This is a genomic window from Phyllobacterium sp. 628, from assembly GCF_014189505.1.
GTDB lineage: Bacteria > Pseudomonadota > Alphaproteobacteria > Rhizobiales > Rhizobiaceae > Phyllobacterium.
Map to the genome: position 1 here is coordinate 346,029 of NZ_CP050302.1, position 57,671 is coordinate 403,699.

General features: G+C 57.3%; 49 protein-coding genes and 2 pseudogenes (1 of these 51 only partly in view). 14 read left to right on the forward strand and 37 right to left on the reverse strand.

Annotation, left to right across the window (positions count from 1 at the left end; all coding sequences use genetic code 11):
• The 17 genes and pseudogenes from HB779_RS22220 to HB779_RS22300 all read right to left on the reverse strand — a co-directional run.
• Window positions 1–664, reverse strand: the 5' portion of a protein-coding gene (locus HB779_RS22220; protein WP_188346142.1) for an acetamidase/formamidase family protein. It extends 281 nt beyond the left edge of the window; the window shows 664 of its 945 coding nt (coding positions 1–664); it begins with the start codon at window positions 662–664; its stop codon lies off the left edge, out of view.
• 69 nt (window positions 665–733) lie between these two features.
• Entirely contained in the window at window positions 734–2,371 is a 1,638-nt protein-coding gene (locus tag HB779_RS22225; protein WP_188346143.1) for an ABC transporter substrate-binding protein, read from the reverse strand.
• A 30-nt stretch (window positions 2,372–2,401) separates the two neighbouring features.
• Window positions 2,402–3,322, reverse strand: coding sequence for an ABC transporter permease (locus tag HB779_RS22230; RefSeq protein ID WP_188346144.1), 921 nt, complete (start codon window positions 3,320–3,322; stop codon window positions 2,402–2,404).
• A 1-nt stretch (window position 3,323) separates the two neighbouring features.
• Window positions 3,324–4,172, reverse strand: a complete 849-nt coding sequence (locus tag HB779_RS22235; RefSeq protein WP_188346145.1) for an ABC transporter permease — start codon at window positions 4,170–4,172, stop codon at window positions 3,324–3,326.
• Entirely contained in the window at window positions 4,172–4,753 is a 582-nt protein-coding gene (locus tag HB779_RS22240) for an ANTAR domain-containing response regulator (protein ID WP_188346146.1), read from the reverse strand. The genes HB779_RS22235 and HB779_RS22240 overlap by 1 nt, the downstream gene beginning before the upstream one ends.
• Window positions 4,750–5,886, reverse strand: coding sequence for a transporter substrate-binding domain-containing protein (locus tag HB779_RS22245; RefSeq protein WP_188346147.1), 1,137 nt, complete (start codon window positions 5,884–5,886; stop codon window positions 4,750–4,752). The genes HB779_RS22240 and HB779_RS22245 overlap by 4 nt, the downstream gene beginning before the upstream one ends.
• Before the next feature lie 204 nt (window positions 5,887–6,090).
• Window positions 6,091–7,110 carry a UDP-glucose 4-epimerase GalE gene (galE, locus tag HB779_RS22250; protein WP_188346148.1) on the reverse strand — a complete coding sequence of 340 codons (1,020 nt, stop codon included), beginning with the start codon at window positions 7,108–7,110 and terminating at the stop codon, window positions 6,091–6,093.
• Window positions 7,111–7,240: 130 nt separating this feature from the next.
• Window positions 7,241–8,427 (reverse strand): annotated as a pseudogene (locus HB779_RS22255) (polysaccharide pyruvyl transferase family protein).
• 45 nt (window positions 8,428–8,472) lie between these two features.
• Window positions 8,473–9,801, reverse strand: a complete 1,329-nt coding sequence (locus tag HB779_RS22260) for a glycosyltransferase family 4 protein (protein WP_188346149.1) — start codon at window positions 9,799–9,801, stop codon at window positions 8,473–8,475.
• Complete coding sequence (locus HB779_RS22265) at window positions 9,798–12,086, reverse strand: hypothetical protein (protein WP_244642774.1); 2,289 nt, start codon at window positions 12,084–12,086, stop codon at window positions 9,798–9,800. The genes HB779_RS22260 and HB779_RS22265 overlap by 4 nt, the downstream gene beginning before the upstream one ends.
• 13 nt (window positions 12,087–12,099) lie before the next feature.
• Window positions 12,100–12,915, reverse strand: coding sequence for a hypothetical protein (locus HB779_RS22270; protein ID WP_244642776.1), 816 nt, complete (start codon window positions 12,913–12,915; stop codon window positions 12,100–12,102).
• 19 nt (window positions 12,916–12,934) lie between these two features.
• Window positions 12,935–14,197, reverse strand: a complete 1,263-nt coding sequence (locus tag HB779_RS22275) for a glycosyltransferase family 4 protein (protein WP_188346413.1) — start codon at window positions 14,195–14,197, stop codon at window positions 12,935–12,937.
• Complete coding sequence (locus HB779_RS22280) at window positions 14,194–15,036, reverse strand: class I SAM-dependent methyltransferase (RefSeq protein ID WP_244642779.1); 843 nt, start codon at window positions 15,034–15,036, stop codon at window positions 14,194–14,196. The genes HB779_RS22275 and HB779_RS22280 overlap by 4 nt, the downstream gene beginning before the upstream one ends.
• A complete protein-coding gene (locus HB779_RS22285; protein ID WP_188346150.1) occupies window positions 15,033–17,294 on the reverse strand; it encodes a glycosyltransferase family 2 protein in 2,262 nt (753 codons plus the stop codon). The genes HB779_RS22280 and HB779_RS22285 overlap by 4 nt, the downstream gene beginning before the upstream one ends.
• A gap of 75 nt (window positions 17,295–17,369) precedes the next feature.
• The gene (locus HB779_RS22290) at window positions 17,370–18,029 is read right to left on the reverse strand and encodes a calcium-binding protein (RefSeq protein WP_188346151.1); all 660 of its coding nucleotides are present in this window, start codon (window positions 18,027–18,029) and stop codon (window positions 17,370–17,372) included.
• 291 nt (window positions 18,030–18,320) lie between these two features.
• Entirely contained in the window at window positions 18,321–19,739 is a 1,419-nt protein-coding gene (locus tag HB779_RS22295) for an HlyD family type I secretion periplasmic adaptor subunit (protein WP_188346152.1), read from the reverse strand.
• Entirely contained in the window at window positions 19,736–21,502 is a 1,767-nt protein-coding gene (locus HB779_RS22300; protein WP_188346153.1) for a type I secretion system permease/ATPase, read from the reverse strand. The genes HB779_RS22295 and HB779_RS22300 overlap by 4 nt, the downstream gene beginning before the upstream one ends.
• 199 nt (window positions 21,503–21,701) lie before the next feature.
• Between HB779_RS22300 and HB779_RS22305 the strand changes: the two genes are divergently transcribed.
• The 9 genes from HB779_RS22305 to HB779_RS22345 all read left to right on the forward strand — a co-directional run bounded on the left by HB779_RS22305 (window position 21,702) and on the right by HB779_RS22345 (window position 34,016).
• Entirely contained in the window at window positions 21,702–22,271 is a 570-nt protein-coding gene (locus HB779_RS22305) for a MarR family transcriptional regulator (RefSeq protein ID WP_188346415.1), read from the forward strand.
• 41 nt (window positions 22,272–22,312) lie between these two features.
• Window positions 22,313–23,533, forward strand: coding sequence for a glycosyltransferase family 4 protein (locus tag HB779_RS22310; protein WP_188346154.1), 1,221 nt, complete (start codon window positions 22,313–22,315; stop codon window positions 23,531–23,533).
• 253 nt (window positions 23,534–23,786) lie between these two features.
• Window positions 23,787–25,292, forward strand: a complete 1,506-nt coding sequence (locus tag HB779_RS22315) for a DUF6212 domain-containing protein (RefSeq protein WP_244642847.1) — start codon at window positions 23,787–23,789, stop codon at window positions 25,290–25,292.
• Window positions 25,282–27,969: a glycosyltransferase gene (locus HB779_RS22320; protein WP_188346155.1), complete on the forward strand. Its 2,688-nt coding sequence runs from the start codon at window positions 25,282–25,284 to the stop codon at window positions 27,967–27,969. The genes HB779_RS22315 and HB779_RS22320 overlap by 11 nt, the downstream gene beginning before the upstream one ends.
• 27 nt (window positions 27,970–27,996) lie before the next feature.
• Window positions 27,997–29,172 (forward strand): polysaccharide pyruvyl transferase family protein, encoded by a 1,176-nt coding sequence (locus tag HB779_RS22325; protein ID WP_188346156.1) that lies wholly within the window; start codon window positions 27,997–27,999, stop codon window positions 29,170–29,172.
• A gap of 48 nt (window positions 29,173–29,220) precedes the next feature.
• Window positions 29,221–30,396, forward strand: a complete 1,176-nt coding sequence (locus HB779_RS22330) for a polysaccharide pyruvyl transferase family protein (protein ID WP_188346157.1) — start codon at window positions 29,221–29,223, stop codon at window positions 30,394–30,396.
• Between the two features lie 43 nt (window positions 30,397–30,439).
• Window positions 30,440–31,555 (forward strand): glycoside hydrolase, encoded by a 1,116-nt coding sequence (locus tag HB779_RS22335; protein ID WP_188346158.1) that lies wholly within the window; start codon window positions 30,440–30,442, stop codon window positions 31,553–31,555.
• Window positions 31,552–32,736 (forward strand): SGNH/GDSL hydrolase family protein, encoded by a 1,185-nt coding sequence (locus HB779_RS22340; protein ID WP_244642784.1) that lies wholly within the window; start codon window positions 31,552–31,554, stop codon window positions 32,734–32,736. Before HB779_RS22335 ends, HB779_RS22340 begins: the two co-directional genes overlap by 4 nt.
• Window positions 32,737–32,798: 62 nt before the next feature.
• Complete coding sequence (locus HB779_RS22345) at window positions 32,799–34,016, forward strand: adenylate/guanylate cyclase domain-containing protein (RefSeq protein ID WP_188346159.1); 1,218 nt, start codon at window positions 32,799–32,801, stop codon at window positions 34,014–34,016.
• A 68-nt stretch (window positions 34,017–34,084) separates the two neighbouring features.
• On the opposite strand, the gene HB779_RS22350 is transcribed toward HB779_RS22345, so the two are convergent.
• The 3 genes from HB779_RS22350 to HB779_RS22360 all read right to left on the reverse strand — a co-directional run bounded on the left by HB779_RS22350 (window position 34,085) and on the right by HB779_RS22360 (window position 36,249).
• Entirely contained in the window at window positions 34,085–34,228 is a 144-nt protein-coding gene (locus HB779_RS22350; protein WP_188346160.1) for a hypothetical protein, read from the reverse strand.
• 152 nt (window positions 34,229–34,380) lie between these two features.
• Window positions 34,381–35,217: an oxidoreductase gene (locus tag HB779_RS22355; protein ID WP_188346161.1), complete on the reverse strand. Its 837-nt coding sequence runs from the start codon at window positions 35,215–35,217 to the stop codon at window positions 34,381–34,383.
• 198 nt (window positions 35,218–35,415) lie between these two features.
• Complete coding sequence (locus HB779_RS22360) at window positions 35,416–36,249, reverse strand: aldo/keto reductase (protein WP_188346162.1); 834 nt, start codon at window positions 36,247–36,249, stop codon at window positions 35,416–35,418.
• Between the two features lie 166 nt (window positions 36,250–36,415).
• On the opposite strand from HB779_RS22360, the gene HB779_RS22365 reads away from it, so the two are divergent.
• On the forward strand, window positions 36,416–37,336 hold the full coding sequence (locus HB779_RS22365) for a LysR family transcriptional regulator (protein WP_188346163.1): 921 nt from the start codon (window positions 36,416–36,418) through the stop codon (window positions 37,334–37,336).
• 17 nt (window positions 37,337–37,353) lie between these two features.
• Here HB779_RS22365 and HB779_RS22370 read toward each other — a convergent pair whose 3' ends face one another.
• Window positions 37,354–37,788 carry an SRPBCC domain-containing protein gene (locus HB779_RS22370; RefSeq protein ID WP_188346164.1) on the reverse strand — a complete coding sequence of 145 codons (435 nt, stop codon included), beginning with the start codon at window positions 37,786–37,788 and terminating at the stop codon, window positions 37,354–37,356.
• Between the two features lie 123 nt (window positions 37,789–37,911).
• On the opposite strand from HB779_RS22370, the gene HB779_RS22375 reads away from it, so the two are divergent.
• The gene (locus HB779_RS22375) at window positions 37,912–39,009 is read left to right on the forward strand and encodes an adenylate/guanylate cyclase domain-containing protein (RefSeq protein WP_188346165.1); all 1,098 of its coding nucleotides are present in this window, start codon (window positions 37,912–37,914) and stop codon (window positions 39,007–39,009) included.
• A 4-nt stretch (window positions 39,010–39,013) separates the two neighbouring features.
• Here HB779_RS22375 and HB779_RS22380 read toward each other — a convergent pair whose 3' ends face one another.
• The 4 genes from HB779_RS22380 to HB779_RS22395 form a co-directional block, all read right to left on the reverse strand.
• A complete protein-coding gene (locus tag HB779_RS22380) occupies window positions 39,014–39,160 on the reverse strand; it encodes a hypothetical protein (RefSeq protein WP_188346166.1) in 147 nt (48 codons plus the stop codon).
• Window positions 39,161–39,171: 11 nt separating this feature from the next.
• Window positions 39,172–39,516 carry a cupin domain-containing protein gene (locus HB779_RS22385; RefSeq protein WP_188346167.1) on the reverse strand — a complete coding sequence of 115 codons (345 nt, stop codon included), beginning with the start codon at window positions 39,514–39,516 and terminating at the stop codon, window positions 39,172–39,174.
• 29 nt (window positions 39,517–39,545) lie between these two features.
• Window positions 39,546–39,896 carry a VOC family protein gene (locus HB779_RS22390; protein WP_188346168.1) on the reverse strand — a complete coding sequence of 117 codons (351 nt, stop codon included), beginning with the start codon at window positions 39,894–39,896 and terminating at the stop codon, window positions 39,546–39,548.
• Window positions 39,897–39,965: 69 nt separating this feature from the next.
• Window positions 39,966–40,862 carry a LysR family transcriptional regulator gene (locus tag HB779_RS22395; protein WP_188346169.1) on the reverse strand — a complete coding sequence of 299 codons (897 nt, stop codon included), beginning with the start codon at window positions 40,860–40,862 and terminating at the stop codon, window positions 39,966–39,968.
• 124 nt (window positions 40,863–40,986) lie between these two features.
• On the opposite strand from HB779_RS22395, the gene wrbA reads away from it, so the two are divergent.
• Both wrbA and HB779_RS22405 read left to right on the forward strand, forming a co-directional pair.
• Window positions 40,987–41,586, forward strand: coding sequence for an NAD(P)H:quinone oxidoreductase (gene wrbA / locus HB779_RS22400; RefSeq protein ID WP_188346170.1), 600 nt, complete (start codon window positions 40,987–40,989; stop codon window positions 41,584–41,586).
• A gap of 14 nt (window positions 41,587–41,600) precedes the next feature.
• Window positions 41,601–42,017, forward strand: coding sequence for a DoxX family protein (locus tag HB779_RS22405; RefSeq protein WP_188346171.1), 417 nt, complete (start codon window positions 41,601–41,603; stop codon window positions 42,015–42,017).
• A gap of 55 nt (window positions 42,018–42,072) precedes the next feature.
• Here HB779_RS22405 and HB779_RS22410 read toward each other — a convergent pair whose 3' ends face one another.
• The 10 genes from HB779_RS22410 to HB779_RS22455 all read right to left on the reverse strand — a co-directional run bounded on the left by HB779_RS22410 (window position 42,073) and on the right by HB779_RS22455 (window position 52,724).
• Window positions 42,073–42,855 (reverse strand): inositol monophosphatase family protein, encoded by a 783-nt coding sequence (locus tag HB779_RS22410; RefSeq protein ID WP_188346417.1) that lies wholly within the window; start codon window positions 42,853–42,855, stop codon window positions 42,073–42,075.
• A 70-nt stretch (window positions 42,856–42,925) separates the two neighbouring features.
• Window positions 42,926–43,867 carry a choline/ethanolamine kinase family protein gene (locus tag HB779_RS22415; RefSeq protein ID WP_188346172.1) on the reverse strand — a complete coding sequence of 314 codons (942 nt, stop codon included), beginning with the start codon at window positions 43,865–43,867 and terminating at the stop codon, window positions 42,926–42,928.
• A gap of 24 nt (window positions 43,868–43,891) precedes the next feature.
• Window positions 43,892–44,857 (reverse strand): phosphotransferase family protein, encoded by a 966-nt coding sequence (locus HB779_RS22420; RefSeq protein ID WP_188346173.1) that lies wholly within the window; start codon window positions 44,855–44,857, stop codon window positions 43,892–43,894.
• A gap of 8 nt (window positions 44,858–44,865) precedes the next feature.
• Window positions 44,866–46,146, reverse strand: coding sequence for a Zn-dependent hydrolase (locus tag HB779_RS22425; protein ID WP_188346174.1), 1,281 nt, complete (start codon window positions 46,144–46,146; stop codon window positions 44,866–44,868).
• Window positions 46,139–46,900, reverse strand: a complete 762-nt coding sequence (locus HB779_RS22430; protein WP_188346175.1) for a DeoR/GlpR family DNA-binding transcription regulator — start codon at window positions 46,898–46,900, stop codon at window positions 46,139–46,141. Before HB779_RS22430 ends, HB779_RS22425 begins: the two co-directional genes overlap by 8 nt.
• A gap of 56 nt (window positions 46,901–46,956) precedes the next feature.
• Complete coding sequence (locus tag HB779_RS22435) at window positions 46,957–48,801, reverse strand: ABC transporter ATP-binding protein (RefSeq protein ID WP_188346176.1); 1,845 nt, start codon at window positions 48,799–48,801, stop codon at window positions 46,957–46,959.
• On the reverse strand, window positions 48,798–49,715 hold the full coding sequence (locus tag HB779_RS22440; protein ID WP_188346177.1) for an ABC transporter permease: 918 nt from the start codon (window positions 49,713–49,715) through the stop codon (window positions 48,798–48,800). The genes HB779_RS22435 and HB779_RS22440 overlap by 4 nt, the downstream gene beginning before the upstream one ends.
• The gene (locus HB779_RS22445) at window positions 49,715–50,695 is read right to left on the reverse strand and encodes an ABC transporter permease (RefSeq protein WP_188346178.1); all 981 of its coding nucleotides are present in this window, start codon (window positions 50,693–50,695) and stop codon (window positions 49,715–49,717) included. Before HB779_RS22445 ends, HB779_RS22440 begins: the two co-directional genes overlap by 1 nt.
• A 72-nt stretch (window positions 50,696–50,767) precedes the next feature.
• A complete protein-coding gene (locus HB779_RS22450; protein ID WP_188346179.1) occupies window positions 50,768–52,351 on the reverse strand; it encodes an ABC transporter substrate-binding protein in 1,584 nt (527 codons plus the stop codon).
• An 88-nt stretch (window positions 52,352–52,439) separates the two neighbouring features.
• Window positions 52,440–52,724 carry a hypothetical protein gene (locus HB779_RS22455; RefSeq protein ID WP_188346180.1) on the reverse strand — a complete coding sequence of 95 codons (285 nt, stop codon included), beginning with the start codon at window positions 52,722–52,724 and terminating at the stop codon, window positions 52,440–52,442.
• Here HB779_RS22455 and HB779_RS22460 point away from each other — a divergent pair.
• Window positions 52,723–53,316 (forward strand): DUF3592 domain-containing protein, encoded by a 594-nt coding sequence (locus HB779_RS22460; protein ID WP_188346181.1) that lies wholly within the window; start codon window positions 52,723–52,725, stop codon window positions 53,314–53,316. The genes HB779_RS22455 and HB779_RS22460 overlap by 2 nt on opposite strands.
• Here the strand turns inward: HB779_RS22460 and HB779_RS22465 are convergent.
• A pseudogene (locus tag HB779_RS22465) lies at window positions 53,234–56,384 on the reverse strand (efflux RND transporter permease subunit). The gene HB779_RS22460 and the pseudogene HB779_RS22465 overlap by 83 nt on opposite strands.
• On the reverse strand, window positions 56,381–57,556 hold the full coding sequence (locus HB779_RS22470; RefSeq protein WP_188346182.1) for an efflux RND transporter periplasmic adaptor subunit: 1,176 nt from the start codon (window positions 57,554–57,556) through the stop codon (window positions 56,381–56,383). Before HB779_RS22470 ends, HB779_RS22465 begins: the two are co-directional and overlap by 4 nt.
• Window positions 57,557–57,671: the final 115 nt, after the last annotated feature.

Here is a 57,671-nt window from a genome sequence, read left to right on the forward strand (position 1 = left end):
CCTTGACGAGTTCAATGGTAGCTTCGACTTCCATCTGGCTTTCAATGGCCGTCCCGCAAACCTCGCCATCCCCCTGCGCCGCATGAGTATCGCCGATGGAGAACAATGCGCCTTCGACTTCGACAGGAAGATAAAGCGTAACGCCCGATGTGAGGTCGCGGATATCGAGATTGCCGCCAACGCGGCGGGGCGGGACAACCGAATGCAGACCGGGCTCGGCCGGGGCAAGGCCAATGGTTCCAGCAAAGGGTTTCAATGGCACGCGCCCGCCCGGACCATACAGCGCCGGAGCCATACTGATGGGATCATAATTCCACATATGCAGGGCGGGTTCCTTGAACTGATCGGAGAGGAGGCCAAAGCCGGGAATGTTTGCCGTCCAGCCCACACCCGAGGGGACAAAGCGGCGAATGGTGACTTTCAGCGCATCTCCGGGCTTGGCACCTTCGACATAAACCGGGCCGGTGACCGGATTGATCTTGCCGAAATCCAGCCTGCCAAGCATTTCCACTGTCGCGCCCTTGCCAAGCTGTCCGCCGGAAGAATCCAGACATTCGAAATGAATGGTCTCCCCGGCCTTGGCAACGAGCGCCGGTTCGAAATCACGGCTCCAGCCGAAATGGTGTTTGGCACGATGAATAGTGTGGGTGCAGACGATGCACATGTCAGATCTCCCGGAATATGAATGAAATCCCCGGGGCGTGTTCCCCAGGGATGCGTGAGTGCAATGCGCCTATTGCTTCACATAGATCGCGTCGTAATTGATGACGCGGGTCGGATCGACATAGATCTTGTCGGAGCCGCCCATGCGCGCTGCCTTCGCAACCACGCGGCGTTCGTTGATCACGGGAACCCATGGCGCATCCGCCATGATGTCAGTGAATATTTTGCCCCATGCGGCGGCACGTTCTGTCGTCTTCGCAGGGTCTGACATGGAGTCTGCTGCCACTGCGCGCTTGTCGAGATCTGCATTGCAATACCATGACCAGTTCCAGCCACCGCTAACTGCACCGGAGCAACCGAGGATCGGACCATAGAAGTTGGATGGATCGGGGAAATCGGCGATCCACGCCATGCCGCCCGACCAGATCATTGGCGCTTCGCCTTCGGTTCCGCCAGCGGCAATCACATTGGATTGGGCAAGCGCACGCACTTCCGCCTTGACGCCAATGGCAGCCAGATCCTGCTGGATCGCCTGGGCTATACGCGGCTGCGGATCGGTGTTGGTGGAGTAGAGCACCGTCTGGAAACCATCGGGGAAACCGGCTTCCGCCAGCAGCGCCTTGGCTTTGGCCACATCGTAGGTGTAGCCGGTATAGCTCTTGTCATAACCGGGCATCGCCGGTGGCAATGGCTGGTTGGCAGCGGTGGCGCGGCCATTGAGAATGCGGGTGATGCGTTCCTTGTTGACGGCCATGTTAACCGCCTGACGCACCTTCACATTGTCGAAGGGCTTGATCCGGGTGTTGAGCGTGACATAGCCGGTATGCAGCTGTTCGCCGTCAACGATCATCTTAGCGCCCTCGGGAGAATTCTTGATCTCGAGGAATTTCGCCGGAGGAATGCCATCACCGGCAATATCGACTTCCCCCTTCTGCAGCCGCAGCAGGGCGACGAGTGGTTCCTGACCGACTTCGACCGTAAACTTATCGATATGCGGCATGTCCTTGACGAAATAATCGGGGTTGCGCTCGAAGACGAGACGCTGGCCGATGGTCCATTCCTTCAAAACGAAGGTACCGGAGCCGACGGGCTTCTTGCCGAAATCACCGGCCGCCGCCTCGACCGCCTCATGCGGAACAACGGAGGCAAAGTTGATGGCGAGCACGTGCAGGAACGTTGCATCAGGACGTGACAGATGGAAAATCACGGTTGCATCATCCGGCGCTTCGATGCCTTCGAGCGTCGTTGTCTTGCCACCGGACACATCCTCGTAGCCCTTGATGGACCCGAAGAAACCGGCACCCGGACCTTGCGTCTTCGGATTGACGGCACGCTCGATCGAGTATTTCACGTCGGAGGCGATAACCTCACGACCATTGGTGAACTTCACGCCCTTGCGCAGCTTGAACGTGTAGGTGAGGCCATCTGCCGAGACGTCGAATGTTTCGGCGAGCGAGGGAATGAGATCCGGCGTTCCCGGCGTGTAGTCCATCAGCCGGGAATACAGGCTCTTGATCATCGACCAGTTGACCCAGTCATAACCGACAGCTGGATCGAGCGTGGCGATATCGTCCTTGTAGGTGATGAGTATGTCGCCTCCCTGTTTCGGGGTCTCCTGCGCCCAGGCGGCCAGAGGCGAAACAATGGGCAGAGGAGACAAGGCGAGTACCGTTGCCATGGTGGTATTGCGAAGCCAGCGATTTAACATTCTGTTCCCTTTTATTGTTCTGGTTCAAATTCAGCGCGCGCGGATGCGCGGATCAATCAGCGGAGCGATGATGTCGGCAAGCAGATTGCCAAGCACGATCGCCAGCGCAGAAACGAGAGTGACGCCCATGATGATGGGGATATCGACCTGCTGGATGGCCTGCCACGCGAGTTGTCCGATGCCGGGCCAGCCATAGACCGCCTCCACCACCACAACGCCGCCCATGAACTGGCCGATATCGATGCCGATCATTGCAATGATGGGGAGAAGCGCATTGGGCAGCGCGTGACGCAGAACAATGCGGGCAGATGAGAGACCCTTGGCCCGCGCCGTGCGCACATAATCCTGATTGAGCACGTCGATCATGGCCGAGCGGACCATGCGCGCATACCAGCCGGCACCAAGGATACCGAGCGTTGCAGCGGGCAAAACGACATGGGCTGCACTGCCGAAACCGCTCATCGGGAACCAGCCAAGCGTGACAGCAAAAACATAAAGCAGCAGGAGGGCAACGACGAATTGCGGTGCGGAGACGCCGACGAACGAGGCCATCATCACTACCCGATCAACAGGACCGCCACGGCGTAAAGCCGCTATGATACCGAAGATCAGTCCCAGCACCACTTCGACGAAAATACCCGCTGCCATCAGGATCAGCGTTGCCGGAAGCCGGGCCAAGATCAGTGCACCGACATCGGTCTTTTGCGCATAGGAGCGGCCGAGATTACCCTGAAGAATGCCTTGCAGATAGGTCCAGAACTGCACGAGCAAGGGCTGGTCAAGCCCGAGTTCCCGGCGGATATTGGCAACGGTCTGCGCTGTGGCACTGCGCCCGGCAATCATGCGGGCAGGATCGGCGGGCAGGGCATAGAGCAGCAGGAAGGTGATGGCCGCAACGCCGAGCAGGATCAGCGCGGTTTGGATGAGGCGGCGCAGGATGAGCAGCAGCATGTCAGCCTCTCCCACGCTGGGTTGGATCGAGAATATCGCGCAATGCGTCGCCCACCAGATTGAAGGACAGTGCCGTCAACAGGATGATTGCGCCGGGGAAGAACACCAGCCATGGCGCGGCCTGAAAATAGCTCTGGCTTTCAAAGATGATATTGCCCCAGGACGGCTGCGGCGGCTGCACGCCGATGCCGAGGAACGAGAGTGTTGCTTCAAGCAAAACCGTTGTGGCGATGCCGAGTGTGCCCCAGACAATGGCCGTCGGCATCAGATGCGGCAGGATATGAACGAAAAGAATGCGCAGATGCCCAGCGCCGAGCGAGCGTTCGGCGAGAATGAAGTCCCGCTCTACAAGACCGCGCGTTTCCGTATAGACGATGCGCGCCACCTGCACCCAGTTGACCAGCGCGATCACCATGGCGACGATCCACAGGCTCGGGTGCAACAGGGCAGCCAGCACAATGGCGAGGAGGAGCGCGGGAAAGGCCATCATTAGATCGGTGAACCGCATCAGCAGACCGCCGACTGCGCCGCGCAGATAGCCGGAAAGAATGCCAACGAGCAGGCCGATGGCAACGGCAATGCCATTGGCAACGAGACCGATGACCAGGGAGGTGCGTGCGCCGAACAAAAGCCGTGAGAACAGGTCGCGGCCGAGCGTATCGGTGCCAAGCAGGAATTGTGCACTGGGCGGCAGCGGTGCACCTTCAATGGAAAGACCATCAAACATCTGATTGTCAGGACTATAGGGTGCAATCAGCGGTGCACCGAGCGCCATCAGCACCACGACAGCCACGATGATCAGGCCGAACAAAGCCGACGGCTGACGCAGCATGGTCTTCAGAACGCGCATCAACCGGCCTCCGGCAGCGGCTCTGCACCGGCGAGAATAAGGGCGGCCACCTGTTCCATGGGATAGCGCCGCTGCATCGCGCAATTGCGCAGGATACTGTAGGCGTGTTCCTCATCGACCTTGCGGGCCGCCATGATTTTCTGCACGGCCGCGTGCACCAGCGGGCGCAGGCGGACACGTTCTTCCAGATGCTGCTGGTGTTTGGCGGCAGCGCTCCGTTCTGCATGGATCGCAACCGCCATGACCAGCGCCGGATAAACCGCAGATGTCGCTACAGGCTTGGCAATGATAGCGCCTGCACCCTGTTGCATGGCCCACGCGATCCGGCCCGGCGCTTCGGAACCGAGTAAAGCCACAACCGGCACAGATGCTTTGCCATCACGCCATGGCAGCAGATCATCCCAGCCCTGATCGGCGTCGATGAGCACGATATCAGGCAGTTCATGCGCGCCCAAGGGTTCCCATTGGATGGAGACGGTCAAGCCCAGCAGCTTGAGCTGGCGGGTCAGGCGTTCAGTCGTGGTATCCGGACGATGCAGGATCGTGGCACGCCAGCCGGTGAAATTGGGGGTCTCTCTCATGAAACGATCCGCAATCTGACGGGCATCTTGGTGCGGCGGCGGGTAAGATAGGGATCGGCGGCAATGGCACCTTGTGAATTGACGATATCGAAGCCGTTATCATCGTTGATGCAGCCGAGATGGAATGGCAGCGTCATGTGATTGGTGTCGGGGTCGATCTGCACCGGACCGAACACGGTTGAAAGCGGTGTGCCTGAGACCAGACGGCGCACGGTTTGCGGATCGTCCGTTCCGGCCGAGATGATCGTTTCAGCGCATAGCTTCGCCGCCGTATAGGCACTGGCAAAAATGTTGGAGAAGTGCCGGTCGGGGCCGAAATGTTCGGAGGCATGCAGTTTGAAAGCAAGATTTTCCGGCGATACCAGACTGTCGAAATAGGCGGCAACAGACAGATGCCCTGTGGCCACCCCGGCACCGATCTCGTCCAGTTCGCATTCGGAAAGATCGCAGCTGACGACTGGGCAATTTTCCGGCAGGAAGTCAGGATCGCGCGCGCCAAGCTCGCGGAATGCCCGAAGAAACGCGTAGCTGGCCGGGCCGATCAGATTGTTGAGCACAAAGCTTGGCCGCCGCTGCTCGATATCGAGAATGATACGCTCGACAGCGGTTTCTTCCAGCGGCAGATAGCGCTCACCCAGCACTTCGCCGCCCGCCTTGTTGATCAGCTCGCGCGCAAGCCGGTTCATCTCCCATCCCCACACATAATTGGCGCCGACAAGATAGGGCCGCCGACCATAGCGCGGCAGGAGATAATCGAACAGCGGCAGCAGATGCTGATTGGGACAGGCACCGGTATAGATGACGTTCTCGTTGGCTTCGAACCCCTCATAGGGGCACATATACCAGAGCAGGCCATCATGTTTTTCCACCAGCGGAATGACTTCCTTGCGGGCGATGGAGGTGATTGTTCCAACGATGTGGCGGCAACCGGACTCGCGCAGCATGGAGCGTGCGCCTTCGAGATAAGCCGGAATGTGGCCCTGCGGATCGATATAGACCGGTTCAATGGCGCCGGGATGAGCGGCCTCTATTTCCTCCATGGCAAATTCGGCGCCGTCGCGGCTGTCACGGCCAATGGCGCCGTAAGGACCCTTGGTCGAATAAAGAATGCCAATTTTGACTGCGCTTCCCATTTACCCCCAAAACCAAAAACCCCATGACGCAGCGCCCATCGGGGATGGGGCGTCATGGGGCGAAACTGCCCGTCGACTATCGAAGTCATGTGGATGCAGCCGAGTCTTTGCTCAATCTGCAGGCACGATTAAAATACGTGCAGTCAATCCTTGTCAAGCGGGCATAGAATAGAATTCCGATTGGGACAAACGGAATACATGCTCCTATACCGCGATGCGGGCTTCCGAATGTTCCAGCGTTTCCCTGATGGCAAGCTGGCGCTCCCATGCCAGCGCATCACCGACGATCAGATCGAGATCGGCACGTTTGGGCTCGAAACCGAAAAGGGTGCGGACGCGCTCATTGCCCGCAACCAGAATTGCCGGATCGCCCGCACGGCGCGGAGCGGTTCGGACTTCGAAATCAACGCCCGAGACCCGCTTCACCGCATCAATGATTTCAAGCACGGAATAGCCATAGCTATAACCGCAATTGGCCGCGGTGCTGGTGCCTCCGGCTTCCAGATAGTTGAGCGCGCAGAGATGCGCCTCCGCCAGATCGCTGACATGAATATAGTCGCGGATACAGGTGCCGTCGGCCGTCGGATAATCCGTGCCGTACACTTCTATATGTGAGCGTTCGCCGGTCGCAGCCTGGCTGGCGATCTTGATGAGATGTGTTGCACGCGGAAACGACTGGCCGGAGCGCAATTGCGGATCGGCACCAGCGACATTGAAATAGCGCAGCGCCACATAATTGAATCCCGGATGGGCCACCGCCGCATCGCGCAGCATCCATTCGGTCATCAGCTTGGATGTGCCATAGGGCGAGATCGGCTGATGCGGCATGGTTTCGATGATCGGCGTGCGTTCCGGCTCGCCGTAAATCGCAGCGGTGGACGAGAAAATGAAATGCCTGATGCCCTCGGCAATGGCGGTTTCCATCAGCGCGCGCGACTGCACCGTGTTGTTGCGATAGTAATAAAGCGGGTCGCGCACGGAATCCGGCACGACAATCGATCCGGCAAAATGCAGGATCGCAGTGACATTGTGGCGGCGGATCACGTCGCTCACCAGCGCCTGATCGCCAATATCACCTTGCACGAAAGGTACGTCGTCCGGCACCAGCCAAGCGAAACCGCAACTCAGATCATCAAGAACGACGACAGACCGGCCGGCATCTTTGAGAGCGAGCACCATGTGACTGCCGATATAGCCGGCGCCACCAGTAACGAGAACAGTCATGGGGAGGAACTCCTGAAACTTTGTTTGAGAGAACGATCTGGCAAGATGGCTTTCGCCAATTGGTTACGCTGCTTAAACGACCTTCCTTTCCATTTGCTTTTCCTCCCGCGGAAATCGTTGTGTATGTGCCCTATGCAACCTTGAGAACGGAGTCCGTTGCGCGCCTGCCTGTCTCGGTCATTTTGTGATCGACACCATTTTCGGTGAGGAAGATGTTCATCTCCCCGTAGGTTTCGAACCAGGCGCGATTGTATTTATCAAACAGGGACTGATCCCAATAATCCTCAAGGTTGAACGGCTTGTCGCTGAACACGTCATAGCTCGGAATCTTGTAGGTTTCGGCAAACTCCACCGTCCGGCTGTCATAGGTGAAATAGATGGACGGTATGCCATTGGCCAAGGCCATGAGGTTGCCGTGCAGGCGGTAACCGAGCACCAGTTGCTGCTGGCGCACCAGCTTTTCATAATCGGCAACCACATCGGAATAGAACATGCGCTCGCGATAGAGCTTTTCGATTGTCTCGTCGAAATACCAGTCGGACACCCAACGGTTTGCCTTCAGCGCCGCAATCGCATCTTCCTTCTGCTCATCGGTGCCAAACACCATCTTCTTTTCTTCCACCTCGCCCTGCGCCATCAGGGTAACGTCGAAGCGGCCCGCCATCTGTTTGATGAGATCGCGGTGCAGAGTGAGATAGCGCTGGATATCCTGCGCATAGGTTGGCGACACCTCGCGGCGTACAGTGACGCCCACATTCTTTACCGTATCCAGCTCCGGCAGCTTGATGCGCAGATGCTGGTTGTTACGGCGAAACGCCGTGGGGCAGCCGATAATCCGCACGTTCTTGATGCCGATATCGTTGAGCACCTGCGCCGAATAGGCGCCGCGCACGCCAAATGACGTGGTGGAATCAGCAATCATGCGCAGCGCGGCCTTGATTCCTCCGAAAGTTCCAGTTGCCCTTTGACCGGCGCCTGCGCACCCACGCCAAAGGCGATAACCGGCAGGCCGAGCCGCTTGAGAACCGGGATCGTGTCTCGCCAATTCATGTCCTTGTTGATGTAGTTCGAACCGCGCAGGATGACGTAGTCATATTCCTCGCGCAGTTGATCGATCTTTTCCATCGACGGACCGGCAATGGGCAGTTCGGAGACCTTTTCGTAATTCATCAGCTTCAGGGACGATTCGAAAACGAAGGCATCACCGATATTGTGATAATGGTCGATGCTGCGCTGGACATCACTGTGTTTGTACCAGCGAACATTGTCGTGGTCGTACACTTCACCTGCGGGGATCATTACGAGGACGCGTGCCATGAGGTATTCCTTCTTTTGGCGACGAAAGCTAAGAAATAAGGACCCTCAGCTTGCTTGGGAAAGAACAACGTCAGTTCTTGCAGCGATGTTCACCGGCTGCCGCCGGTTAGATTTAAGCAATTCTCCGTAGAGGGCAAGATGTTCTTGGGCACAGTCAATATAGTTTGTGGGATTCCGGATGGAATGATGCAGCCGGTCCCAGATAATCGGATCGCTGAGGACTTCGGTAAAGCGATCGGCGAGGTCTTCGGCGCTGCGCACCCGAAAGTGCAGACCGTCCTTGCCATCGCGTACTTTCTCCGCCATGCCGCCGATATTGGAGCAGATAAGCGGTCGGCGATGGTGCAAGGCTTCCTGAATGACAATGGGTGAATTTTCCCACCAGATGGATGGGACGACCACCCAATCAACTGACTGCATGAGCCGGGGCATTTCCGCATTCTGGTACGCGCCATAGAAGCGGACACGCGGTCCGGCTTCCTCGATCAGTTTTTGCATGCGGTCCTGGAAATCGCGCGGCTGCTTTTCCAGATTACCGCCAAAGATCATCAGGCGTGAATCTTCGCCCCATATGGCATCCGGCACGCGTGAGACCGCATCGATGAGCACATCAATGCCTTTGAAGGGTGTCACCTGACCGAAATAGGCAAAACGGTTGCGGCGCGGAGCCGGACCATTGAGTTCACGCGGCGGCGTGACGGTATCAATGGCAATACCATTCTCGATCACGCTGAGCTTGGCAGGGTTGAGGCCCCACTCGGCATACTTTTCCGCCAGAAAGTCGCTCGGCGCGACAAAGGCATCGGCCAGTTCCAGCATGCCGCGAATGAACCGCTCGCGTTTGAGGAAGCGGGCAGGTGGAATGTCAGGGAAACAGGCGTGGCAATCAATCGGCGACGCTTCGTTGCAGAGCTTGGCGGAACCGGCTTTGACCATCTGGCCATCATTGTTGCAGATGGATAGATATTCGTGGAACGTAACCAGAATGGCTGTATCCGGCAAGGCTTCACGGATGGCGTAGAGGGTTTCCAGCCCAAGACCAAGCACATGGTGGAAATGCACCACCTGCGGATTGAGATCACGGACGAAGCGCAGCAGGTCGCGGCGGATTTCGTCGGTGTTCTTGTTCGACAGATAAAAGTGATCATATTCATCCGCGTGAAACAGGATTTCGTCGCTGCTGCGGCGCATGCTCATCAGGGCTGTCGTGCCATGGCGCGGAATGGGATGACCGGCGCGGGCAAGATAGACCGACTGCACGCCGGGCAAACTGTTCAGACCTTTGTGCAGATTGTAGGATGCGATCTCGCCGCCTCCGAGCGAAATGCTGGGATGGGCATGAGAAATCACCAGAACCCGAAGCTTGTCGGTCATGCTGTTTCCTCTTTTGGAGCGGGACGTTTTTTGGTGAGGACATTGGCCCAGCGGCCGTCGAAAACCTGCCGGTCTATCCGCTCGATCAGTGCAATCGTCGAAGCCTTGTCGGACATGGAAATATCGTCCGAACCCAGCATCTGCGCCGATGGCAGCCAGTAGGATTTAAGGCCGGATTGTTTGAGCTTCAAACCAAGGTCGAGGCCTTTTTCATGGGTGCCGAGATAGCCGCGGGTGAAGCCATTGACCGAAAAGAGTGCATCGCGCGGCAAAACACAGCATTCGAATGTCGCGGTCGCCACTTCGGTCGTGGCCATGCCTGCCACCGCATCGATGGGATAACCGGCATAGCGGCTGATCAGGGCGCGATCCGACTGGGCGCCTGCAACCCATGTGCCGGCCCAGCGGATGGAATCATCCTCGTAGGCCAGCGTCGGCGAGAGGACACATTCCTTACGTGCATCATAGGCGCCGAGCAGTTTTCCGAACCAGCCGGAACTGCGCGGCAGCAGCGATGCCGCCAAAAAGACCACACATTCGGTGGAAACGGCGCGGGCACCGACTTCCAGCGCGTCATAAAGATCTTCCGAACCACTGGCGGAAACGAGACGCACATGCAGGCCATAGAAATCAGCGAGCCTGCGCACCTGCACGCCAATGCGGTCAACAATCTCGGTCGCGGCCGCAACAACAATCGGCGCGCGCCGGGTTTCCGGATCAAGTGCCAGCAATGCCAGCAGTGGACCGATTTCTTCCACACGTTCGTCCACGCCAATGATCAGCGCCGGACCTTCCGCCTCTTCGAAGGCACCAAGATCGACGACGCCAAAAATTTCCGGTGCCGGACGGCTGACACCGCGCAACAGTGGTACAAGCTGCTGGTCAACAATATGACGCAGCGCCCAGGCATTGGGGTCAATGGCGCGGATCTGCCGGACAACCGCATCACGCGAAGTGATCCGGGTGGGTGTCAGCGGCATGAAAGCGCGGCGGGAATCGCTCAAATCCAGCTCGATATAATAAGGCGACGTGCTGTCACCGGCCAGCTCCGGCGCAAAGGCAACGAAGCCGTGCGCGTGGCGGTTGGGATCGAGTCCGGCATTGAATGGCGGCTGATTGTCGAACTCACGCGTTACATCCGGGCGGTCCACCCGTGTCCAGTTGTTGTCAAGCTGCGTTTCACCGCGATGACGGCGCAATTTGACGCCGGCAACATGGCTGTCGGGATCGAGCAGCCAACCAGATATCAACAGGCCGCTGCCTTCGACGCGGAAAACATTGTCGATGCCCATGCGCACGGGGAAAGGCAGGCTGGAGACGGTTTCGGTGCCATCAAAGCGGTTGGCGGCGGAGCGCAGACGCAGCAGGATCTCGGTTGAGCTGCGCATATTCGGCAAAATAGCGCGGACGTGACTGGGCGTTTCGCGCGAGCCGACCAGCAAACGCCGGTCATAGACCTCGATAAAGCGCCAGCCGCGACGGCCCCGAAACAGGAGCCGTTCGATATCATTTGGTACCACGGGTTCATTGGCCAGCAGCAAACCGGCAAAGCCCGATGCCTGTTCGTTCACATCGGGACGCGCAAACACGCCGATGGAACATTCTGCCAGGGAAGGCGAGCGGCCACTGATCAGAAGCCGCGTGACCGACGGCGTCAGGTCCTGCGCCCAGCCCTGCACGAAAATCTCGCCTTCGTCGCTGCCGCCGATCAGCTCGATGATACCGTCGGAGCGCGCACCGGCCTGTAACAGCACGGTGATCGCCGCCAGTTTCTTGCGACCAATCGGTCCGGAAATCAGCGCTTCCACCAATCCGTCAATCGCACCCGGCAGATTTGCGCCAGCCAGATCAGCGATCATGGCTGCCAGATCGCCAATGGCGGCAGCGCGTGCGGCAAAGGAATACCGTGCCACTTTGGCCTTGTGCTGGAACATGATGGTCTTCAGCTGACCCCGGCGCAGAACATTTGTCGGCACAATGGCAACAAACCCATGCGTGCCCGCAGGCGAGGGTGCTTTCAATGCCCAACTGATGACGGTGGCCTTGGCACTCATGGCAGGATCACCATTGAGAAAGACCGTGACCTGATCGGTGGTGGCATTGCCGATGCCAAGAACCAGCACAAGCGTGTCCTCGATCGGACAGCCAACCACCATTTCGCCTTCCATCACAATGGAATTGCGCTCAGGCGTTTTCCGCTCCGGTGCATTGCTCACCGGGGTATTGCGCTCAGGCGCCTTTGCCATTTTGGGCACCGGCAGCAATTTGGGTTCGTCACGATTCATCGAGACCAGATCCTCAACGCAGAGTGGCAATTGTCAGGAGAGCGCCGGCGACGAACCCGACCAGAACAAACAACAGCAGAAACATCGGTTTGGCGTCGCCGCCAGTCCGCTTCTGCAGATCTTCCATGCGCTTTTCCAGACCAGCGACAACGCCGTCCATGCGCATGAGATGCACATCCAGTTCCGTCATGCGCTGATTGAGATCGCCGCGCAGCCCTTCGATCGAACCGCTGATATCGACCAGATCGACCGGACCATTGCTGGTTGTTCCCTCAATGGTGGCGGGCCGCTGCAGGGAACGCTGGTTCACCTGCAATTGCCGCTGTGCCGCCATCAGCATATCCAGCTTGTCGAGAATACGGGTCATCGGCGCTGCGATCAGCGCTTCCGCCGCCTGCTCATCGGGTTTGGGAACGCGCAAAGCCTGTTCCACACCGGCGCCGCTGATGGCGATAACGACGAGTTCACCCGGCCGCATGGCCGCAAATTGCGGCAGCATCACATCGAAGGCATGGATACCGTCGCCAATGCCGTTCCGCTTCAGATCCGGACGTTCCTTATCGGCCGTCGCCTCAGCGATGGGTTTGCCATCCAGAAGCACACGAATGGTCAGCCTCTGGTCCGGCGCCGATGGATCGAATGCCCAGCCATAGAGGCGGCCCGCATCGACGGCGTCAACGCGGCCCTTGACCGGTTCAACTTTTGCGGTTTCGGCTTTCACAGGTTCAACCTTCACTGCTTCAACGGTTACAGCCTTGGTATTATCCTGCTGCGGCGCTGCCGTTGGTTTTCCTGATGTTTGTGCCGACACTTTCGTCACTATGGACATCATGTACCTCCGTATCTTTTCAGGCTGCTTCGACGCGTTCAGACCGCAATGTCTCGATCAGATCGAGATAACGGCCCGCAGTCGTGTCGATTGTGTCAGGGTGGCGTGCCCCAAGGGAAAGAAGCTGACGCAAGTCAGAATCTTCTGCGAGGCGCCGCATGGCAGCAGCCAGTGCCAGTGGATCGTTGGGTGGAACAGTGAGGCCGTTGACGCCGTCCTCGACCATTTCGGCCATACCACCAATGTTGCTGGTGATCACAGGGCAATCCTGGCCCTGTGCCTCCTGTATCACCAGCGGCGCGTTCTCCCACCAAATCGATGGCATGATCGCGCAGTCAACCCGCGCAATGAGAGCACCGATATCCTCACGCCGGTACGCGCCGCGCCGCTGCACGAAAGGCGCCGTCTCGGCAAAGAGCCGGTCAATATCAGCGACAAACGTCTCACTCTGGAATGGTGCCGCGCCATGAACGCGCAGCTCGAAATCAAAGCCTTCGCTGATGAGCTGCTTTGCCGCATCCAGCAAAACGGTCGTACCCTTCCAGGGATTGAGATTGCCGAAATAGCCGAAGACCGGTTTGGTACGTGTGAGCGGTTCGACCTTTTCAACCAGCGCCCGTTCAGGCTGACCGTTGGGGATGACGCTGATCAGGTCCTCAGCGATACCCCAGTCAACATAGCGCTGTTTGAGGAATTCGCTCGGTGAGACAAAAGCATCGACAACGCTGAGCAGCGATTTCAGATGGCGTTCACGCAGCACGAACTTGTCGAGCGCGATATCCTTGAAACAGCTGTGGCAACGGTCGGGGCTCGCGCCGTAGCATAATTCCTTGCCGGTTGTGCGCACCATGAGCCCGTCATGATGGCAGATCGGATAATAGTCATGCAGCGTCAGGACAATCCGGCATTCCGGCAATGTCCTGCGGACGATGTGCGGAAATTCGGCACCCAGCAGCAGAAGATGATGCAGGTGCACGACATCCGGTTTGAAATCGCGCAGCAGTTCGACAATGTCAGGCACGATGCCATAGAGATCGACCTGACTCATGAAAAACCGGTCGAAATGCCCGGACCACAGCAGGATTTCATCGCCGCCCTTGCCAATGCTTTGAAAGCTCGTGCCGGGTCTGGCTTCACGGTGGATATGGTTGGTGGCGCCAAGAAACAGCGCCTCGCATCCGGCCCGCTGATAGGCCCGGAACAGATCATGCGCAAAAATCTCGGTACCGCCCGGATGCAGGGACGGGTGATTATGGGCCGCGACGAGAACACGGGCCATTATCTGCCCCCTCCGGCTCCGGCAATGAAGATATCCTGATAATGATCCGCCGAAACGCCGCGCCAGTGGCCATGCGATTTGGTGGAGACCGACAGTCCGGCCTTGATCAAGGCCTGTTCGAGAAACCCGTCATCAAAACCAACGGCGGCCAGCGGCGGCAATTCGGGCACGAACCAGCATGGGCCATTGTCATACCGCTGGAACCCAAGGCGGGTATCACGCTTCTTCTGCGGGTTTTCCGCAGCCACTGTGTCCACTTCGAACGCAGTCATGAACAGGCGTCCGCCCGGTGCCAGCACCCGCGCGACTTCGCGCAGATAAACGCTGACTTCCTCATCGGGCAAGTGCGTAACAACCGAGGTCATGATGACAAAATCGAACGAGCGGTCTTCAAAAGGGAGCTTGAGAAAAAGCCCGTCAATGGCGCCCTTCGGATTGTACAGGGAATGGGCAATATCCATGTAGCGGAATTCGAAATTGGGATAGACGGAGGTAATCTTCTGCTGGCACCAGTTGATGCCGCCCGCTACCGGATCAATGCCGCGATAGGTGCCCTTTGCCGGGTCGAGATATTGCGTCAATGGCACGGCCATACGGCCTATGCCGCTGCCGATATCGAGAACGCGGTGTTCGGGCAGCAATCCGCCCCTGCGGATGAAGTGGCCAAGAAACTCGGCACCTACAGCCTGAAAGTTGCCATCGCCGACAAAGACGCTATCGGGATCGGGGCAAGGCAGAAACCTGTTGCGGACGACGGCTTCCATCAGCCAGTCGATATATTCATCATTCACGGCATGGATATGCTCGGGGTGGGCTTTCTTGAGTGCAACAACCTCAGTCAAGCGGCGCTCCTTTCAGACTTTGCAACGAGATAAGGCGTGGCAGTATCCTGCGTGGCCTCATCGAGATAATTCGTCATCAATTCGGTTATGTCCTGGTCCCAGCGCTTGGTATGCAGCCAGGAATTGTATTGGCTCGCCAGACCACGCATGTAGTCGGCGCTGCGGCGGATCGACCGCCGTTCAAAGTGATAGAGAGAAACATCCGGCTCATAGGCGACGTGAAAACCGATCTGGCGAATTTTCAGGCACAGATCGCTATCTTCGTAATCGCCAATGATATAGTCCTCGGTGAAGCCGCCGACGAGATCGTAGATGTCCTTGCGTGTCACCAGACACGCGCCGGTAACACCCGGCACATTGCGGCCAACACGGGCAGGCGCATATTCACCGGGCATGCCCTTGTAGAAATGGTGATTGAGCCAAATGCCCTTCTGGTCGCGGGCGAAATAAAGCCCGGCATGCTGCAAGGAACCGTCCTCAAACAGCAGCCGCGGGCCGATTGCACCGAGCTTCTTCTGGTCGAGCAGCGGTTGTATGAGTCCCTGCAGCCAGCCATTGGCGCAAGGCACAACGTCTGAATTCAGCATGACCAGGATGGTACCAGTCGCCAGACTTGCCCCGGCATTGCAGGCGCGGGCATAGCCGCTGTTGCGGTTCATGGTGGCAAGCCGGAACGGCAGGCCATGCAGGATATGCAATCCGCCAAGCATATGCTCGGTGTCGTCCTGAATTTCAGGGGAGTCGAGCACGAAAATCAGTTCGGCATTGGCGACCAGCCAAGGGTCCGTTGCCATCGCCGAAAATTGGAACCGCAGGAAATCCAGATTGCGGTAAAGCGGGATGACGATCGACACGACAGGCGCTTCCGGCAACACGCCGAAGTCCTTGGTATCAGCGATCTTCACGGTCTTGCCAAGCTTGGCTTCAACCTCCTGCAGGGCAGGGGCAAGAATGCTTTCGAACACCTGATCGCGTGCATGCTGTGGCGGTACGGCACGCAGGATGCGGTTGCGCTGCGCTGATGCTTCAAAAGGTTGCAAAGGCGGGATCAGCGATGACGTTGCCCCTGATACAAGCCGCATCTGGAAGCGTGGCTGCAACAGCGGTCCAAGGTTCTTGCTCTGGGGAAGCCAAGCGACAAAACCCGTGACATCCGCGCCAAACCCATCTTCGCGCTCGCCGGTTTTGCCGGGGAATTTGTAGAAATTGGGCTGGAGCGGCAGCATGCTGCCATTCTCGGAGAGATATTCGATACCAGACAACATCGCGGAAGGATCATGGCTCCAGCCGCCAACGAGCAGTCCGCCATCCAGTGCCAGCGCCAGATCAATCTCCGCTGCGGGATGGGTCGCCGACTTAGCAATCTGGCGAACTGTCAGCGGCACGCGCGTCTGCATATCAATGGCCGTGGCCAGACCGGCACCAGTGACTTTCGCCAGTTCCCGGATAAGAAACTCACGCAGATTCATATCGCCGTGGCGCTTTGCCCACCACTTGTCGAAATCGGCTTGCTGGCTGTCGCCCTCGATCAGTTTGCGGACGGCAACGCCATTCTTCCCGGACAGGACAAGAAGGAAAGACTGCGGCAATGACCGCGCTGACTCGATAAGAAGATGGCAGGGCTGCCCGCCGCGCTTGGCCTGCGAGCCCATGACGAGCTTTGTCGGCAAAACCGTTACCGAACCGCCGCTTATGGCATAGATTGCCGTGATTTCGCCCAGAACCGGATCGACTGCCGTTTCCAGCAGATGCTGTCCATCAACGGGCTGACCGCAGGAGCGGGCCGGGCGTGGCTCGGGTGCGAGTGCCAGGGTAATTTCGCGCGCCACACTGGCGAAAGTCTGATTCTGCGACAGGCGGAATGTGCTGCGCCAGGTGCTTAAAACATTGTTGAGCAGTTTGATGTGCCCTGCAGCGGTGAGATTGTTGACCGCGCCATGGACATCGAAAGGCGCCAGCTCATCGGCGGGGTAAAGAACCACCTGCTCAGTCGGACCGAGTGAACCAGCGGAAAGCGCAAGGTTAACCGGCTCATCTTTGGTGCGTACAACCCAAAGAATGCGTTGCCCGCCTGTTTCGAGGGGTATGTTGAGGCTGACAAGCGGGACCAGAGGTTCTGGTGAATCAAGGGTACATTTGGTCGAAGGCCGCATCGCGCCAGGAATATCCCAGATCACAACGGCAATATCCGCACAAAGACGAGAGATGGAAACACTCTCGGTGTCGTCTGCAATATCCGTCGAATGGTCGAGGTTCAATACGCTGCCCTTTCATTCACATCGGAAAGAAAAAACGTGCCCGGCAAAAGCAGGGCACGCCAATTTTCAATGAAATCAATGTACGACGAAGTACGTATCGGGATGCGCGTGAATGTCGTCCGCGCTGGTGTTGACGAGGGTGACGCTGTCGCCATGGCCAAGATCGACCACAACGTTATTGCCAACCTGAGTAATGCGATCTGCAAGATCGTCAGCTGAGTTGATGTGCAGACCGTTGATGCCCCGGGAGATTTGGAGGACGTCTTCGCCCGGAGTGAAGTCGAGGATGACGTCGTTGCCGCCACCACCGCTGAAGTGGAATATGTCATTACCAGCACCGCCAACGAGGATGTCGTTGCCGGAACCACCGTCAAGATAGTCATTACCGGCACCGCCCTGAAGGACGTCATTACCGGAACCACCGAAGAGGATGTCAGAGCCGCTACCGCCCTGAAGCACGTCATTACCAGCATCGCCGAACAGAATATCGTTTCCGTCGCCGCCACTGATCGTGTCGTTCCCCTGGTCACCATGGAGAATGTCGTCACCTGTGCCACCGAAAAGGGTATCGTCACCCCTTCCGCCGAACAGGATGTCATTCCCCTCATCACCGAAGATTATGTCGTTGCCGTTGCCGCCAAAAACGAGATCATCACCGCCATGGGCGTGGATGAAATCGTCAAATCGCGAACCAAACAAAACGTCGTCGTAGGCGCCGCCTTCTAAAGTGGCCATCTGCTTCTCCTTCTGTCTGCTTTGAATTTCGACCTGCCGAAAATGTTCCGACCATCGATGCTTTGACGATTGTGCGCTGCAACAAATCGAAATGCAACCTAACCTAAGAGTATAAATGTGGCATTCACGAGTAACAAATTATTACGAAAACGTATTACTTCACGTTTTATTTCGTGACTCTAATTTATGTTTATTTCTACTATACTTCATCTATCAAAGTGTATTACGCGTAATTTATTTCAAAATTTGAAATGTCATGAAGAATCTCATTTTTCAGTGCAAATATTCTATTTAATCTTCTCTAAACGCCCGATTGAGGCTGTCCGATATCGGCGAGATGATGTAGTCGATCGCACGCCGGGTCTTGTGAACGATGATCACTTCGGCGGGCATACCGGGATAAAGTTTGACTGACGGATTGGCTGCCAGCGACTTTGGCGCGATCTCGGCACGGGCCACGAAGTAGGCCGCGTCGGTTTTTTCATCAAGAAGCTGGTCTGCCGCGATATAGCTGATCTTGCCGTCAAGCGGTGTCAGGGAGCGCTGATTATACGCGGTAAGCTTGATCTGCGTTGGCGACCCCACCGTGACACTGTCGATATCACGCGGGCTGATTTTCATCTCGACAACCATCGGCTCGTTCTCAGGCACAATGTCGAGGAGCGGTTCGCCGGCAGCAATCACACCGCCTGGTGTGCGCAGTCTTATGTTGGCGACAATGCCCGCCTGAGGCGATCTGATCTCAACGCGGCGCATGACATCCTTGGCGGCGACAATACGCTCTTCAGTGTCCGCCAGATCCGTCTGATTTGTGGTGATTTCCCCTGCAATCTCGGATTGGAGGTCGCTTTCGATACCGGTCAGGGCAAATTGCGCCCCGGATTTTGCCTGCTCTGCCTTGGCTTTGTCGCCGGCATATTGGCCACGGTTACCGGCCAGCTCGCTGAGCTTGGTATCAATTTCCGTCAATTTTGATTTCTGCGCGAATCCCTTGGCCACCAGACTTGCGATGGCATTGCGCTGTTCCGTAATTAGCTCGATCTGCCGGTCCGTCGCCGCCACCTGGGAAGCCGATGACTTGGACTGCTCGCTATATTGCTCGATGTTCTGCCGCTGCACATCGGTCCGGCTGGTTTTCTGCGCCAATCGTTTCTGGAAGAATATCTGCTCGGCTTTGACTGCATTCTCTGCCGGGACATCACCGGGCCCGCCAAACCCTTCCGGGAAAGTGATTTGCTTCTCGCTGGCCTGTTCGGCCCGCAAGCGTGCAAGCTTGGCAATCAATCCGACCCGGCGCGATTGCAGCGACTGCAATTCAGAACGGGCCTTGGTGTCGTCAAGCTTGATCAGGGGTTGCCCGACCTTGACCTCGTCGCCTTCCTGAACCAGCAGCCTGTCAAGCATGCCACCTTCCAGATGGCTGATCGTCTTGCGTTTCGAATCGACAATCACTGTCCCGAGCGCCACGGCGGCACTGCCAAGCTCGGCCGAGTAGGCCCAGCCGAAGAACCCGCCGAAAGCGACCATGACCGTAGTTACGCCTGCAATGATCAGACGGCGCAGCGGCGACTTCGCGTCTTCATTTTCGAGATCCGTCACCCATTCCGGACGCACGGCTCCGAATTTCGTCAGTGCGTGCCCGGCACCGGATTCGGTGCGCGGCGCCAGAAGGCTGGTGATACGTTTCGGGACAATTGATTTGCCGGTCATGATCCCGCTCCCATTTTTTGACCCGTCGGGGTGATGGAGGCCACCACGTCGGTGCGCGGGCCAAACTGAGTGATGCGACCATTTTCAAGCACGAGCAGCTTATCAGCGACCTGCATGATTGTCGGGCGGTGGGCGATCATGATGACAATGGCGCCATCATCGCGCGCCTGCTCGATAGCCCGCATCAGCGCCCGTTCGCCAACCGCGTCGAGATTGGAATTGGGCTCATCGAGCACAATGAGGCGGGGGCGGTTGTAGAGACAGCGGGCGAGGCCGATGCGCTGGCGCTGGCCGCCGGAAAGGGTGAGACGGCCGTCACCGACAGGTGTGTCATAGCCAAGCGGCATACGCCCGATCATTTCGTGCACGTCGGCGAGCCGGGCCGCTTCAAGCACCCGCTGCGGATCACTTTCGCCCATGCGGGCAATATTGTCCTTGATGGTGCCATCGAGCAGCGCCACCGATTGCGGCAGATAACCGGCTATCTCGCCAAATGAGCTGCGCTCCCACAGGAAGACGTTGTTGCCATCAAGGAAAACGCCGCCCGAGGTTGGCTTGACAATGCCAATCATCAACCGGGCCAGTGTTGATTTACCGGCAGCGGACGGCCCAACAATACCCAGCACCTCGCCCGGAGACAGCGAGAATGAAATGCCCTTGATGATCGGCATTTCAACGCCAGGTGCGGCGTAAACCAGCTTGTCGATGATGAGATCACCATGGGGGCGGGGCGTGGGCATCGTCTGGCGAACGGCAAGGTTCTGCGCGAGCAGAGCCTGAATGCGCTGCCAGTTACCGATGGCGTTCACCCACTGACGCCATGTTTCCACCACGTGATCAAATGGCATCAGCAGGCGGCCCACGATGATGGTCGTGGCAATCATGGCACCGGGCGTGATGGACTGGTCCATCGCCAGATAGGTACCGGCGCCCAGTGCGCCGATCTGGATCATGAAACGCAGCGTGCGGGCAATCGAGGCCATGCCGCGGCTGCGGGTGCCCCCGACATCCATCAGATCCAGCGCGTTCATCTGCGCGGTACGCCAGCGTCTCGCCAGGGCAGGCAGCATGCCCATCGCCTCGATGACTTCCGCATGCCGCAACGTACCGCCAATTTTCGAGATGGCTTCGATGTTTGCCTGATTCGCATCTTTCAAAACGCTGCGCGTCAAAAGATCGGTCACCACGCCGCAGGCAATGAGAATAAACACCGCAATCACGCCGATGATTCCAAAAACCGGATGAAGCAGGAAAAGCACCGTCAGAAAAATCGGTGACCAGGCCGCATCCAGTGGCGCACTGACCGATGAGGATGTCAAAAAAGTACGCAATTCAGTCAGATCGCGCAGGGCCTGCGTGGCTTTCGGCAATCCCTGATCAACCGAAGCCTGAACGGCGGCGGTGAGAATCGGAAGGTTCAGACGGCGCACCAGCGCACTGCCCATTGCCTGAAACGACAGGGCGCGAATGAACTCGAGAATGCCGAAAACAATAAGCGCACCTACCGCCAGAATAGTCAGCATGGTGAGCGTATCCATGCTGCGGCTGTTCAAAACACGGTCGTGGACCTGCAGCATGTAAAGCGGTACAGTCAGTTGCAGAAGGTTGATGCACGCACTCAACAACACGGCATAGAGCAGGCCCGACAGGAAGACCCGTCGCGCCCTTAAAATGAGAGCCTTCGGATCTGGAACTCCGGAAGCCATCGTATTTTTTCCAACATTGCTCTTGCCATTTGCACTGTTTTGACGAGTATCACTCATATGTATTCTGCCTTGGAAATGACATAGCTAGCGGTTACCCCCTCGGACCTTGGTCTAAGGAGACAGACTAGTAAAGTAATACTGTGCAGAATGTGACAGAAAAAAGTTCTTATGGTGGGGAAATAGGCAAAGGAGACTGGAAATATACTTGTAACTTACTTCAAATTTTGAAGTAAAATTGATGATGGAGACAAAGATGATACAAAAACTTCTGCACGAAGGAGTGGAAGTCGAAACATCTATTGACGGTTACGACGCCGCCGATTTTCCTGAAATTTCCGCTGAAAAACAGGGACATAGACATCCAGTTCATAGAGTTGTGGTGACACATTTTGAGCTGGCGAGAATGATTGAGAGAGTAAATCGTCGGTTCGCGAGCCTTCTGAGGACAGAATTGACGAAGTTGGGGGTTGAAGACGTTGGCCCTGCCCAGGCAATGGTTTTGCTGGCAATTGGCGACGTCGAACTTTCTGTAGGGGAGCTTTTGGACCGCGGTCACTACATCGGTTCGAACATTTCCTACTATCTGAAGCAGCTCGTCGATGGGGGATACATTGACAGGGTTGCATCCCAGCGCGACAAGCGGTCCGCAAGGATTCGTTTGACAGAAAAAGGCGAACAGCTTTGTGCCAATCTGCGCAACGCTGGCGGAGCTTATAACCGTGTACTCGCCCGGGATGATGATGACCTCCGCAATCTGGAAATCGCTTTTCAGACATTACACAGGCTCGAACTGGTTTGGGGCAATGCCGCACGTTACGGCATTTGATTCTCTTTCCCCTCGTGCCTTGATGTCTGGACAAGACTGACATGCATGTAGCTTTCGTTCACAGGCGTGGTTTTGGCCAGTTCGCGGCCCTGGCCGAACATCTTGCGACAAACGGGCATGATGTCAGTCTTATTTGTGAAACAGTGGACCGCCGCCTCCCATCGGTCCGCGTGATCAGACACAGAGCAGAACCTGGCCCTCGGACGGATAGTCAGATGGCCAGGTATCTTGGCATTCCCGACCATCATGTCCGGATCGGGCATCGTGTGGCCGAGACATTTGACTCCATGGCACGTCAGGGTGAACGCCCTGATATTGTCATTGGTCACATTGGCTGGGGCAGCATGATGTTCGTCAAGGATGTCTTGCCCAAAACTCCCGCTCTGGGATATTGCGAATTTTTCTATCGGGCCGAAGGCGCCGATGTCGGATTTGCACCGGATGACAAGCCGGATGCGGAAACGCGCAAACGATTAAGGCTGCGCAACATTGCGCAGCTGATTTCCCTTGAAGCCATTGATGGTGGTTTCAGCCCGACCTTCTGGCAGAAGAGCCTTTACCCCGCTGCGGCACAAAAGCGTATCGCGGTCTGTCATGAAGGCGTGGATACACAACTTTTCCGCCCCGACCAGCGCGCATCACTGCGACTGCCGGACGGGCGCATTCTCAAGGCGGGTGAAACACCCGTCATCACATTCGTTGCCCGCGATCTGGAACCCTATCGCGGCTTCCCTCAGGCGCTTGAGGCGGCAGCAAAAGTTGTCCGGCAAAACCCCGACGCGCTGTTTATCTTTGTCGGTGGGGACGGTGTCAGCTATGGCACACCGCCGGCGGGAGGCGGCTCCTGGAAAGATACACTCCTTGCCCAATATGATTTGCCGGCTGACAGGGTGCTGTTCCCCGGCGCAATTTCCCATGATCTGCTGCGGCAGCTTTACCAGATATCGACCGCGCATATTTACCTGACCTATCCGTTTGTCCTGTCCTGGTCGGTGATCGAAGCCATGGCCTGCGGCGCACTTGTCATCGGCTCTGACACACAGCCTGTGCAGGAGGTTATCCGGTCCGGCCAGAACGGACTGCTCGTGCCTTTCTACGATACGGATGCCCTTGCCGAAACGATCCTGCGCGTGCTCGACAAGCCCGCAGATTTTATGCCTTTAAGGGTCGCCGCACGCCGGACAATCGAGCATCGTTTTCGACTCGCTGATTGCATTGCGCGGCAAAAATCGCTGATCGATACGGTTTTGCGAACGGCCTGAACCGCCACTTTTTCTTCTTCATTTCAGGCGTTTATTTCGATTGCACTTCTGGCAGAATCCAGTATTTATGCCGGTTTTTGCGCTGCACACAAAAGCACAAACAAAATAGTTCGAATTTTGAAATAAATAACATCCATATCTGTATTATTATTTACTATAGATCAAACAGATATTCTGTTGACATTACTGTGGTGATATTTTCTCATGAAGACAGATGCAGGCACCGCTTGCGCAATTGATCACCCCACACTGGATGTCCATCTTGAACACACCACTGCCAGCTACCGTTGATCGACAGCCGCGCAAAAGCCGTTATGCGATCGCTTCCACCCATGACCGGTCCATTCTCGAAGCCTCTCCGTTGCACGATCTGATTGTTTATCTGGAGCCTGATTCCGACCAGACGCGGCTGCTCAACACATTTCCATTGATCGCCATCGCCACATCGGATGAGGGTGCTGCGGCGCTGCAAACAGCTTTAAAGCAGCTCTTCAGGTTCAAGACATTACCGAATGTTCCCATCATCCGGCTTGACGCAGCGGCCATCGCTTCGGAAGCTGTTCTGGTGGCGCAGGTTCTTGAAAACGGACTGGAGCGCCTGACCAGCCACGTGACCAAAGTTCATGCCGAACTTGCCATGCTGCGGCGTGAACGCGAAACTCTGTTCGAAAATTACCGCGCCATCGAAAACGCGTTTCATGCCCGCAACTGGGATTCTGTGACGGAGGTTTTCGGCCACACACCGAACGTCGATCCAAAGGATGAGGGCTTTGCCAATCTCCTGCGTGAATCGGAGATCGAGCAATTGTTCCCGGTGTCGAGCTATGCGGTATCGGGCTTTGCATTGCATTTCCGCAGCCAGCCTTCAGGACGCTCCGGCCAGTTGATTGTCACGCTCGATTATCTCGAGAATGGCGAAGGTGTCGCCGAATGGCTGATCCCCTATGCCAGTGTGGTTGCGGACTGGAATTTCTTCTCGCTGCCAAAGGCTTGTGACGGCGGACACCGCACGTTGCGGCTACGGGTCTCGGCAACCGGCGGCATACCGCCGGAACTGTCGCTTGGCAATGTCATCACCAATGAACGTTATGCTGCACGGGCCCGCATTCCCCACGCGGATCTGGACATGCGTCCGCTGGCCTTCCGCGTCTTTACCGGCCTGCCCGGTGTGCGGCCCACCTCGCTGCCGAACGTGTTTACGCCAACCTCGCTTATCGCCGGACGCCGGGTGGAGGATTACCGCCTGCCGGTCGAACTCTTGCGCGGTGTTACCAATGTTTCGGTCAGCCAGATCCAGCCGGATTTCCCAACCGTGCGTTTCCTCGAACACGAGGATGCGATTGTCTGCCATCCGCTGAAAGAAGGCATCACAGCCGGTGTTATCCGCCGCGTTGTCGCCCCCGGAACTGTCCGCATATCGGCTCGCGCCCTTATCGATCATCCGGAAGGTCAGCCCGGCGCCGTTGGCTTCCTGCTCACCAATCTGGCAGCAGATATCAAGGGCGAGATTGCCAATCTTGGCCGTCCCGGCGACAAGCGCCCGGCATCGCTGTTCAGCGGCTGGACCGAAATAACCGCAGCCCAGCCAACCGATATCAACTTCATGCTGGATGCGGCGACCACCCGCGCAATGGACCTTGTTGTCTTGAGCAAGGCCACCACGGACTCCGTCGATTTCTCCTGGCTGAAAGTATTCAACTTCCGCCTCGTCAAACATCTCGAAGCCCGTCCAGTGCAGGAGATGGTCAATGCCCGATAAGCCTCAGGATATGATTGCCATTGCAATGCCGCTTTATGGCCACGCGGCACTCGTTCTTGAAGCGCTGGAATCCGCGCTGGCGTCGTTGACAAAATTTCGCACGGAAATCGTCATATCGGTTGATGGCGACCCGCGCCGCGAAGTGTTTGACGAACTGGCGCTCTATGCAGCTTCCCATTCCAACATTCACGTCATCTTCGGTGAGAATGCCGGGCCGGGCGGTGCGCGCAATCGCGCTATCGATTACATCCTCGATGAACTGCCTGAAGCCAAGGCGGTCTACTTCCTCGATGCCGACAATCGCGTTCTGCCCTATACGGTGGATACCCTGTACCGCCGCCTCATGGCGAGTGGCGCTGGCTGGATTTACACCAATATCGATACATTCTCAGTGGCATGGCGGGCGCATTACGGCGACAGCTATTCGCGCCTGATCCACTGCATCACCGACAATATCTGCGACACCGGCTCGATGATTTCCATCGACGTTTTCAAGAGCGGCGTCCGCTTTGACGAAGACCGCCAGAACGGGTTTGAGGACTGGGAATTCTGGCTCTCGGCCGTCGAAGCTGGCTTTGTCGGGCAACCCTGTCACGACACCGGGTTTGAATACCGGTTGCGTGCCGAAAGCCGCTTCAAGGAAGCCAATCGGGACCGTTCCGCGTCCATCAATTTCCTGCGCAAGCGCCACAAGGCGCTGTTTCGTCGCCCGACACTGGTGGGTTTTGAACACAAGGAATGCCCGCGCTATGCGTTGATCCGCACCGGTGAGGGCAAGCTTGGCATGTTCACGGACCCGACGCTGAAGCCCGGCGAAATCGGCTTCGACGACGCCATCCGCGCCTTTTGGGGCAGTGTTGGTGAGCCGGATAATTTCCACTTTCCGCCCTTTGTTGCGGCCTGCAGCTCGGAAACCCTGAAGCTGCTGACGCGTTCCCGGCTTCTGCCGAATATTCTGTGCCATCTCGAACGGCTGGCTGAAAAGACCAACATCGTCTTTGTCGAACTCGGCAATGTGGATTCGGAACGGCGCATCGATTCGGAAATCATGTCGTCGGGCACCCATCAGGGACCAGCCGATCTGATTTTCGTTTCAACCAAGCTGATCCAGAATGTCATCGACAATGACGCACTCGACTGGTTCTCGTCCATCGGCAGCCAGCAGCTTTGGCCGACATCATCACGCATGAAAGTGCGCTTCCCATTCCCGAAAGCCCGCCAGCGCCGCTCGCTGGCACGGCCCGAGCAGGCGTTGCTCAATCTCGTTACGGCGATTGCGACCAGCCCGCTCAAGCAGACAGCCTCGTCCCGCTGGACCTGGCGGCCGCGCCGGTTGCCAGCGCTGTCCGAGATGTATCAGGTGCTGCGCAAGGAATTATCCGGATCCCCCGTCCTGCCGCTCGCGCACAACGCGGCCAAGCGAAGGACTGCTGCGGTTCTGGTTCCCAATGCTTCGTTTGGCGGTGCGGAGAAGGTTGCCTATGCGGCCGGGCGAGAGCTGAAACAGCAGGGCTTCGAGACCCATCTTTTCGTGATGGGCTCCAGCCGTATGGATGTGCTCGACGAGTTCGATCTGGCGTTCGACTATGTGCATTTCTGGAAAGATGGCATTCCGGCCTGGGGCGACACCAACCGTTTCCTCGGACAGGATTTCATTACCGAGGACCATCCGCTTGACTGGGAAGCTCTGCGCGGCCAGCTCTCGGGGTTCGATCTCATCGTCAATAACCATGTCATGGCAGCGCATCCGTTGATGGGCAAACTCCGCTCCGAGGGAACGCGCACCGCCTGTTATCTGCACGTGGTAGACGAGACGGTTTTCCGCCGCCGCGCCGGGCAGCCCTATGCGGCTATTGCGTTCGAGCATACCTATGATGCGTTCCTCACCTGCTCGGAACAGTTGAAAACCTATCTGCATTCTTTTGGTGTGCCGTTTGAAAAGATATTTGCGGTTCCAAATGCCGCCAGTTTTTCCATCGACGCAAAGCTGCGGACTCAAGTGACGGCCGCGCGCGAAACCATGCGCCCGGAAGAACCGATCCGCATTCTCTATATGGGACGGCTCGACCGGCAGAAGGGTATTGACCGCCTGCATGACGCCATCATCAAACTGCGCGAACGCGGCATTGCATTCGAGGCACAGGCCATCGGCGGCGAGATTCTCTCCGATGATCCGAGTTCCTCGTGGATGGCGCGGCTGAAGGATGCGGGCGTGAAGGTTTCACCGCCGGTTTTCAGCGGCAAGGATATTGCCGCGCATCTTGCCTGGGCCGATGTCCTATTGATGCCATCCCGCTGGGAAGGTGCGCCGCTGATGATCGCTGAAGCGCAACAGCTTGGCTGTGTGGCCGTTGCGACTGCTGTTGGTGCGTGCGACGAGCTGATCACCCATGGTCAGGACGGTATTTTGATCAAGAATGGCAATGACGCGCAGATCGTTAACGATATCGTTCGTCTGCTGACCATTCTGGCACAGGACCGCGGCGCACTTGCCCGCACGGCGGAAGGCGCGCTTGCCACCGCTGCCGAGCGTTCCTGGACATCCTCTTTCGCCAGCTTCATCGCCTGGTGCAACACCATCGAAACCGCCATTCCCAAGGAACGGAAAGCGGCATCGCCCGAAATCACCGACGAATTCAATGCCGCCGCCGAGCTTCCGGGCCGGGCTGTTGCGTGACGATCACTAGAAAGGTTTTGTGTTCCCATGAGCCCCAGAATTCTCCTGACAGGCATTCCCGGTCATTACACACGTCTCATCCAACGAGCTGAAGACAGCCGCGTTTTCTATTCGGAAAAGCAGCCGCAGCCGGAGACCAAAGAAGCCTATATGCGTGAGCTGAAGAACATCAGCAATACCGGCAATTATCTGATCGGTGAGGGCGCCTTGCGCGCGCTGTCACCGGATGCGACACACATTCCGTTCTGGCATCTCTACAATGCCGTCAACAACGGCACCGGCCTCGATTCCATCAACAAGCAGTTCGATATCTGCGTGTTCACCTGCGCCAATCTGTTGCGCAAGAGCCTGTCGGCCGATGCGGAAGCACAGGTTCTAGCCAAGCTGGACATGCCGGTCGTCATGCTCGGCATCGGCATTCAGAACCGGCCCGACCTAGAGGAATCTCTACCGGAAGGTACGCAGCGGCTGCTGCAGGTGCTGAAGGAAAAGGAACATTATTTCCTGACGCGCGGCGACGAGACCGCAGCCTATCTGAAGGATCAGGGCTTTTCGTTCGTGCGTCCCGTCGGCTGTCCCTCCATGTATTTCATGCCGGCCAATATGCGCCGCGCCATTCGCCGCCTGCCTGATGTGAAGGTAGGCGAGGGACGCACCGTGTTCACCGGCTATATGGGTGCAGCGCTCGATACGATTGGTGACATGAACGCTCTGTCGTCCGATGACGGCCGCTCGGCCTATGTCATTCAGGATGAGCCATTGCATTTCGACATGCAGATCGAACCCGACGAAGAGGGCCGGGTTTATGATTCCACCTCGGGCGAGATGATCGGCGATCTGGCTTTCAAGGGACAGGATGAGCTGAAGAAGAACATCAAGGTTCACACCTTCTTCGACACCAACCAGTGGCGTGCCTGGACCTCGTCGATGGACTTCTCCTTCGGCCGGCGTTTTCACGGCAATATCATCGCGCTTCAGTCCGGCGTTCCGAGCCTCATCGTCGCCGTCGATGACCGCATGCGCGAGATGCTGAACTTTTCCGGTCTGCCGAAAGTCGAGGCTGAAGACCTCAACTCGGCCAATGACCGCTCGGCTTTCATCTCTGACCATCTGGCACAGATGAATATTCCGCAAGTTATCGAAAAATACTCTGACCGCGAACGCAGCTTCCGCTCGGTCCTGACCGAGATCGGCATCGGGTAACCTCCCATTACCCCTGCCTTGGCAGCTCCAACCCTAAGATGGACGAACATGCGAATAATGATCACTGGCATCCCATCATATCTGATGCGGACCGTCGACAGCGTTTCCGGGGCAACGGTCAAGCACCGTCCCTATTTCGAGAACATCAAGACCAAGAAAGATGTGATCGATCAGGTCAAGAGGATTGCCAATACGGGCAATTATCTCATCGGCGAAGGCGCAGCGAACAGCGTTCGCGGCCACGATGTGACCTATATTCCGTTCTGGCATCTGGCGAACAGCATCCATTCGCCGGAAACCTATGCAAAGCTGAACGAGAGTTTTGACCTGTGCCTGTTCGCATCGGCCAACCTCTTGCGTCCGGGCTATGCGGCAGCCACCGAGTCCCATGTCTTCGAACTTCTCAATATGCCGATTGTCGTCATGGGCATCGGTATCCAGAAGAAGGAAAATCTGAAGGCCGAACTGCCCGAGGGTACGCATCGCTTCCTCAATGTTCTGAAGAAGAAGGAATCCTTCTTCCTGACGCGCGGTCACTTTACGGCCGAATTCCTCAAGGCCGAGGGCATGAAATATGTACGCCCGACCGGCTGTCCGTCGCTGTATTTTGATCCGGCGCAGATGAAGCGTTCGCTGAGCCGTCTGGCTGACCCAAGCCTGGCTGAAGCGCAGAAGATCGCCTTGGGCGGCTATCTCGGCAGCGTGCCGGACACGATTGTCGACGCCCATGCATTGCTGCACAAGGATACCACGGCAAGCTATGTCATTCAGGACGAAGTGATCGTCTACAATATGAACATGGTGGGCGAGGACGGCAGCGAAGCCTACGATCCGGCCGCAAGCCGCATCACCGCGCAGACCGAATACAAACATGCCGAGAAATGGCAGCGCAAGCGCGACTATCTCGTATTCTTCGACACGCACAAATGGCGCAGCTGGGTTTCCGGGCAGGATTTCTGCTTCGGCCGCCGCTTCCATGGCTCGATCATCGGCATGCAGTCGGGCATTCCGGCGCTGATGATCGCAGTCGATGACCGTATGCGCGAAATGCTCGACTTTGTCGGCTTCCCACATATCGAGGCATCGGTATGGAACCGCGAGCCGCAGAAGAAAGCGTTTCTGGCGGACTTCCTGTCGAAAATCGACGTTCCCGCAGCCATCGACCGCTATTCGGCCTGTGCCGAAAACTTCAACGGAGCGCTCAAGGATATTGGCATCCGATGATGGCATTGAGGACCGGCGCCCGGTTTACAGGAGGCAAAAAGCCATGAAATGGCCCTTGCATTTGCGTGGATTAAGCGCCGGACTTTCGCTTGTTATTGCTGCGGCATTCGCAAGTACCTCTCTCGTTGCGCCAGCCGGTGCAGCGGGAGATCCACGCTTTGGCGTCAATCGCGTCAATCTTGCCTGGTTGAAACCAGCCGAGCGGGAAAAAGTTCTCGACCTGATGGCCAAGAACGGCATTGTTGCCGTGCGGCTGTCCCTGACCAAGCCGCTGGATCAAAGCATCGACGCCGTGCGCGTGGCCCATGCCAAGGGTCTGGCAATCCTGCTGGAAATATCACTCAACAATCCGTCATTCTATCCCGAGGGAACAAAACCCCGCTCGGGTCTTGGCCGCATATGGGATATGTACCGGCTCTCCGACATTGCGCCGGAGCAGTTCCGTACGGTTGTCAGTGACGCCCTGCGCAAAATCGACGAATTGAAAATTCCGCTTGTTGCGGTTGAAGCTGGCAATGAAATTAACTGGGGCGCTTATAATGGCGACCTCGAGGTAAAGTCCAAGGCAAAGACCCGGACGGCCCGTTCGCTGGCAGATCTCGACAATTTGCCTGAGGTCGAGAAGGGTGCGGAGAAATATGTCGCACTCACCCGGATCGTGCGTGAAGAGCTGGCCAAAAGCAAATTCAGTGCCGGAGCCAAGGTCATTTCCGCCGGGCTATCGGATATTCCTCCGGCCGATGCTGACCGGCGCGGCATCGATAGCATCGATCCCACCAGCTTTACCAATCTCCTGCGTAAACATGGGCTGGACAAGGCTGTGGATGGTTATGGCATTCACATATATCCCGGCAGCAACGGCACGCCAAATGCCCGCGCAGTGCATATGAGCCAGGCGCTCTCAATCTGCAGGACCGAGCCTGACGGCAAACCGTGCTGGATCACCGAATGGGGCTTTGCCAATACATCGACCACATGTCCGGCCAATGACGGCAACCGCGAACGCCTCGTACAGGCCGCGCGCAACCGCTTCGAGGAACTGATGGGTACAGGCCGCGTGGCAGCCGCCTATTATTTCGATTGGGATGCAACAACCTACGGGGTTTGGCGCTGCGGCGGGCTCTCCCCGGCGGGCAAGGCAGCGGTGGTATCGCCATGAAACTCAAAACAGTCATTATTGGCGGCTCGAACACTGTCATGCTGCCCGGGTATCTGCCGTCGCTTCTCTCAACTATGAGCCGGCGAGGCATTGATCTTGATGTCGTGGCTGATCTGGCTGTCGGTGGAACAACCAGCGCATTTGGCCTGTACCAGCTCAAGATTTATGACCAGCTTGCTGATTGCGACCTGCTGCTAATCGAATATGCCTTGAACGATGCCTTCGTCTATGGCGACGAGCGGCGGCAATTCCGCCACTGGGCGCGGTTTTACGAGGGGATCATCCGTTTTGCGCTTGAGCGCAATCCGAACTTGCGCATAGCGACGCTTGTCTTTGGTGCCCGCAACGGTTCGTTCCTCAGTGCCGTTCCGTCCATCGACGCCGGTATCAATTATATCTCGCAATGGTACGGCACGATCTGTGTCGACGTTTCGCGCATGCTGATGCAGCGGTTGGGCCGGGATGTTGTCGGCCACCCGAGCTTTTATTCCGATCAGGGCCATTATGCCCGGCCTGTCGCTACAACCATTGTCGCCAATCTGATTGCGGATGAGCTGGAACCGGCGCTTCATCGCCCGCATCGACCTGCCACGTTGCAACCACCGATTGATCCGGAGCATTTTGCCAATGCCAAGGCGCTCGACGGGGTTCAGCTGGGCAAGCGGCTGGGGCGGCGGCCGGTGGAATACAGCAATCGCCGCTTCTCCGTTTCGGCGCTTGATCTGGAGAAAGACCGGCTGCGTTTCGAAGTGGACAACGGCCAGCTTTTGGCCATGGCCTATGTGTGCGAACCGCGCATTCCGCCGCTTGATATCCGCATGGGGCAGGAAATGCATCGGGCCGCGCTGCTCAAGGGCGGCGTGCGCGACGGAACCTACAAGTTTCTAGTATCGATGCTGAGCTTCGAGTTCCTTTATGGCGTCACGCTTTTGCAGCAGCAGCCGTCCTTGGCACTGACGCTTGGCGGCGGCACATCGGCGGCCGAGCATAAACTGCATGTGCCGAAGGACAGCATCAAGCACGACACGTTCCCTGCAGAACCGGCCCTGCCGATCAGCGGCATTCTCTTTACCGGTAACCTGAAGGTCTGCACCATCGAAAAAGCCGGAAGTGAAGCGAATGGAACCGCAGCTGTTGCAAAGCCTGCCGTGAAGATAGAAGCGGCCGCGCCCAGCGCCTGAGTCCATCTTTGTGAAACGGCGCGAACATGCTACCCGTTCGTCTCTTGAAGTGAGCGGGAATCATGATCGAAGCCGAGATCGTTGCAATAGAAGAATGGCTGGATGCGCAGGGGCTGGCGGGCGCCAGCGAAACCGAGCTGCTCAACGGCTTTTGCGTGCGCTGCTGTAGCCTCGGCGTCAAACTGGAACGGGCATCGGCCTTCGTCGATACACTGCATCCGATTTACGAGGGCAGGGCCTTTCTCTGGCGTCAACGCGAGGAAGTGGAAAAACCGGTTATCGAATATGGTTCCAGCTATCAGGGAGCCAGTGCCGAAAACTGGCAAAGAACCACATTCTTCCACATGCTTCAGTCCGGCGAGGATTCCCTGCGCCGCCGCATCGGTGAGATGGATGAACCGGGTTTCATGCACCTGGAGAATTTGAAAGCGGAAGGCCTCACCGACTATCTGGCGATCATTAACCGCTTTTCGACCCAGGGCAGCATCGGTGAGATGGACTGCTTTTACTCCCAATGGTCGACATCCCATGCGGACGGCTTCAACGATGCCGAGATCGCAACATTGAAGCGGCTGACGCGCGGACTGGCGATCGCTATCAAATGTGCCTCACTGGCGCGGATTGTGCGCACCTTGGCGGAAGTTTATCTTGGAAAGGACGCCGGAGAGCGGGTTCTGGCCGGACGCATCAATCGCGGTGCAGCCGACCGGATCGAAGCGGTGCTGTGGTATTCGGACCTGCGCGATTACACACGGATTTCCGATGCCGCTGGTCCTGATGCAATCATTCCGATGTTGAATGACTATGCCGATGCGGTGATCTCCTCCATCCAGACCGCAGGCGGCGATGTGCTGAAACTGATCGGTGATGGCATATTGGCGATCTTTACCGATGGCGGCTCGCAGAAGGCCTGCATTGCCGCGCTGCAAGCTGAAGCCATGTTGCGCCAGCGGCTTGTCATTCTCAATGAGAAGCGGGCTGCGGAAAAGCAGCCCGTGACCCATGTTTATCTTGGCGTGCATGTTGGCGAAGTATTCTTCGGCAATATCGGCAGCGACACGCGGCTGGACTTTACCGTCGTTGGGCCTGCCGTCAATGAAGTCAGCCGCATTGCCTCCATGTGCCGCTCGGTCGATCAGGATATCCTGATTTCGGACCGTTTTGCCGCCTATCTGCCGGAGGAGCTGCGGGCGAGACTTGTATGCGTTGGCCGCTTTGCCCTGCGCGGTGTTGGACGGGCACAGGAACTGTTCACGCTCGATCCTGCTGAAAGGCGTTAAAACAATGAACCCCGCAACGCTGGGCGCTACGGGGTTCCGGTCTTGCAACAGCGTGCGAAGGACGCTGTTTATCCGTTCATATATCGCTTTGCCAGTTCAACCATATCACGATCCTTTTTCGTCTGGATCGGATGGAACACGCGTGAAAGAAGTTTCAGCGTTGTCAGGCTTGGCTTCAGATACGGTGAAAGGGTTGGGAGTTGGATGTTCATGATGATGTCCCTTTCCGTTTGTTGATTGGTTCATGGGGTTCGACCCCATTTTTAGTTTCACACGGCGGAGAGGAAGTGCGGTAGATCAATCCGCCGGTGTGATTGCCTATTTCTCCGGGAGAATCGTGTTGATCTCTGGGCAGGAAAGCGGCTTAAAAATTACCATCTGTAGAAATCGACAATGATCGCCACTTGTTGAGTTCCGCGTGAGCGGAATCCAGCTTTGTCCCGATGCCCTGCACCGCATCCGAACCGGCAGCATAACGCAGTGGCGGTTCATCAACCGAGGCCAGTTCAATCAACGCCGCACCGAGTTTTGCCGGATCACCCGCCTGCTGATAGCTGTAGCCATCATAGGTTGTGCGTATTTCACGCGACGCATCGGCGTAATCCTCAATGGCCTTGGCACCATAGCGTACAGAGCTGCCGTCGAGAAAATTCGTGCGGAAGAATCCGGGCTCAACCAGGGTAACGTGGATACCGAAGCCGGAGACTTCCATGGCCAGAGATTCCGAAAAACCTTCAACTGCGAACTTTGTCGAACAGTAGATCGATGCACCGGCGAAGCCGACCATGCCGCCTATGGACGAAAGATTGAAAATCCGGCCCGACCGCTGCAAGCGCATGACCGGCAGCACGGCGCGGGTTACATGGAACAGGCCAAAAACATTGGTGGCAAACTGCTCTTCAATTTCGCCGGCATCGTTCTCTTCAAAAAGACCGAGCAGGCCGTATCCGGCATTGTTGACCAGAACATCAATGCGACCAAACCGCGAGACTGCCGTATCGACCGCCGCTTCTGCCTGAGCCTGATTGGTGACATCAAGTTCCACAACCAGAAGATTGCTGTCGAGACCCTCAAATGCCTTCTTGACCTGCTCGCGGTTGCGTCCAGTTGCAACCACATTGTCACCAGCGGCTAAAGCCGCCTTGGCGATCTCGGTGCCGATGCCACGTCCGGCACCCGTAATAAACCATGTCTTGCTCATCGTGCATTCCCTTGTCGTGATGAATTCGTGCCGCTCTTTCGGGCCGCAACGCAAAATAGGACAGGGGCGGGAAAGGACGTAGACCGTAACTCCTCAACGATTGCACAATCCTCCGGAAGTAACGGCGACTGGCTGTGATACAGCAATGCACCTCCCGCTGGACGCAGCGGGAGGTGCATTGAGTTTAAATGGCCGGGCTCAAGCGGCTTTATCCCAGACCGGAGCAAGGCCATTCGGGCTGACAATCCGGCCATTGGGGACGGCCAAAGCGTGGATGGCAGCCATGTCTTCGGCGCTGAGTGCGAAGTCGAAGATTGCCAGATTTTCCGCAACACGGGCTTCGCCGACAGTTTTCGACAAGGCAATCACGCCCTCCTGCTGCACCATCCAGCGCAAAACGATCTGGGCAACCGACCTGCCGTTACGGGCAGCAATGTCCTTGAGCGTAGCATCCGTGAACACGGCACCATCGGCCATGGCATAATAACCCGTAATCGACATGCCAGCTTGACGGGCGGCATTCAGAACCGGCGCCTGATTGAGATAAGGATGATACTCGACCTGATTGGTCACCAGCGGCGCATCGCTCAAGGCAATGGCTTCGGCCATCAGCGCTGTGCTGAAATTGCTGACGCCGATATGGCGGACCTTGCCTGCTTTGTGCACCTCGTTGAGCGCGCCGACCTGTTCGGCCAGCGGCACGGCATTGTTCGGCCAATGCAGCAGAAGCAGATCGACATGATCCGTCTTCAGCTTCTTCAGACTTTCATCGACGGAGGCAATGAATGCATCGTGCCTGTACTTGTCGACCCAGACCTTGGTTGTCAGGAACACATCATTACGGGCAATCCCGGAACCGGCGATCGCTTCGCCCACTTCGGCTTCGTTGCCATAAATCTGCGCCGTATCGATGTGGCGGAAGCCAAGCTTCAGCGCGTGCGGCACGATGCGCAGCACATCCTTGCCCGGCATGCGGAACGTTCCGAAACCCAAAGTGGGAATAGAGGCCCCATTGGCTTTTACATCATGCATTGTCTTCTCCTATTTCAGCTGCCGCACGGGGAGGCGGCCTGCATCTCGACGGGTGCTCACTTTGGCACCGTCGTTAACGGTATATGGTGCAAAGCTATTCCTGTTATAACACAGTAAAATGCGCTAATATTTGTGAATTGAATTCACGATGAAACGGGGACCTTCCATGAATAACCGGGCGGGCGAAATGGAAGTTTTTGTCGAGGCTGTCGAGCGCGGCAGTTTTACCGCCGCCGGCGAGCGACTCAACCTCTCGCCTTCCGCCGTGAGCAAGCTGATTACCCGGATCGAGGAACGGCTCGGCACGCGCCTTCTGGTGCGCTCGACCCGCGCATTGCAACTGACCCCCGAAGGCGAGGCCTACCACCAGCGCGCTGTCCGCATTATTGCCGAGATCGAGGAAACCGAGCGGCTGATGACATCCGGTGGCGCCGCTGTTCCGCGCGGTCTGCTGCGGGTCAATTCGGCTGTGGGATTCGGCACCCGCTATATCGTGCCGCTGATCCCAGCGTTTCTCGAACGCTATCCCGACATCGAGCTTGATCTTTATCTCGCTGACGGTGTCATCGACATTATCGAGGAGCGCGCCGACGTTGCCATCCGCACCGGCCCGATGCGCGATTCAGGGCTGAAAGCCCGCAAGCTTGGCGAGAGCCGCCGGGTAGTGGTGGCTTCGCCCGGCTATCTCGCCCGGCACGGCACACCGCAGACACCGGATGATCTGGCACAGCACAATTGCCTGACCTTCAATTTTCGCCGCAGCATGGATGAATGGGCTTTCCGCTATCCCGGCGAGGAACGTATTCACGCGCTGGCGGTGAAGGGCAACTTCAAAGCCAATAACGGCTCGAGTGTGCGGCAACTGGCAATTGCCGGACTGGGCCTGGCTCGCGTCGGCCAGTTCCACGTGCAGAAAGATATCGACGCGGGCATACTCGTTCCGGTGCTGGAAGACTATAACCCCGAAGATATTGAGTTCATCCATGCGGTCTTCGCCGGGCATGAACATCTCGCCGCGCGCATCCGGGCCTTCATCGATTTTCTCGTGGAGAACAATCCGGCCGATATTGCGGGGAAACCCGTTTAAATTGCAATTTTCTTGGCTCAGGCACCCATCTTATCCGGCCCCGGGTCACCACCGGGAGCTGCGATGGACAGTCTGCGCAGATAATGGCTCCAGCCCTTTTCGTGCTCAGCACGTTCCTGCGCGTCGGGCAAGCCACTGTGAGTGAAGCGCACCAGCGTGCCGCCATCCTTCTCCACCAGATCGATCTCTACGAGAGTTGATCCTGGCGGCACATTCTCCCGCTCTTCCCAGCCGAAACTGTAAGCCAGCCGGTGGACCGGTATAACTTCGGTGAACTGGCCACGGACAGTGTTCCTGTCATTGAGGCTGAGGAGATAGATGCCACCGGCATGCGGCTCGATTGTTGCCTTCGTTCCCATCCAGCGCAGAATCTTGTCCGGATCCGTGAGGAAGGCAAAGACGGTTGCCTGCGGGGCCGCTATCTCGATCTCACTGTGAAGCGTCTCGGTCATCTGCAATCTCCCCCAACAGGACGCGATATCATTCCAGCACTGGCGCAATGTAAGCCAATCCGGATTTCGTGCAAGAAACAAAATCTCATGACAGGCGCTTGAAATCACTGCATGATAACAGCCATGCAACTGCCGTCAGCTCTTTCCTTCCTGGTCGACAAGGCGATCGACGTAGCGGACGGCGAAGCCTTCCTGACGGAGCTCGCCGCTCGGCTCGTTGCCGATGGAATACCGCTGGCTGGCGCTGCACTCACTCAAGCTGCGCCACACCCGATCATCGGACGGCGCACATGGTTGTGGCGCGCCGATACGGGAGATGTGATTGAGGCGTTGAACCTCACCGGGCCGGTCGCTTCAGGCCCGAGCCATATCGCTCGTGACTGGCTGGCCGGCATCGGTAGCGGTATCGTGCAGGAAGATTTCGCCGGTGCCACGTCTGACGGCGCCATCCTTGGCTGGGTTGCAAGCCGGCCATTGCACGAATCTGAAACAACCTTGCTGCGCGAGGTTGCACGCTTTGCCGCCGCGCCGCTCGCATTGCTGGCTGCACGTTCGACATTGGCCGCGCTACTGACCGCCTATCTTGGCCGCCGCAGTGCGGCACAGGTGCTGGCCGGACGCCTGCGGCGTGAGGCCGGGGAGACGATTGAGGCGGCTCTGCTTTTTGCCGACCTTCGCGGCTTTACCGATCTCTCGGAATCGGCGGAAGCAAAGGAGGTGATTGCCGCGCTTGATGCCTGGTTCGACCGTATCGCCGGTGCCGTCCACGCCTTTGGCGGCGAGGTGTTAAAATTTATTGGCGACGGGGTTCTGGCGATCTTCCCCATTGGAGAACGTGACGCCTCCGCCGCGTGCGATGCGGCACTGCGTGCGGTCGCGGCAGCACGTGCCGGGATGGATCACCTTAATCGCACGCGTGCCGCGCAAGGAGCGCCGATATTGTCATTCGGCACGGCGCTGCATCTTGGCGAGATGCTGTGGGGCAACATTGGTACTGCCGACAGGCTGGATTTTACCGCCATCGGTCCAGCCGTGAATCTGGTGAGCCGTCTGGAGGGCCTGTGTCGCCCACTCGGCCACACGCTTCTGCTTTCCGGCACCTTCGCGGCGGCAACCACGACGCCGCTATTGATTCCGCTCGGCGAGCACAGCCTGCGCGGGATCGCCGCTCCGTGCGCGGTTTTTACGGTACCGCCTATTGACAGGGTCCCGCCGCAATAATGGTTCAGCCATCCGTCTTATCGACATCTTCACCGTTCCAGTAGCCCAGCGGGGTGACCCGTCCGTCGATGCTGAAAACTTTTGGCGGCTGTTTGTCGTTTCCGTTGACAACCTCGACGGCGATCCTCCCGCTGTCGGGATATTCAACCACATCCACGCGTGTCAGATTGGAAAAACGATATAACGCAGCTCCGCATCCGACGTATTAATGATCTGATGCGCGTCACCACCATCCGGCGCTCCGATACAATCGCCAGCACGGATGGGCAGGCGGCGCTCACCCATGCGCACTTCGCCTTGACCTTCCAGCACGAGAAAAAGCTCGTCACAGCCATGATGACGGTGAAACGGCCATGCGGTCTTTCCCGCAGGAACAACATGCAGTATCGCTCCAAGTCCATCCAGACCCAACAGCCTGCCGATCTCACCAAGGCCAACTTCGAAGCGTTTGCCCGTTTTGAGCTGACGCAAATTCAAATCGGCCAGATTAACAATCGCTTCCGTCATTTTACCCTCTTTCAAACGTGGCTATACCTTCAGCGGTGCGACAGAATATTGATCACATTGCCGAAGGGATCACGGACGTAGAAGCGCCGGACGCCCCATGGCTCATCGGTAATATCATAGGTGATCTCCAGCCCGGCTGACTTGGCGCGGGTGTAAATGACATCAACATCATCCACTTCAATGGAAACAACGGGAACGGGTGTGCCTGCACCGCCTTCGCTTGCCACGCTGATTTCGGGCTTGGAAGTTGCGCCGGAGGCAAAGGTCAGAATCCAGCCATGATCCATGACCAGCTTCAAATCGAGAAATTCCTCGTAGAACGCCTTGGCGCGTTCCGGATCTGATGCAGCAAGATTGGTTACGATGCGCCGGACAGCCATTGGTTCCTCCCGTCGGAATGCATGTTGAATTTCTAGCGGTCACCCGGCATCGGCGCAACCTTGGAACATTCAACTGATCTGGCTGACAAAGCGTTCGATCAGCCATGCGCCTGCCGGGCCGGGCGGCGTATGAGTTCGGAAAACCGCATGCAGGCCATACTCGCCTCGCGTCCATTCCGGAATAACAAGCCGCTTCAACCGGCCTGCGGCAAGATCGGCGCTGACCATCGGCTCCGGCATGTTGCCCCAGCCTATACCAGCCAGCAACAAAGCGTGTTTGGTGCCAAGATCAGCAAGCCGCCAGGATTTCATGCCGATGACGCCGAAATCCTGTCCTTCGGTCAGGGATGAGCGGTCTGTCAGTACAAGCTGTGTGTGGTTACGCGCTTCGCCGGGCAGGTTCGCCTTGCTGATCGCAAGGGGGTGGCTGGGTGCAGCGACCGGAACAAGTTCAACCCCGCCGACATTGATCCGTTCAATGCCCGAAACATTGACGAGCAGCGGACCGCTGATGCCGATATTGGCGACCCCCGAGTGAACAAGATGAACGATAGCGCCAAGTGCCTCTACATGCAGGCGCAGGGCCACCGTCGGGAATTTGCTTTCGAACGCGTGCAGAACATCGACCAGCCGCTCGGTCGGCAACATCACGTCGACCGCCAGTCCGATTTCACCTTCCAGCCCGTCGCTGAGCCCCTTCATCTTCGCCCGCAGGCTGTCGACGCTCAGCGCCACCCGCCGGGCATCCGACAGGGCGGCTTCACCGGCTGGTGTCAGCGTTGGCTTGCGCGTGCGCTCCCGGTCAAACAGTGGCATACCAAGCTGCAGTTCCAGATTGACGATGGCATAGCTGATTGCCGACGTCGCCCTTCCGAGCCGCCTGCCGGCTGCTGCAAAGCTTCCGGCTTCAACCACGGCAAGAAATACGTTGAGCTGATCCAGACTGGGTGTGCCGGGTTCCGACATTTCTAAATCCTTGAACGTTATCTTCAATACTTTACAGATTTTCATGCATGAAGCGAGAGCGTATTCTCCCATCAGATTGACAACAACCCTCTCCGTCCCCGGACGGGACAAAGGAAAATTTCGCATGACTAAAGTTCTCGTTCTTTATTATTCGAGCTATGGACACATCGAGACAATGGCGCAGGCTGTTGCCGAAGGCGCTCGCTCGACGGGTGCGACTGTTGATATCAAGCGCGTTCCCGAGACCGTGCCGGAAGAGGTTGCACGCGCATCCTACTTCAAGCTCGATCAGGCTGCTCCGGTCGCAACCATCAATGACCTGGCGAACTATGACGCGATCATCATCGGCACAGGCACACGGTTCGGCCGTCTTTCCTCGCAAATGGCAAGCTTTCTGGATCAGGCCGGTGGCCTCTGGCAGTCGGGAGCGCTCAACGGCAAGGTCGGCGGCGCTTTCACGTCAACTGCAACACAGCATGGCGGCCAGGAAACAACCCTGTTCACGCTGATCACCAACCTTCTGCATTTCGGTTTGATTGTTGTCGGCTTGCCCTACAGCTTTCAGGGCCAGATGAAGATCGATGAAATCACCGGCGGCAGCCCTTACGGTGCAACCACAATCACCGGCGGCGACGGTGCACGCCAGCCAAGCGAGAATGAATTGGCCGGTGCCCGTTTCCAGGGCGAACATATTGCCAAAACTGCCGCCAAGATTTTCGGCTGAGCAAAGAGGCTCCCATGACCAACTCAAATTCTTACATTGCGGCGGGTGGCCGTTTGCTTCTTGCCGTGATTTTCCTCCTGAGCGGTCTTGGCAAGATCGCTGCGCCGGAAGCCACGCAAGGCTACATCGCAGCCGTAGGACTTCCCCTGCCGCTGCTCGCCTATCTTGTCGCCATCGTCGTTGAAGTGGGCGGCGGCCTGCTGCTGGTGCTGGGTTACCAGACCCGTATCGTGTCGATTGTTCTTGCGGCCTTTACAGTCGTGACGGCACTCGCCTTCCACAGCAATCTGGCTGACCAGAACCAGATGATCCATTTCCTCAAGAACATTGCCATCGCTGGCGGTCTGCTTCAGGTTTTGGCTTTCGGTGCAGGCAGCTTGAGCCTCGATGCCCGCCGTGCATCTTCGCCAAAGACAGCCGAAGCTTTCTAACCATTAACAAAGACCGGATTTGCCGAGACGCAAATCCGGTCTTTGCTTTTACGACCTAATTGAGTTCGCTCAGAGCCTTCTGCCAGAGCTTGTTGCTCGATGCAGCAATCACCCTGCCATCGGACTGACAGGTCAAAGGATTGCCCTGCCAGTCGGAAATATACCCGCCGGCATTTTCAACGACCGGCACCAGTGCCATATAGTCGTAGGGCATCAGCGACGCCTCCACCACGAGATCGCAATGACCTGATGCCAGCAGCGCATATTGGTAACAATCGCCGCCGAAACGCCGTATTGCTGCCTGTTTGCTCAGACGGTTGTAGCGGGCCAAATCGTCGGTATTGCCGAAACCATCCGGCGACGATGTATAAATGCGCGCATCCTCAATCTCTTCACAACCGCTGACTTTGCAAATCCGGCCATTCTTCCGCGTTGTGCCATTGGCGCCAATCCAGCGCTCTGACAGCGCAGGCATTTCGATGATACCCAGCAAGGGTTCATCCCGCTCCACATAGGCAATCAGGGTGTCGAAAAGCGGCATGCCGGTGATGAAACTTTTTGTGCCATCAATAGGGTCGATTACCCACAGGCTGTCATTGCCGGCCCAGGCTCCCATTTCTTCGCCCAGAATGGAATGCTCCGGGAAATGAATGGTCACAAGGCGTCGCAGTTCCGCTTCGATACACTTGTCAACAACAGTAACCGGGCTATCGTCACCCTTGCGGTCATAGTCTGATATCTGGCGAAAATACCGGATCGCGTGTTTGCGCGCCGCATCGGCCATGGCATTGGCGACGGTGAAAATGTCGGGGGTGACCGATTTTTCAGGAGAAGCCATCGCACCTGTTGCGATCAAGACTTCGGGTGAAGACGCACCGGCAGCATCCTGCCAGCGAAGTTCGACATCGTCAGACAATTTTGAGATAATCCTTCCACCGGGGATCGCGCATATAGCTGCGGGCCCGCATATGTTTCCAGGCACCGTATTTATAAAAATCGAAATCGAGTGCCGACAATTCCCGTTGCACCATCGCCCATGTCGACCATTTGATATCGGCGAGCGCCTTGTGCACATAAAGACGCGCATACATCTGCGGATCGAACCGGCCGAAATATTCTTCGATGACATCGTTCTCGATGGCATTGGAGAAGAACATTTCACCGCACCAGATTCCAAGGTCGTAACAACGGTCATTGTTGGATGCATATTCGTAATCGATGAGCATGATGGTCTTGGCTTCATCGACCATGAAATTCCCGGGCATCGGATCATTGAAGCAGGGAACGAGATCGATACCCGAAGCTTCAAGCGCCGAACGCGCCATGCGGTACTGGCTGTGCAACCAGTCGAAATCCTCCGGAAACCGGCCATTCAGTGTCCGGGCCTGTTCGATATGCTCGTCGATCATGTCAAACACGGTTTTCGTCAACCCAAGCTGACCGGAATTATGAAACTGCCGGTAGACCCCGACAGCGGCTTTGCGGACAGCCGCGTCGCGAAAATCCTTGTTGGTGCAGGAACGCCGATTGGTAATGAAATCGGTGATCTCTATGCCCTTATGCGCCAGATAGGGATAACCTCTGGGGCCGATGCCGATCTCTTCGGCACGGCGGCTCGCTTCAAGCGCGGCGTTGCGGTCAATAAACATTTCGGTGCCTTGGCCGGGCATTTTCAGAAAATACGGTACGGCATGACCTTCAATCCTGATCTGCCAGTTGGTGTTGCTGATACCGCCAAGCACGGGGGAATAGGACAGCGCGCTGCCCCGCCACTCCACGATTTCCACGAGGACCGCTTCGAGCTCCTTCTCGGAGTCTGTTGCCGCCTGACCAAGTGATTTACTCTGCATGCCAGTCCTCCTACCGGATATCGGTCATAGCTTGCGCAGCATGGTTTCAAAGTAGGGATCCAGAATGCCCATCCGGCATCGAAGCAGCCGCCATTGTGCATATTTGAGATATTCAAGAGCGGTGCGCGGCGAGGTTGCGTCCATCAGAATGCCCCAGAGGCCCCACATCAGATCATCGGCAATGCCATAAAGTTTACAGCGATGCAGCGCCGCATCGCTGTAGGTGCCATCAAAAATTTCAATCGCGCCGCGTTTGGCATCATCGAACTGGAACGCTTCGTTGAGAAAAATGCCGATATCGTAATAGGGATCGGTGTCACAGGCCTGATCGAAATCGACCAGACGGATTTCGTCTTCTCCATTGATCATGATGTTGGAGGAAAGTCCGTCCGCATGGGCGGGTTTTTCATCGGTACCGGCGGCGTGGAGGGCAGCCTTTATCGTCTCCGCATTGTCCAGCAACCACCAGATATCACCTTCCGGCACAATGGCAGCGGCGGCGAGATCCGCCTCAAGCCGCGCAATGCCGTCAAAGACCGACCAGGATTTTCCAAGACGCGCCGTTGCGTGCAGCGCTTGCTTGGCCTTGATCACATTGGCGGTCACGCGCTCATTGCCGAAATCATTCATACGCGCGGTGCGCCATGATGCATCCAGAAGATCGAAGACATAGGCATGGTGTTCAGCAACAAAATGCCGGGGTTGCGGCGCTACACCAATCGCCGCCGCGTTCTTCGCAGCATTATAGGCGATAATGCCGGAGCTATAGGGCACAAAGTCCGGGTTGAGGACTTTGACAAAAAACTGTGGCTGTTTCGTACCCACTGCCACCATCCAGCAATCGCCATCCACGGCCCGGTGTAGCGGTGAAACAACCGGAGGAACCAGTCTTTCATAGGCGACAGACTGCCCCTGCCATTCAGGAACGGCAGCAATAACTGTCTCAAGCGCCAGTTCTTCTGAGCTCGCGGCTTCGCCGGTCTTTTTCATCTGCCGCCTCAGCCTTTCAGAACATTGCCGAGCATGCAGAAGTCCCAAAGCATGCTGGTGAGAATACGCGTACCGATCACCCGGTCTTCCGGTGTGGTGAATTCCGTGGGGTGGTGGATCACACCGCCAACGCTTGGAACCGCAATGACGATGGACGGGCACTTATCGGCCAGAGCCACACCATCGTGACCGCCGATTGTATCAAGATAGCGCGTCTCATAACCAAGGCTTGTTGCGGTTTGCGTGGCAAGGGTAACAAGACCTTCATCCATGCGACCCGCCTTGCGGTAATCCACGGAGCGCACTTCATAGCCAACGCCCGCACGCTGGGCACATGCTTCGATCCTGTCCTTGAATTCGGCCTCGGCACTTTCCAGAATTTCCGGCGAACCGGAGCGAAGCTCAATGAACAGCACAGCTTCGGCAGGCACCACATTGGGCGAATTCGGGAACACTTCGAGACGCCCCACCGATGTGTGCAGATCAAGCCCGCCCCGGTCGGCCATGGCTTTCAGCTCGGCAATCAGATAGGCGGCGGCAAGCACGGCATCCTGACGTTCGGCCATGGGCGTCGGGCCGGTGTGAGCCTGCTTGCCGAGAAATGCCAGCCGGTATTTCGTTGCACCCCAGTAACGCGTGAACGCCGCAAATTTGAGACCGGCCTTTTCCAGCTTGTCGGAGCCTTCAATGTGCAACTCGATATAGGCGTCGGGCAGGGCAGGGGCGCTCGTACCGGCATAACCAATATCGGACAGCGCATCGCGTACGGATATGTTGTCGCCATCAACCCGGTTTAGCGCGAAATCCAATGTCAGGGCGCCGGAATAAACCGAACTGCCGAGCAGGCTGGGCTGAAAGCGCGCGCCTTCTTCGTTGGTCCAGTTCACCACGGTCATATTGGCCTTGGGCGTCAGCTTGCCGCTCTCGACCGCTCGCTTGATGGTATCAACCGCGTTACAGGCGGCAACAACACCCAGCGCACCGTCAAAGCGGCCGCCATTGGGCTGGCTGTCGAGATGTGAGCCGGTCATGACAGTTGGTGCACCGGGTCCAGCCCAGTCAAGAATGCCGAACATATTGCCGATGCCATCCACTTCAAGGCGCAGGCCATGATCGCGCACCCAGGCAGCAAACCAGTCGCGGGCCTGCCCATCCTCTTTGGAGAGGGTGAGGCGGGTCATCGAACCGCCTTCGCCGCCGCCGATAACCGACAGTTCGTCCATCATCCGGTGAAGCTCCACTTCATCGATGGCGGGGACAGGAGCAGCCGCTTTACGGAACTCAAGCATAAATGACCTCAACATGCGCTTCTTTCAGTTTGTCTGCAAAATCCACCCGTGGTTGCGCATCTGTCACGAGCGTATCTATGTCCTGAAGTTCGAGAGTACGGATATTGGCTGAACGGCCGAACTTGTTGCTGTCAGCGAGCATGATGCAGCGGCGGGAATGCTTGCGCAATTCACGCCGCACTGCCGCTTCATCAGCGCCGTAATCCATGAAACCAAAGTTATAATCGACCGCTGCTATACTGACGAAGGCCACGTCGAACAAATGCCCTTTGATCGCTTCCAGCGTCGAGGATCCAAACAGCGCCCGATAGGAGGGATTAAGCTTGCCGCCTATAACCGTCACGCTGCCCGAATAGCTCTCGTCGAAAAGCTGCGCGATATCGAGCGAATTGGTAAAAATGTTCAACCGCTCGATCTTGAGGAGGTGGCGGGCAAATGCCAGCGTGGTCGAACCGGAATCGATAAAAATCTTGGTGTCGTTCTGCACCAGCCTGGCCGCAAGAACGGCGAGCCGCCCCTTTTCCCGCGCATTGATGCGCATGCGCTCGGCTGCGGGCTGATCGAGGCCGACAACCGGTTTCACACCGCCGCCATAAACACAGCGCAGGTGCCCCTCGCGCTCCAGAATCTTCAGGTCACGGCGGATGGTTTCACGGCTGACATCCAGCCGCTTGGAAATATCCTTGACCGCAACACGTCCATTCTTGGCCAGTTCGGCAAGAATAACCTGCACTCTCACGTCGGGAAGGGCCATTTGCTATCTCCTCTCGCCGGTATTTTGATGATTGGGATTACCAGGGTTGCGGGTGCTCATGCGACGACCCTTTCAGCAATATCTTTTGACCGCGCCGTCGCGGGATCGAGAAGGAAACAGGCGGCCATATCGTGGGCTCCGCGATCGGTCAGATGCGGGCTCTGTGTCAGGCACCGGTCCATGACATTCGGACAGCGGCCGGCAAAACTGCAACCGGGCGGCAGATCGATCGGGCTTGGCGGCTCACCTTCGAGAAGATAATCTTCGGGACGGTAACGCCGTTCCTCCAAAGTCGGGACCGCACTCATCAGCGTGCGCGTATAGGGATGGCCCGGATCGAAAAACAGGCGTTCATTGTGGGCGATCTCGACGATTTCACCGAGATACATCACCGCAACGCGGTTGCAGACACGCCGCACCATGGCAAGGTCATGCGAAATGAAAACATAGGTCAGTCCGTATTGTGCCTGCAGCTTGTCGAAGAGTTTCAGGAGCTTGAACTGCTCGGTCTGGTCAAGCGAAGACAGGGTTTCGTCCATGATCAGGACTTTCGGCTGCAACACCATCGCCTGTGCCACGTTGATACGCTGGCGCTGGCCGGCGCTGAGGCCAATCGGCAGTTCTTCATACAGCGATGACGGCAACCCGACTTCATCCATCACCGTGAGCGCGCGGTGGCGCAATTCGCGTTTGTCGCGCATGCCATGGGTGCGCAACGGTTCTTCCAGAATGGCGCCGATGGCTGTGCGCGGCGGCAGGGAACTGAACGGATCCTGCAGCACAAGCTGGAAGTTGCGCCGGAACTTCAGAAGGTCTTTGCCGCGCAGTTGCGCAATGTCCTCGCCATTGCACAGAACCTGACCGCTGTCGGGAAGCTCCAACCGGCTCAAAAGCCGCATCATCGAGGACTTGCCGCAACCGGACTCACCCACAACCCCGAAATTCTCACCGGCCAAAACATCAAATGTGACATTACGCACGGCGCGCACGGTATTGTAGGCCGCGAAGGTTCCACGCTTGCGCACCGTATAGGACCGGCACACATCGCGCACGCTGATCACCACATCCTTGCTGGTCGATGCCGGAACGTTTGCCGCGCCTTCAGCCCAGAGCTTGGGTATCTGCGACATCAGCTCATACGTGTAGGGATGTTTAGGATGCGCCACCAGCGCCTTGGTTTCCTGCTGTTCGACAATCCGTCCCTCTTCGAGAACCAGAATGCGCGAGGCGACGTCACTCACGACCGGCAGCGATGAAGAAACGAAAAACACCGCCGTATCGAAACGTTCGGTCAGCTCGCGCAGAAGCCGCAGCACCTGCGCCGCCACGGTCACATCCAGCGGCTGCGTGATATTGTCAGCCACGAGAAACGCCGGATTGCTGACCAGCGCATCAACGATCAGCGCACGCTGCATCATACCGCCGCTGAACTGCGACGGATATTCATGAAAGCGGTTTTTCGCCGACGGTATCCGCACCGCATCCAGCAGATCGACGACGCGCTTGCCTGCTTCTGCCGCGCCTATCTCAGGCGCCACGGCCCGCAGCTTTTCAACGATTTGATGGCCAACGGGGAGGGTCGGATCGAGCGCACCCATCGGATCACCGCCGACATAGGCGATCTCCCGCCGCAGCCTGCGCATAGGCCCCGGCGCAACGGTGAGAATGTTGCTGGATTTGTATTCGACCTGGCCCGACGCAATCTCCAGCGGCGGTTCGATCCAGTTGACCAGCGCACGGGACAGGATGGTCTTCCCGGAACCACTGGCACCGATCAGGCCAACAATTTCGCGCGGCGCCAAGTCGAAACTGATATCGCTGAGGACGCGGCGCTTGCCGGACCCAGTGCGCAAATCAATCGACAGATCACGGACGGCGAGAAGAGGGGCGGGCTGGGTCATGACACACCTCCGTGGATTCGGTTGCGTGCCCGTTCGAGCACTGCGCCCATCAGATTGATGCTGGTGAGTGTCACGCAGAGGAAGATGCCCGGCATGGTGGCAATCCACCACGCGTTGAGCAGATATTTGCGCCCGTCGGCAATGATGTTGCCGAACGTTGGCGTCGGCGGCTGCACGCCAAGACCGATGAACCCAAGAATGGATTCAAAGATCATCATGCGCGCCACATCGAGCACCGAGACAAAGATGATCGGCGGCAGGATCAGCGGTGCCAGCAGGCGGATCATGATACGCAGGTTCGATGCACCCATCACCTGCGCCGCACGGACATATTCACGTTTACGCTCGGTCATGACCACACTGCGGGTCACACGGGCATAGGTCGGCCAACTCGAGAGACCAAGCACGAGAATAATTGCCGGAATGGTCGGGCGGGAAACACCAAGCACGGCAATGGCCAGGATGATCATCGGGATGGAAAGCTGTGCGTCGGTGATGCGCATGATCACCGTGTCGATCTTGCCGCCATAATAGCCGGCAATCATACCAAGCGAACAGCCGACGTAGAGCATCAGCATGACGGTACTGACACCAATCAGGAACGAATAGCGCAGACCGACGAGCGAGCGCACCAGCATATCGCGGCCAATCTGGTCGGTGCCGAGCGGATGCGCCCAAGACCAGCCCTGTTGCAGGAACAGTGGCGGAATGAGGCGCTCGCGCACGCTCATCTTGGTCGGGTCAATGCCGCTCCATTCCGGGTAGAAAATCGCGGCTACCAGCAGGACAAGGCACACGGCAAGGCCAACGCGGAATTCATTCGATGATATGGCCAGCCGCCATATGCGCCGGGAGATCGATGCACTCCTGACGGCTTCGGCTGTTTCAGCGGGGACGACGTCGATCACACTCATCAGTATTCAAGCCTCGGATCGATCATTGTCGCCACGAGGTCAACGGCGATATTGATGAAGACGAAAATGGCGCTGGTGACGATGGCGATCCCCTGAATGAGCGGAAAGTCACGCTGCAGCACGGCGTTGATGGTGAGAAGCCCGAGACCGGGATAATCGAAGATAAACTCTACGATCAGAACGCCGCCGAGCAGCCCGCTGAACTGGATACCCAAGAGATTGAGCAGCGGCACAGAGGCATTGCGCAGGGCATGACCGAAGACAATACGCGAGCGGCTGAGACCGCGCACTTTGCCCACCGCCACGAAGGGCTCCATCATGATACCGGCCATGGACGCGGAAAGCGTGCGGATGAGCACCGGCGATAGTTCAACAGCAAGCACAATTGCCGGCAGGATCGTATAGGCGAAACCCTGATAACCGATGGCCGGAAGCCAGCCGAGCTTGACCGAAAGCAACAGCGCCAGAATGATGCCGAGCCAGAAGTTCGGCAGGGAAACGAAGATCGAGGATATGTAAAAGGCGAGCCGGTCCGGCCATCGCCCCGGCGCAAGACCGCCCGGTATCCCGACCAGAAACGAGAAGGCAAGGGCGAAGACGATGGCGAGCCCCGCCAGTTGCAAAGTCATCGGCAAGGTTTCCAGAATGAGATCGAGGACTTTCGCCCGTTCCCCACGGGTGGAATCATTGAAATTGGCACCACCCGTCGAAGCGCCATTGGCCGGACGCACGAAGGATTGGCCAAGATCGCCCTGCACCACGCCGCTCATATACCGGCCGAACTGCACGACAATGGGATCGCGCAGGCCCATATCCTTGGCAATCTGTTCAATCAACGCTTCCGGCGCCATGCCGCCAGCCATCAGCCGGACGGGATCGCCCGGCACGACACGCAGGAGCGTAAAAATCAGCAGCGAGACAAGGAACACAATCAGTGCCCCTTGCAACAACCGTCTGACCAGAAAACTCAGAACAAACATGAAGGCGGTCTCCGCATCATCGACCCGCATTCCCGCACACACTGCACGGGGATGCGGCAAGCGACATTCGCGTCACGCAAACGTGGTTTTCGAAGCGTCCATTGTACCATCAGGATAGATGAACAGCCCGGCGAGATCCTTTTGCATCGCGTGGATCATGACAGAGGTGAACAGCGAGAGGGCAGGGACCTTTTCGGCCAGAAGCGGCATGGTTTCGCCCTGCAGGATTTTCTTGCGCTCTTCCAGATTGGGAGCATTGCGCTCCTTGTCCAGCGCTGCATCGATTTCCTTGTCCTCAATACCGGTGATGCGCTTGGAGCTGGAATGGAAATGCGTGCGCAGAACCAGATCAGGCTCGGGCGAACCGGTCGACCAGCCGCAATCGATCATGTGACCGGGGCCACCACCCGGACGGTCATACAACCGTTCATTCCATGCGGCAGGCTCGAGTACGGTCAGCGTGACCGGAAAACCCTGTTCCTGCAGCATGCCGGTGATGACCTCGCCATATTCCTTGGTCTTCGGATAGAAGCCGACAGAGGTGATGTACTCGAGGTCCGGCAGGCCTTTGCCCTTGGGGAAACCGGCTTCGGCCAAAAGCTTCTGGCAGGCTTCCGGATCATATTTCGGATAATTCGGAAGATCGGTATAGCCGAATTTGACCGGCGAGACGTAATTGTAGGACTCGTGACCGGCAGATCCTAGCACTTCGCGGATCATTGCCAGATCGATGGCATGGCAGGCGGCCATGCGCACCTTCGGATCGTTGAACGGCGGCTTGGAGCAGCGGAACCAGAGATATTTGTTCTCAACCGAGACAACGCTGTTGATGGCAATGTTCTTGTTGCCTTCCAGCGTGGTCACCTGTTCCGGTTCAAGCCGCTCAACGATGGAGGCCTGACCGTTCAGCAATGACAGCATGCGCGTGGTTGCATCGCCGACAAAGGTAAAATTGATGCCGGGAATTTTTGGCTCACCGCGAAAATAGTCCTTGTTGGCTTCCAGCACCGTATCATTGCCGCGCTGGGCGACAAACTTGAAAGGGCCTGTACCGTTGAGGCGCTGTGTCAGCGGGCCGGACGGTCCGCCTGCGATATCGGTGGCCGACATCATCGGCAGATAGGAGGCGAGGAAGACGAAGAGGTGGGCCGGATAGCCGCCCTTGGCGGTGTTGACCAGAACCGTGTGGTCATCCGGCGTGGTGATATCAAGCGTTTCGGTCGGGCCGGGATACCATTGCGCCGGACGATCCTTGCGCGAGCCATATTCAAACGTTGCCTTGACATCCTCCGCCTTGAACGGCTTGCCGTCATGGAATTTGACGTCGTCACGCAGTTTGATTTCCAGCGTGTTCGGGTCGAGCAGCTTGATGCTGGTTGCCAGTTCGTAGACAGTTTCCTCAGGGTTATCGAGACGCATCGGCGTGCGGGTCAGAAAGCCCATGACAAAAGCCTGCACATTGATCTGCGACAGGGTCGTATGGGATGTCGGATCCCAGTTGCCTGTGATATTCTCGGCGGAGAGGAAAACCATTGGCTTGCCGCTCTGGGCAAATGCTGACGAGAAGAAGAAGTCCGGATTCACATTCAGAAGGGCCGCACCGGCACCCAAGGCTGCGGTATGCGTTAAAAACCTACGTCTGCTTATACTTGGCATGACATTCCCCTTATTGTGGTTTTGTGGTTTTCCCGACGCTAACAAAGGTTGGGCGATGTGACAATAGGGGTATTTCTGGTCACGAATATTACAGTGCACAGCAAATCAGCAGATCATTAAAAATGCCTATTATAAAGGACTTTATGCCAGATATTGCATCATGAGGAGCCACAATATTAGTCGACTTGGTGCATAACCATGCAAAATGCTGATATGTGCCGTAAAAAATAATTTTTGAGAAAACCACAAAACCACATTTTTTGGGCATTTTTATTCCACCAGGAACAGATTGGCTGAAGTCGTCCACTGTTTCCGCAACCCCGGCAACGGGCTGCTTGATCTGCGGATAAACGTCGGTAAAAGTCTGGGCCATGCAAAAGTCCGCTCTTACCAGGCGTTTATTCCTCGCCGCCACAATCATCCTCTTCGCCGCCACCGGCATTCTGTTGCTGAAGACACATCGCTTTATCGTTCGTGCGGAGCATGCACAGGGACGGGTCATCGCCATGATGCCCGAGCGTTCACGTGGGGATGGCAGTGTCGTTTATAAGCCGGTGGTGGAGTTCAACACACCGGCTGGCGAAAGGATCGAGTTTCAATCATCCGTTGGCAGCAACCCGCCAGCTTTTGAAACCAACGAGGTGGTTCAGGTTCTTTATGAGCCTGCCAATCCGCGATCAGCGGAGATCAACAGCTTCTGGAGCTTGTGGCTCGGACCGGTCATCACCACAGGCCTATTTCTGGTGTTTGGCGGGCTTACATGCTCGATGTTTCTGCGGATACAGTTTCGCTGGTTTGGGTCACACCGCAAGAAACAACCGGGGAAAACCATCCCTGCAAAAAGATGTCCCCCGATCCATAGGAGCGGGGGACATTTTGCATTTATTCTGCTGGGGCAGGAGCCGGAGAATGCTGCGTATCCGGCAAGGATGATTTCTTCTTCCCCGGATCTTTCCAAGCGATGAGGCGATAGAACATCGGGATAAAGAAAGTGGCGATGAAAGTCGCCGCCAGCATGCCGCCGATAACGCCCGTACCAATTGCGTGGCGGCTGGCGGAACCCGCACCCGTGCTGATGGCGAGCGGCACGACACCCAGAATAAACGCCAGCGAGGTCATGACAATCGGGCGGAAGCGCAGCCGCGCCGCTTCGATGGCCGCTTCGGCCGCTGAATAACCCTCCTGCCGTTTCAGCACCGCGAACTCGACAATCAGAATGGCGTTCTTCGCCGCCAATCCGATGAGCGTCACCATACCGATCTGGAAGTAGACGTCATTGGTCAGACCGCGCAGCATGGTTGCCGCCAGAGCGCCGAACAGGGCAAAAGGCACCGCCATGATAACCGCGAGGGGCAGGCTCCATTTTTCGTACTGGGCGGCGAGGATCAGGAAGACCATGATGATACCGAATATCATCGCCTGTGAGCCGGAACCGCTCGTCGCCAGTTCCTGGAAGGACGACCCGGTCCAGGCGATCTGGAAGCCTTCAGGCAGATTTTCCTTGGCCACTTCCTGCATAGCCTTGATCGCATCGCCCGAGGTGTAACCCGGAGCCGGATTGCCCGTCACTTTGGCCGCACTGAAGGCGTTGAAGCGTTCAAGCTGATCAGGCCCGACGATGCGCTGGACAGTGACCAGCGCGCTCAGCGGGATCATGCTGCCGGAATCGGCGCGCACGAATACCTGCCGCAAATCTTCGGGCGTGCGGCGGAAATCCGCCTCCGATTGCAGGTTCACCTGATAGTTACGGCCATAGAGCGTGAAGTCATTGACATAGAGGCTGCCGAATGTCGCCTGCATGGCATCAAAGACAGAGCTGATCGGTACATTGAGAGCCTTGGCCTTGTCGCGGTCAAGGTTCAACTGGTATTGCGGCACATTGGGGTCGAACGTAGTCCGCACAGCCGTCAACTCCGGCCGCTTGGAAGCCGCCTCCACAATCTTGGTCGTGGTTTCGGTCAGCTTGGCGACATCACTGCCCGTACGGTTCTGCACGTAAAGTTCAAAACCGCCTGTCGTGCTGAGACCCTGAATGGGCGGTGGATTGAACGCAAGGATCATCGCATCCTTGATCCCGGCATTCATACCGATGACAGCACCCGCCATGTTGCGCGCATCAAGCTCCGGCGTCTTGCGCTGGCTCCAATCCTTGAGCGTCAGGAAGGTTGTTCCGGCGCTGGATTTCTGCCCGCCGGAGAGAAGGTCGAAACCGGAAATAGCAAAGACATTCTCGGCGGCCGGGTGCTTCGCCATATTCTGCGACGCCGTTGCCATAGCAGCTTCCGTGCGCGTCAGCGATGCTGCCGGCGGCAGGACGGCAACGCTGAGAAGCACACCCTGATCTTCATCCGGAACCAGCGATCCCGGTATTTTGTGGAACATATAGGCGGTGCCGCCGATGAGGACGGCAAACAGCGTCAGGCCGATGGCCACACGCTTGATCAGGAACTGCACACCCGATGTATAGCCATTGGCAACCCGTTCGAACGCGCGGTTGAAAATACGAAACGGCAAAGCCGGTTCGTGATGGCCGGGTTTGAGGATGAGGGCGCAGAGGGCCGGGGTCAGTGACAGCGCGACGATGCCGGAGATCGTAACGGACATGGCAATGGTCACAGCGAACTGCTTGTACATGGCGCCCGCAAGCCCGCCCATGAAGGAAACCGGCACGAACACTGCGCAGAGCACAAGCACGATGGCGACCACCGGACCGGTGACCTCGCCCATCGCCTTGATCGCCGCCTCACGCGGCGGCAGCTTTTCTGTCGACATGATGCGTTCGACGTTTTCCAGCACCACGATCGCATCATCAACCACGATACCAATGGCCAGAACCAGACCAAACAGGGTCAGCAGGTTGATGGAAAAGCCGAGGACATACATGCCGGCAAAGGTGCCGATAATCGAGATCGGTACGGCGATGACGGGGATAAGTGTGGCACGCCAGTTTTGCAGGAAGATGAAGACCACGAGAACGACGAGGACAATCGCCTCGATGAACGTGGTGATCACTTCATCGATGGAAGCCTGAATGAACTTGGTGGTGTTGTAGGGAATGGAATAATCCATGCCGGGCGGAAAGGCGACTTTCAGCTCATCCATGCGCGTGCGCACGGCTTCCATCGTATTGAGCGCATTGGCGCCGGGCTGCAGATAGACAGCAATCGGAATGGCCGCCGTACCATTGAGCTTGCTGTCAACCGCATAGCTTTGAGCGCCGAGCTCGATGCGCGCGACATCGCCCAGCCGCAGGGTTGCCGCATTGGCAGACGAGCGCAGGATGATGTTTTCGAACGCCTTCGAGATCCGGCAAACGGCCCATGGTGGTGGCCGAATAGGTGAAGGCATTGGATTGCGGATCAGGCTGATCGCCAAACTTGCCCGCAGCGAACTGCGAGTTCTGCTCGCGCACAGCCGCAGCAACGTCCGTTGGCGTCAGATTATACTGTGCCAGCTTATCAGGGCGCAGCCAGATGCGCATGGAATAGTTGGGATTGCCAAGGACCTGCGCATCGCCGACACCCGGAATACGCTTGAGGTCATCAACAACATTCAGCAGCGCATAGTTGCCGATGTAAGTGCGGTCATATTGGCTGCCGGCGGAGAACATCGCCACCAGGCCAAGGATCGAGGAGTTGCGCTTGGTGACAGTCACGCCCTGACGGGTGACATCCTGTGGCAAGGTGGACGTAGCACGCTGCACGCGGTTGTTGACGTTGATCGTCGCCTGATCGGCATTGGTGCCAAGGGCAAAGGTCACGGTCAGCTGCATCTGGCCGCTGGCTGAGTTCGTCGACTGCATATAGAGCATGTTCTCGACGCCGTTGATCTGCTGCTCAAGCGGCGATGCAACGGTCTGTGCGATTGTTTCTGCACTGGCGCCCGGATAATTGGCGCTGACCACCACCTGCGGCGGTGTCAGTTCCGGATATTGGGCAATCGGCAGCACCCGTATCGCAATGATACCAGCAAGAACGATGATAATCGAAATGACGGCCGCGAAAACCGGGCGGTCAATGAAGAAACGATTCATTGGGTCACCACTGGAGTCACCAGCGCCTGCTTCAATGTTTCGGAAGCTGCAACCAGTTGCCCCGGCCTGACCTTTATAACGCCTTCCGTGACCACCCGGTCACCAGCATTGAGGCCGGACAGCACGATCCAGCCTTTGTCGACCTGCTGGCCGAGGCTGAGCGGACGGACTTCCGCCTTGTTCTCACTGTTCACGACGTAGACGAACTGTCCTTTCGGGCCCTGCATCAGCGCAGCTTCAGGAATGACAATGGTATCGTTGACGGTAACACCCGTCACGGTCGCCCGGACGAACTGGCCCGGCAGAAGACGCCGGTCCGGATTATCGACAATGGCACGCACGCCGAGCGTGCCTGTTTCCAGATCAAGGCTACTGGAGGTGAAGTCGATTGTGCCAAGATGGTTGTAGACTGTGCCGTCACCGAAGGAGAGCTTGACCGAGAGCTTGTTGGCTTCGAGGCCCTTTGCCTTGCGTTCATCCAGCAGGCGGCGGATTTCGGCTGCTTCCGTGTCGGTGAAGGAGAAGTTGATATAGACAGGATCGGTCTGGGTGATCGAGGTCAACAGGCTTGATCCGGAATCCGTGCCGATCAAACTGCCTTCAGAAACCTGCTCGCGGCTTGTCACGCCGCCAATCGGCGCGGTGACTTTGGTGTATTGCAGATTGAGTTCCGATGTCCGCACCTGCGCCTTGGCAGCAGCGACCGCCGCCGCATTCAAATCACGTGTGGAGACCGCCGTGTCGCGGGCGGCAGTGCTTTGCACTTTCTGATCGACCAGCGTCTGGGCGCGAGCAGCGTCGCGGACAGATTGATCGTACTGTGCCTGTGCCTGCTGCAACTGCGCCTGTACGCGGGCAAGTTCGGCTTCATAGGGGGCAGGGTCAATCTCGAATAACAGATCACCGGCCTTGACCTCGGAGCCTTCGACAAAGTTGCGGTGCATCAGGATACCGCCAACACGCGCCCGGACCTGTACGTCACGGTAGGCAGTGATACGGGCTGCATATTGGTAGGAAAGATCAACTTCCTCCGGATGCACGGCCACGGCCGTGACCTGAGGCGGCGGCGGTGTCTTTCCCCCGGCCTGCTGCGCATTAGCGGGTGAACCGACTGCCATTGCGATGCCAGAGAGAAAAACAAGACCGAGAAAACGGGTGCGGAGCAAAGTCATGGGAGGGTTCGCTTGTCCGAGGAATATCTGGGCGCATGTACAAACATACATCCGTGATTGTAAACAAACGTAATCGTGATATTGTGTCGGAAAGTAGACTGGACACGATCACGTT

What these genes read in the sequence shown, in the direction of transcription:
- HB779_RS22360 (WP_188346162.1), bottom strand. Translation starts at nt 36,249, where the DNA reads ATGCATGATGTAAAAGCCAATGGGGCCTCTATTCCCACTTTGGGTTTC.
- HB779_RS22290 (WP_188346151.1), bottom strand. Translation starts at nt 18,029, where the DNA reads ATGGCCACTTTAGAAGGCGGCGCCTACGACGACGTTTTGTTTGGTTCG.
- HB779_RS22425 (WP_188346174.1), bottom strand. Translation starts at nt 46,146, where the DNA reads ATGCTTGAGTTCCGTAAAGCGGCTGCTCCTGTCCCCGCCATCGATGAA.
- HB779_RS22225 (WP_188346143.1), bottom strand. Translation starts at nt 2,371, where the DNA reads ATGTTAAATCGCTGGCTTCGCAATACCACCATGGCAACGGTACTCGCC.
- HB779_RS22375 (WP_188346165.1), top strand. Translation starts at nt 37,912, where the DNA reads ATGCAACTGCCGTCAGCTCTTTCCTTCCTGGTCGACAAGGCGATCGAC.
- HB779_RS22300 (WP_188346153.1), bottom strand. Translation starts at nt 21,502, where the DNA reads ATGAGTGATACTCGTCAAAACAGTGCAAATGGCAAGAGCAATGTTGGA.
- HB779_RS22415 (WP_188346172.1), bottom strand. Translation starts at nt 43,867, where the DNA reads ATGCAGAGTAAATCACTTGGTCAGGCGGCAACAGACTCCGAGAAGGAG.
- HB779_RS22365 (WP_188346163.1), top strand. Translation starts at nt 36,416, where the DNA reads ATGAATAACCGGGCGGGCGAAATGGAAGTTTTTGTCGAGGCTGTCGAG.
- HB779_RS22460 (WP_188346181.1), top strand. Translation starts at nt 52,723, where the DNA reads ATGCAAAAGTCCGCTCTTACCAGGCGTTTATTCCTCGCCGCCACAATC.
- HB779_RS22420 (WP_188346173.1), bottom strand. Translation starts at nt 44,857, where the DNA reads ATGAAAAAGACCGGCGAAGCCGCGAGCTCAGAAGAACTGGCGCTTGAG.
- HB779_RS22455 (WP_188346180.1), bottom strand. Translation starts at nt 52,724, where the DNA reads ATGGCCCAGACTTTTACCGACGTTTATCCGCAGATCAAGCAGCCCGTT.
- HB779_RS22265 (WP_244642774.1), bottom strand. Translation starts at nt 12,086, where the DNA reads ATGAATCGTGACGAACCCAAATTGCTGCCGGTGCCCAAAATGGCAAAG.
- HB779_RS22410 (WP_188346417.1), bottom strand. Translation starts at nt 42,855, where the DNA reads ATGGCTTCTCCTGAAAAATCGGTCACCCCCGACATTTTCACCGTCGCC.
- HB779_RS22445 (WP_188346178.1), bottom strand. Translation starts at nt 50,695, where the DNA reads ATGTTTGTTCTGAGTTTTCTGGTCAGACGGTTGTTGCAAGGGGCACTG.
- HB779_RS22405 (WP_188346171.1), top strand. Translation starts at nt 41,601, where the DNA reads ATGACCAACTCAAATTCTTACATTGCGGCGGGTGGCCGTTTGCTTCTT.
- HB779_RS22270 (WP_244642776.1), bottom strand. Translation starts at nt 12,915, where the DNA reads ATGTCCATAGTGACGAAAGTGTCGGCACAAACATCAGGAAAACCAACG.
- HB779_RS22435 (WP_188346176.1), bottom strand. Translation starts at nt 48,801, where the DNA reads ATGACCCAGCCCGCCCCTCTTCTCGCCGTCCGTGATCTGTCGATTGAT.
- HB779_RS22450 (WP_188346179.1), bottom strand. Translation starts at nt 52,351, where the DNA reads ATGCCAAGTATAAGCAGACGTAGGTTTTTAACGCATACCGCAGCCTTG.
- HB779_RS22390 (WP_188346168.1), bottom strand. Translation starts at nt 39,896, where the DNA reads ATGGCTGTCCGGCGCATCGTAACCAATCTTGCTGCATCAGATCCGGAA.
- galE (WP_188346148.1), bottom strand. Translation starts at nt 7,110, where the DNA reads ATGACTGTTCTCGTTACTGGTGGCGCCGGCTATATCGGCAGTCACATG.
- HB779_RS22355 (WP_188346161.1), bottom strand. Translation starts at nt 35,217, where the DNA reads ATGAGCAAGACATGGTTTATTACGGGTGCCGGACGTGGCATCGGCACC.
- HB779_RS22470 (WP_188346182.1), bottom strand. Translation starts at nt 57,556, where the DNA reads ATGACTTTGCTCCGCACCCGTTTTCTCGGTCTTGTTTTTCTCTCTGGC.
- HB779_RS22320 (WP_188346155.1), top strand. Translation starts at nt 25,282, where the DNA reads ATGCCCGATAAGCCTCAGGATATGATTGCCATTGCAATGCCGCTTTAT.
- HB779_RS22235 (WP_188346145.1), bottom strand. Translation starts at nt 4,172, where the DNA reads ATGCGCGTTCTGAAGACCATGCTGCGTCAGCCGTCGGCTTTGTTCGGC.
- HB779_RS22385 (WP_188346167.1), bottom strand. Translation starts at nt 39,516, where the DNA reads ATGACGGAAGCGATTGTTAATCTGGCCGATTTGAATTTGCGTCAGCTC.
- HB779_RS22240 (WP_188346146.1), bottom strand. Translation starts at nt 4,753, where the DNA reads ATGAGAGAGACCCCCAATTTCACCGGCTGGCGTGCCACGATCCTGCAT.
- HB779_RS22395 (WP_188346169.1), bottom strand. Translation starts at nt 40,862, where the DNA reads ATGTCGGAACCCGGCACACCCAGTCTGGATCAGCTCAACGTATTTCTT.
- HB779_RS22345 (WP_188346159.1), top strand. Translation starts at nt 32,799, where the DNA reads ATGATCGAAGCCGAGATCGTTGCAATAGAAGAATGGCTGGATGCGCAG.
- HB779_RS22310 (WP_188346154.1), top strand. Translation starts at nt 22,313, where the DNA reads ATGCATGTAGCTTTCGTTCACAGGCGTGGTTTTGGCCAGTTCGCGGCC.
- HB779_RS22230 (WP_188346144.1), bottom strand. Translation starts at nt 3,322, where the DNA reads ATGCTGCTGCTCATCCTGCGCCGCCTCATCCAAACCGCGCTGATCCTG.
- HB779_RS22440 (WP_188346177.1), bottom strand. Translation starts at nt 49,715, where the DNA reads ATGAGTGTGATCGACGTCGTCCCCGCTGAAACAGCCGAAGCCGTCAGG.
- HB779_RS22370 (WP_188346164.1), bottom strand. Translation starts at nt 37,788, where the DNA reads ATGACCGAGACGCTTCACAGTGAGATCGAGATAGCGGCCCCGCAGGCA.
- HB779_RS22330 (WP_188346157.1), top strand. Translation starts at nt 29,221, where the DNA reads ATGCGAATAATGATCACTGGCATCCCATCATATCTGATGCGGACCGTC.
- HB779_RS22325 (WP_188346156.1), top strand. Translation starts at nt 27,997, where the DNA reads ATGAGCCCCAGAATTCTCCTGACAGGCATTCCCGGTCATTACACACGT.
- HB779_RS22430 (WP_188346175.1), bottom strand. Translation starts at nt 46,900, where the DNA reads ATGGCCCTTCCCGACGTGAGAGTGCAGGTTATTCTTGCCGAACTGGCC.
- HB779_RS22335 (WP_188346158.1), top strand. Translation starts at nt 30,440, where the DNA reads ATGAAATGGCCCTTGCATTTGCGTGGATTAAGCGCCGGACTTTCGCTT.
- HB779_RS22260 (WP_188346149.1), bottom strand. Translation starts at nt 9,801, where the DNA reads ATGACCGACAAGCTTCGGGTTCTGGTGATTTCTCATGCCCATCCCAGC.
- HB779_RS22295 (WP_188346152.1), bottom strand. Translation starts at nt 19,739, where the DNA reads ATGACCGGCAAATCAATTGTCCCGAAACGTATCACCAGCCTTCTGGCG.
- HB779_RS22340 (WP_244642784.1), top strand. Translation starts at nt 31,552, where the DNA reads ATGAAACTCAAAACAGTCATTATTGGCGGCTCGAACACTGTCATGCTG.
- HB779_RS22315 (WP_244642847.1), top strand. Translation starts at nt 23,787, where the DNA reads ATGTCCATCTTGAACACACCACTGCCAGCTACCGTTGATCGACAGCCG.
- HB779_RS22245 (WP_188346147.1), bottom strand. Translation starts at nt 5,886, where the DNA reads ATGGGAAGCGCAGTCAAAATTGGCATTCTTTATTCGACCAAGGGTCCT.
- wrbA (WP_188346170.1), top strand. Translation starts at nt 40,987, where the DNA reads ATGACTAAAGTTCTCGTTCTTTATTATTCGAGCTATGGACACATCGAG.
- HB779_RS22350 (WP_188346160.1), bottom strand. Translation starts at nt 34,228, where the DNA reads ATGAACATCCAACTCCCAACCCTTTCACCGTATCTGAAGCCAAGCCTG.